A 57,671-nucleotide genomic window follows, 5' to 3' on the forward strand; every position below is an offset into this window, starting at 1 on the left:
GCCGTTGGCGTTCAAGGTGACCGCCTTGATCCAGCGACTGGTGAACTCCCCGAGGAAGACCTTCCCGTTGTACGAGGCCGGGAACTTCACGTCGGAGGCCAGCGCCGGGTTGAAGTTGTAGACCGGACCGCCCATGGGCCCGCCCCCACCCAACTCGGGCCGCCAGGGCCCCTGCCCGCCGTAGGGCAGCCAGGCCGCCTGCGACGGCGGCAGCGTGGTGATGCCGGTGTTGTTCCGGGAGTTGTTCGTCGGCCCACCGGCACAGTTGTACGGGCCGGACGACGGCCCGCTGGGGAACGTGAACTCCTGGTAGGGGGTGTTGTAGTTGGAGCAGTACGGCCAGCCGTAGAAGCCCGGCTGGGTGATCCGCTCGAACGAGACGGTGCCCGCCGGCCCGCGCTGCGGGTCGGCAGAGCCGGCGTCGGGGCCGTAGTCACCGAGGTAGACGACCCCGGTCGCCTTGTCCACGCTCATCCGGAACGGGTTGCGGAAACCCATGGCGTACACCTCGGGCCTGGTGTTCGCCGTGCCCGGGGCGAACATGTTGCCGGCCGGGATGGTGTAGCCGCCCGTCGCACCCGGCTTGATCCGCAGCACCTTGCCGCGCAGGTCGTTGCTGTTGGCCGAGGTGCGCTGCGCGTCGTAGGCGGGGTTGCGGTCGACCCGCTCGTCGAGCGGCGCGGAACCGGCCGAATCGAACGGGTTGGTGTCGTCACCGGTGGACAGGTACAGGTTGCCGGCGGCGTCGAAGTCGATGTCACCGCCGACGTGGCAGCACAGCCCACGGCTGGTCGGCACGTCGAGGATCGTCACCAGCGAGGCCGGGTCGATCGTGTTGTCGTCCCGCACGGTGAACCGGGCCAGCTTGTTGGAGCCGTTGAACGGAGCGAACTGCGCCGCCGTGCCGGTGGACGGAGCGTCGCCGCCCGGCGTGCTGAGCGGCGGCGCGTAGAAGACGTACACCCAGCGGTTGCTGGCGAAGTTCGGGTCGGCCTTGATGCTCTGCAGACCCTCCTCGTCGTGGCTGTAGACCGGCAGCGTCAGGGCGACTTTGGTGTTGCCGTTGACGTCGGTGTACCGGACGACGCCGTTCCGCGAGGTGTGCAGCACACCCCGGTTGGGCAGCACGGTGAGGCCCATCGGCTCACCGGTCTCGGCCACGCCCTTGGCCAGGTTCACCTGGTTGAACGTGCCGACGGGGGCCTGCACCGAGCAGTTGCCGACGTTCTGCGCGGCGTACCTGATGCCGCCGAGCAGGTGGGTGCGGAAGTTGGCCTCGGTGTAGCTCTCCTGGGTATGGCCGAGGCCGGTGTACCAGGAGCGGCCGCCGTCGTAGGGCCGGCACCACGAGATCGGGTGGTCGCCGTTCATGGTGCCGCCGGTGTACGTGGCCTCGTTGAGATTCGCGAGGACGTGCACCTGCGAGCGGGGGTTGGTGCGGTAGTTGTACAACTCGTCGGTGCGGTTCCAGTTCACCGGGATGCCCGCGTTCGAAGGGTGGGCGGTGTCCTCGATGCGGACGGTGGCCGGCTGGATCGCGGGGTGGCTGGAGAAGTAGGCGCCGACGAGGTTGCCGTACCAGGGCCAGTCGTATTCGGTGTCGGAGGCGGCATGCACGCCGACATAGCCGCCGCCGGCGCGGATGTAGCGCTCGAACGCGGCCTGCTGGGTCGGGTTGAGCACGTCGGCGGTCGTGGACAGCCAGATGACCGCTCTGAACCTGGCCAGGTTCGTGTCGGTGAACTGGGCGGCGTCCTCGGTCGCCTCGACCGTGAAGTTGCCCTGCGTGCCCAGTTGCTGGATCGCAGCGATCCCTGCGGGGATCGCGTCATGCCGGAACCCCGCGGTCTTGCTGAAGACCAGCACCGAGAAGTCGGCTGCGAATGCCGGGGCGACGTTGACGCCCATCCCGGCCAGCACAAGAGCGACGATTAGCAGCATTCTGCGAATCATGATCGGTTGGTTACCTCTCGTGAGGAAGTAGCCGAAACGTGCGCCGATCACGTCTCGAACGTGGCCGCGGTGGGCGGCCCCGTGGGTAGGTCCCGGGACGCGCACAGCGGTGTCGCGTCTGTCCCGGCGGTGAGGGGTCGTCGGCACCTCGCTCCTCGGTGGAGGTCGCGCGGCGCCGTGATGGGGATGGGGGTGGGGGTGGGGTCGGGTGGACGTGAGCGGCTGTTGACGGTGGCTGGTCAGGGGCGCCACGCCGCCATCTTCTTTGACCTCTGCTCTCGGGAGAGCGCTCTCTCATGGAGGTTTGGAAAAGTTAACAGATTCATCATCGTCGAACAATAGTTCCATCGACCGCCGTGAAATCCGACTGCGGAAGTCCGCCCCGGTCGGCGAGCGCGCGGCGGTGATCGACGGGACGCTCCGAAGGCCGCCCTGGGTACACGACCCCGCAGTGTGGACCGGCGGATGGGCGGACCACCGGACGGTCGGCCACCAGCCTGCTCCCAATCTAAGCCGCGCATACGGCAAAGCCCGTTACCGATGATTCCGGCAACGGGCTTCTGACCTGCAAAAACTGAGAGTGGGCGATGCTGGTATCGAACCAGCGACCTCTTCGGTGTGAACGAAGCGCTCTCCCACTGAGCTAATCGCCCTCAGCGGCACTGACTCTACCCGATCGTGGAACCGGACCGGAAATCCGGGGTCAGTGCGTCGCGAGGTAGTGCATGGCCTCGGCCACCACGTCGATGCCGAGGCTGAACTTGAGGGACAGCCAGACCACGGTGCCCACGAACACGAGGCCGACGGAGCCGAGCACGATTCGCACTGCGAGCGACTGTCGAGTCACCCACTGTGTCCATCCGTGGACATGTCGGCGGGTGAAGCCGAGCAACCGGCGCGCCCAGTGGTATTCGACGGCCCAGATGCCCAGCCCGGCGATCACCAGCAGCCAGCCCGGACCGGGCAGCGGAATGAGAGCGATGCCGATGGTCACCACGAGCGCCCCGGCGATCGCGATGAAGATCTTGAGTGCGATCCGGCCGGTGGGGTTGGCCCGGATGAGATCGAGGGTCACCGAGATCCGCTCCCGCCAGCGGGGGCGACGCGGCGGGTCCTGCACGGCGGTGCTGCCACCGCCGCGACCGGAACCGCCGAGCGGTCGGTCCGCGTTCGTGCCGCCTGTGGAACCGACGGTCGACCGGTCCGCGCGTCGGCCGGTCCGACGATCGGCATCGGACGCCGGCCGATCGGCCCGTTCGGGCTGCTCCAACGGCACTGCGTACCCCCGCTTTTCGGCTGCTCGGACCACGACGTTCGGCGGGCCGGGCGCCGCCGACGGATCCATTGAGGATCTCTTCGTCACCATTTCACCCCCCAGTGTCGCGCGGGCCCGTCACTGCAACGGCCGACTGGACGTTACCGGAGTAAGTCGACGACTGAACCACCCGATGCCGGGCGGGATCACGCACTGGGCAGAACCGGAAATCCTACATGAATTCTCACATTCACGCGGCCTTTCCGTCCCCCTTCCCACCACTGGGTGAAGTCAGCGTATGGCGGAGCGTAGCCAGGAGTAGCACCTGAGTATGGGAAAAGCGGGACACGCGCGTTCCGCAGCGGTGCCGGGGGGAGAACGTCCATGAGTGTCATCCGACCGACGACCGTAGAGGTCGAGACGTCGCTAAGGCTCGTCGCACCTGACGCCACCGCCTTGCCGGTGCGTGCCAGTCTGCGTTACGACCCTGCTGACCCGTATGCGGTCCATGTCCTGTTCCATGCCGAATCTGCCGGCGGCGAGGCGGTGAGCTGGTCCTTCGCTCGCGAACTGCTGGTCACCGGCCTGGACGAGCCAGCGGGCATCGGGGATGTGCGGGTCTGGCCCTGGGCCACACCGCGCGGCGACTTCGTCGCGCTGGCCCTCTCGTCACCGGACGGCAACGCCCTCTTCGAGGTGCCGCGCAGCGTCCTGGTGCGTTTCCTTCGACGGACGTACGTCGTCGTCCCGCGCGGCCGGGAGGCCGAGCACCTGGACGTCGACACGGCGGTGAACCGGCTGCTCGCCGGTCGCTGAGCACCGCCCGAACGGGCAACACCGGCCACACCGGGGCCGCGCGGATCTGCCGAGTCCGCGCGGCCCCGGCACAACTTCAGGAGTACGCGGGCAGCCCGACCCGGGTCAGCCGGTGCTCAGCCGTGGGTGGTGATGCCGCCGTCGACGGGAATGACCGCCCCGGTGAGGTACGCGCCGGCGCGGGACGACAGGTAGATGGCGGTGCCGGCCATGTCCTCGGGGCGGCCGATGCGGCCCAGCGGCACCTGCTGCTCGATGGCGGCCCGGCTCGCCGGGTCGTCCAGTGCGAACGCCATCATCTTGCTCTCGAACGGGCCGGGTGCGATCGCGTTGACGGTGATCTGCTCGTTGGCCAGTTGGTGGGCCAGGCTGCGGGTGAGCATGTGCACGGCAGCCTTGGTGGCCGAGTACGCGTACACCTCCATCATCGGCACCCGGATGCCGTCGATCGACCCGATGTTGATCACGCGGGCCGGGTCGTCGGCGCTGGCGGCGGCGCGGAGCGCCGGCAGCAGCGCGGTGGTGAGCCGGAAGACGGCCTTGACGTTGACGGCCCAGAGCTTGTCGAACGCGGCCTCCGGGTAGCCCTCCAACGGCGCGCCCCAGGTGGCGCCGGCGTTGTTGACCAGCACGTCGAGGCTACCGACCCGCTCGCGCACGGCGGCGGCCAGCGCCTCGGCGCCACTGTCGTGACCCAGGTCGGCGGGGATGGCCTCACAGCGACCCTCGGCGGAGAGTTCCTTGGCGACCGCCTCGCAGACGTCCGCCTTGCGCGACGAGATGATCACGTGCGCTCCGGCCCGGACGAAGCCCTGGGCGATCATCAGGCCGATCCCCCGGGAGCCACCGGTGACCAGGACCGTCTTGCCTTCGACCGAGAACAGCTGCGTCATGCCCATCCCATCGCGAGTCGGCGGGGCCGCCGACCGGGCAGGCGGCCGGCGGTGCGCCGGGCGGACCGCGGACCGGACGGCGCTACCGCCGGGTAACGTAGCCCGGCCACCAGGATCGCGACAAGCCCGCACCGACGCGCTGATTTCGCTGCTCGCGTCGATCGGGATGCGATGACCTGCGCTTCGGGCTACCGTCGCAGGCGATGGTCTCCACCGGTCCCTCCCCCGCGCCACCGATCGGAACGGCGTCACCCGTCCCCGACGAGATAGCCACGTTCGCGCTGGCCGACCTCTCCCCCGACCCGCGCTGGCGTCGGCCCGTGATCGTCGAGCGGGAGCTGCTGATCCTCACCACGCGTGGGCACGGCGACGCGGAACTCGACTTCCACCCGCTGCCCTGTCGGCCCGGCACGCTGCTGCGGGTTCGCGCCGGCCAGGTGCTGCGCTGCGCCGGTCCGCAGTTCGACGCCACCGTGGTTGCCTGGGCCCCGGAGGCGCTGCGCGGCTTCGACCTCGACCTGGACGCGCCGGTGACCTGGCGGCAGTTGGCCGGCGAGGACGAGGACGCGGTGATCAGCGAGGTGAGCCAACTGGTGGTGGACTGCCAGCGGCACCCCGACACCGTGGCCGCCCGTGCGCTGCTGCGCCACCAACTGGCGGTGCTGCTGCTGCGGCTGGCCCTGGGCAACGCCGAGCGGTCGATCACCCGGCCCGAGGACGAGACGTTCCACCGGTTCTGCCGGGAAGTGGAACACGGCTACGCGCACACCCGGCGGGTGGAGGACTACGCCGCCGAGCTCCGCTGCTCGGTGCGGACCCTGACCCGGGCCTGCCTCGCCGTCACCGGTCGCAGCGCCAAGCAGGTCATCGACGAGCGGGTCGCGTTGCAGGCCGGCCGACTGCTCGCCGCGACCGATCAGCCGATCGCCCAGATCGGCCGGAACCTCGGCTTCTCCGAGCCCACGAACTTCGGCCGCTTCTTCACCCGGGAGGTCGGGGTCAGCCCCGGAGCGTTCCGGGCCGCACGGGACCAACCGGCCGCCCGGGTGATCCGGCCCCGGCCGCCGGCCGAGCCGACGGGCGCCAACGGCGGCAGGTTCCGTGCCGCCGGATCGACCAACGGGTCTCACACCACGCGACCCGGGTCGCCCACCGCGCCGGCGGGCGGCACCGGGCGGGCATGATGACAGGGTGCAGATCTCCGCGCGCGGCGACTACGCGGTACGGGCAGCGCTGAGCCTCGCCACCGCCTACCCTTCGCTGCTGTCCACCCAGGCCATCGCCGCCGAGCAGGACATGCCCCGCAAGTTCCTGGAGGCGGTCCTGGCGGATCTGCGCCGGGCGGGCATCGTGCGCGCCCAGCGCGGCGCCGAGGGCGGGTACACGCTGGCCCGACCCCCGCGCGAGGTGACCGTGGGCGCGGTGCTGCGGGCCGTCGAGGGCCCGCTCGCCGGCGTACGCGGGCTGCGCCCCGAGGAGACCCGGTACGAGGGCTCGGCGGAGAACCTGCCCGGCCTGTGGGTGGCGGTCCGCGCCGCCGTGCGGCGGGTCGTGGACGAGGTGAGCCTCGCCGAGATCGTCAGCGGTCGGTTGCCCGCCCACGTCCGCAAACTCACCGCGTTGCCCGACGCGTGGGAGCCCCGCTGACCCGGCTGCGGGTCACAACGTCCGCACCACCTCCCAGGTGCTGAGCCGGGGCAGCCGCTCCCGCCCGGGATCCAGGTCCTGGGCGGCCCGGTCCACCGCGAGCAGGTCCGGCGTGGTCGGTGCGCTCACGCCGCCACCGGCGGGACCGCGGTGGTGTAGCCCCCGCGGTGATGCACCAGAGGCGCGCCGTCAACGCCGTCACCGAGCGCGAGCGGTTCGGCGAGCACCAGCGTGTGGTCGCCGGCCGGCACCCGGTGCACCACCCGGCAGAGCAGCCGGCCGAGCACTCCGGTCAGCAACGGCACCCCGAACGGTCCGGGAGTCCAGTCCGGGTACGCGGCGAACCGGTCGATGCCGCTCGTCGCGAAGACCGATGCGGCCTCCTGCTGCCCCGCGGCCAGCAGGTGCACCGCGACGTGCTCCGCGCGGGACAGCACCGGCCAGCTCGACGACGCCACCCCGAGGCAGAACGAGACGAGCGGAGGGTCCAGCGACACCGACGTGAACGAGGTGGCGGTGAAGCCCGCCCGGATCGGTGCGCCGATCCCACCGAGGCAGGCGGGGTCGGTGGCGGGGGCGGCGGCGGTGACCACGGTGACGCTGGTGGCCTGCCGGCGCAGCAGAGCACGGAACAGGTCCCGGTCCACCGGCCGCAGCTCGGTGGCCTCCGGCGTAGGACGCTCCACGGTGGTCATGCCGACACCAGGGCCGACGCGGCGTAGAGCGCGCTCGCGTGCCGGACCAGGTCGACGTGCACACGAGCGGTGAGGAGAAGCTCATCGCGCTGCGACATGCCCTCATGTTGCCGGGCGCGGGATCGGGCGGTCAACGCTCTTCCAGAAGATGAGACTTTCGCCGCCGCCGATGTTACGGAGTGCCCTCAACAGCGTTTACCGTGCCGCAACACCTATCTGTTGAGTAGAGATTTAGGTGCGCCGTGGGTCACCGTCCAGGACGGACAGCGAGAGGGTTTCAAAAGTTGTCGGTTCGGGCATGTTCGATCTCGACACGGCAGGGAACGGTGACGAGGGGAGACCTCCGATGGGCCTCATGTTTCGCAAGCGCAAGAAGTACGGTCCGATCATCCTGAACTTCACCGAGAACGGCTTCTCCTCGTGGAGCATCAAGATCGGTCGCTGGTCCTGGAACTCCAAGGCTCGGGCGCACCGCGTCGACCTGCCGGGTCCGCTGTCCTGGAAGCAGGACAAGTCCCGGTCGTAATCATCCCGGGAGTCGAGCGGGGTGCCGGTGATTCACCGGCACCCCGCTCGGCGTCTGTGGGGGTGCGGGACGCTCAGCGCGCCAGCGTGATGATCTCGTCGCCGGCCAGCCGGCCGGCCTCGCGGTCCCGCCGCACCTCACCCGCGTCGAGCAGGTCGGTGAGCGCCCGGTTGGCGTCGGCGGCACGGTAGACGGTCGCGGTGAGGGTGTGCCGGCGCAGGTCGGTGACCGGCCTCGGCCCGCCCTCGCGCAGCTCGGCCAGCAGCTCGCGGATCAGTGGTTCGAGCTCGGGCTCGCCGGCCACGTCGACAGTCGCGCCCATCGGGTCGGCCGGGTCGCGGTAGCGCACGTCGAGATCCGCGCCGATCGCCCAGAGCGCGTCGCGGACCGCCTCCAGGCTCCGGTCGGAGCGGCTGCCGAACGCGATCACGCCGGCAGCCTCGCCGTCCGGCAGCACCGGTGCCACCTCGGCGACCAGGGGGAAGCCGGCGGAGACGAGCGCGCCACGGGCACTGTCGCCGGTGTGCAGCAGCAGCTCTCCGGTGCGACCGTTGGTCGCGGCGGTGAGCAGTTTCGGCGTCACCGCGCCGGGCAGGTCCACGAAGGAGAAGAGGGGTGCGCCTGCGGCCCCGGCGGCCTTCACCGCGACCGGGAGCCGGTAGGGGTCACCGGGCAGCAGGTGCACGGTGACCTCGGCGGGCAGCTCTGCCTCGATCGGGCCGAGTCGGGCCGGCAGGTCGGCGGCGCTGTCGGTCAGCACCAGCACCGTCACCTGCCGGCCGCGCACCTGGTCGCCGTGCGCGGCGACCAGCCGCAGCACGGCCTCCGCGTTGCCCGCGGTCGTGCCCGCGAGCGCGATGGTGGCCCGCCGGGAGCGGTGCAGGGCCGCGGGCAGCCAGGTCGTCAACTGGCGGACCAGCAGCTCGCGGAGGAAATCAGTGGTCCGGTCGGTCGGCATCGGTCCGTTCTACCGTACGACCGATCAGGCCGGGACGGAGATCCCCACTCCACCCCTGGTCTGACCGCCGTAGCGCTGCCGCTCGGCGTCCAGGTCGAGCCGACCGATCTGCTTGCGGGCCGCCAGCGCGCTGTCGTCGAGCAGGTCGGCGGGGATCAGCCAGACGATCTCGAACTCCAGACCGTCCGGGTCCCTGCCGTAGAGGCTCTTGGTCGTGCCGTGGTCGGAGGTGCCGACCAGCGCGCCGGCGGCGGTGAGCCGCTCGGCCGTGGCGGCCAGCTCGTCGAGGGTGTCCACCTCCCAGGCGAGGTGGTAGAGGCCGACGGTGGCCCGGCCGGCGGTCGACCGCCCGGCGGTGGCGCCGATCTCGAACAGGCCGAGGTCGTGGTCGTTGGTGGAGTCGGGGGCCTGGAGGAAGGTGGCGCCCCGGAAGCCGTCCGGAGTCATCGCCACCGGGCGGAAGCCCAGCACGTCGCTGTAGAACGCGACGCTGCGGGCGAGGTCACTGACGTAGAGGACCGCGTGGTTGAGCCGGTGGATACCCATGACCCGAGCCTAGCGCGGTTTTGTTGAGCGTTCAACTACATGGGATATGATGGCGGTCATGACCCGCTGGCTGGACTCCGACGAGCAACGCACCTGGCGCGCGTACCTCACCGCTTCCCGGGTGCTGATGGACACGCTCGACCGCGAGCTGCAACGCGACGCCGGTATGCCGCACGCGTACTACGAGATCCTGGTCCAACTCTCCGAGGCCCCCGGCCGCCAACTGCGGATGAGCGAGCTGGCCCAGGCCGCCGGCTCGTCGCGCAGCCGGCTCTCGCACGCCGTGGCCCGCCTGGAGGCCGCCGGCTGGGTGCGCCGCGAGGAATGCCCCACCGACCGGCGAGGGCAGATCGCGCTGCTCACCGACGAGGGTTTCGCCACCCTCGCGGCCGCCGCGCCCGGCCACGTCGAGGGGGTACGCCGACACCTGTTCGACGCGTTGAGCCCCGCCCAGGTCGACCAGCTGCGCCGGATCAGCGAGACGTTGGCCGAGCACCTGACCGGATCCTGACCAATCGACACCGGCGCGGGTCTTGTACTTACCGTCGTCGGATGAGCACGATGGGGCGTGTCTTCCGGCTTCGGCGAACTGACTGATCAGGCGCACCACCTCGTGTCGGCCGGTGATCTGGCCGGCGCGCAGCAGTTGCTCTCCGACGCGCTCACCGACGCCGACCCCCGCCCGGCCAACGCCACCGGGGAGCTGGCCGAGGCGGCCAGCCTCCAGGCGCGGGTCCTGGTCGCCCTCGGTGAGCCGCACTCGGCCCGGGGGTGGGCCGCCTTCGCGTACGCGGCCACCACCCGGCTGCACGGCCGCTCCGACCCGCGCACGGTGGCCGCCGCGGCGACCCTGGCCGCGGTGCTGCACCGCGTCGGCAGCCATTCGAGGGCTGCCCGGCTCTACCAGGAAGTCATCATCGAGCTGACCGCACAGGACGGTCCGGAGTCACTGCGGGTGCTCGCGGCGCACGCCGACCTGGCCACCGTCGAGTACGCCCGCGGCCAGTGCACGGTGGCCCGGGACCGGCTCCAGGACGCCTGGGAGCTGCACCGCGAGGTGTATGGCGACGGGCACCCCAGCGGCATCAAGATGCTGGCGCGGCTCGGGGCGATGCAGCGTGACTGCGGGCAGTTCGCCGAGGCACACGACAACCTGGCGCTGGCCCGCGAGCTGTGCCGGCAGCACCTGCCCGCCGACGACCCGCTGGCGGCACAGGTGGCGACCCTGGCCCGGGCGGCGGCCAACCCCGACCACGCCTGCGCCGACGACCCGCCCACCGCCCGGGACACCCCGGTGGTGCCGGCCGCCCGCGTCCCTCCGCACCGCGAAGGCTCGGCCGCCTCCGACTACCACCCGCCCGCGCCTCCCTCACACCACACCGGGGCGGCGGCGGGCGGCGGGTCCGTTCCGAACCCCCGGGTGCCAGCCGACGAACCGGTCGGGTCGACGGGCACCCGGTGGCCACCCGAGCCGGCGAGCGAGCCCTCGTCGTACACCACCGACACCCCGGTGCCGCCGTCCGTGGTCGGGCTGGCCGGCGGCACTGAGGAGCAGTCCGGGGTGTACCGGCTGCGCCGGCCCGACGCTCACACGCCGCGTGAACCGTATGCGCCACTCGAGCCGTACCGGCCGTCCCGGCTGCTGCCGGTGCCCGTGCACCGGGCACCGTCGGCGCAGCGCAACCGACTGGTGCCGGTGCTGGTGGCCGGCGTCGTCGTGGTCCTGCTCGGCGCCGCCGCCGTGATCGCCGGGGTGGCCCGGGTCGACAGCGACGACGAGCCAACCCCGCCGCCGGGCAGCGGCTCCCCCAGCGCCACCTCACCGGCCGGCACCGCGCCCACCCCCGCCGGCACCCCGCCCGCGTCGGCTGGCGACGCGGCGCCGCTCGGCAGTCCACCCAGCGCGGTGACGCTGCGCGACACCCGGGACAGCATCGCGCTGAACTGGGCCTACCCGGCCGGCAGCGAGGGCCCGGTGGTCATCGCGGGCGGCCGCACCGGCCAGGACCGCAACGTCTTCGCGACCCTGCCCGCCGGCACCACCAGCTATGTCATCTACGCGCTCAACCGCACCAACGACTACTGCTTCACGGTCGCCGTGGTCTGGTCCACCGACACCGTTGCCAGCTCCGAGCAGGTCTGCACCCGCCGCCGCTGACCCGTCAGGCACGCCCCGCCAGCCCGCCGCCCGGCCAGCCAGGCCCCGCCAGCCAGGCCCCGCCAGCCACGCCCCGCCGGCCACAACCCGCCGGCCGCACCCCGCCGACCTCACTCAGCGTGGCTTGCCGTTGACGAGCCCGCTGTGACGTTGCGTTACCTCCGAGTGCACCCAGCCACCCGTCCCACCCAGGCTTTGCTTTGCATACCTCGATGCACCACCGCAGACGAACAGCTAAGACGTCGCGGCAGCCGCTTCGGCAGGCATCGACGATGTCTCACGCTACGTAGCTGTCGCGCCCGTGGGTGCAGAGCAAAGGGGCATCGGGGGGTGGTTGGGCGGGCACGTCGTCGTCACGGACCGTCAATCTGTGGCCCACGGCCGTCCTCGCCCGGAAACGCCGGCAGCAGCAGGCACGCCCGGAGCCCGCGCTGGTCCGGCGCGTCGGTCAGGCTGATGCTGCCGCCCGCGCGTCGCACCAACTCCCGGACGATGGCCAACCCCAGGCCGGCGCCCCCGTCGTCGCGGGCCCGCCCGTCATCCAGCCGGGTGAACCGATCAAAGACCCGCTCCCGGTCCGCGACCGGGATCCCCGGGCCGTCATCGGTCACCGTCACCAGGTGGTACGCCCCGGAGCCAGGCCCCTCCGTCGAAGCCGCCTCGGCGGCGGCGAGCACCACACTGCCGTACGCGTGCCGGACCGCGTTGTCGACCAGGTTGGCCAGCACGCGACGCAGCTCGTCGGCGTTGCCGGTGGTCCAGAGCGGGGCCGGCGGCGGCGTCACGCGCACCGGCGGCGACGGGTAGCGGGCGGCGACCTCGGCCAGCAGCGCGCCCACCTCCACCGGGCCCACCCCCCGGGTCGGTGGCGCTTCGTCCAGGCGGGCCAGCAGCAGGAGATCGTCGACCAGCCGGCTCAGCCGCTCGGTGTCGGCCAGCAGGTTGGTGGTGACCGCCGGCCAGTCCGTCCGGTCGGCGAGACGCTGGGCCACCTCCAACTCGGTCCGGATGTTGGTCAACGGGCTGCGCAGCTCGTGTGCGGCGTCGGAGACGAACGCCCGCTGGCGGGCCCGGGCGGATTCCAGCCGGTCCAGCATGCCGTTGAGGGTGAGCGCCAACCGGTGGATCTCGTCGGCCGACGCGGGCACCGGCAACCGGCCGGCGCCGGCCCGCCCGGTGATTTCCTCGGCGCCTCGGCGGAGCGCCTCAACCGGGCGCAGGGTCGCGCCCACCACCCGCCACGCCACGGCGGCCAGCACGGCCACCAGCAGCGGAAACGCCACCAGCAGGATGGTCCGGACGACGTGCGCGCTGTGCCGCACGTCGGCCATCGAGCGGGCGACCAGCACGGTGAGCGGGTCGGCCGCGGTGCCGGCGGGCACGGTCACCACCCGGACCGGGCCGGCGAGCCCGACCCGCTCGGCCGGCACCTCCAGGCGCTGGCGGCGGTCGCGGTCCAGCCGTTCCGGGCGGACCATCGGCACCAGCCGGTCGGCGTCGATCGAGGCGGCCCTGATCCGACCCTGCGCGTCGACGACCTGGACGCGCACCTGGCCACCGGCCACCGGCAGCGGGTCGGGCAGCGCGTCCTCGGCGGCGAGCAGGGCCACCGCGTCGGCGGTCCGGAACGCCTCGGTGTCCACCGTCCGCTGGAGCACGAAGCCGAGCGCGCCGAGCAGCACCACCCCGCCCAGGGCGAGCCCGATGGTGAGGCCGAAAACTCCCAGCGCCATGAGCCGCCCCCGCAGCCCCAGCACCGGCATCCAGCCGACCCACGCCCGGCGGGCACCCACCGGGCCGTCGGTGATCACGTCGCCAGCCGGTAGCCGGCACCCCGGACGGTCTCCAGCCGGTCGCGGCCGAGCTTGCGGCGCAGGTAACCGACATACACCTCGACGGCGTTCGGGGCGGTCTCCACGCTCGCGTCCCAGACGTGGTCCAGCAGCTCGGTCTTGGAGACGACCTGGCCGGGCCGGCGCATCAGGTAGTCCAGCAGCGCGAACTCCCGCGCCGTCAGGGTCACCTCGTCGTCGGCTCGGGTCACCCGCCGGCGGGCCGGGTCCAGTCGCAGGTCACCGACCGCCAGCACCGTCGGGCGTTCCGGCGCGCCCCGGCGCAGCAGCGCCCGCAACCGGGCCAGCAGCACGACGTACGAGAAGGGTTTGGTCAGGTAGTCGTCGGCGCCGCAGTCGAGGCCGTCGGCCTGGTCGTACTCACCGTCCTTGGCGGAGAGCATCAGCACCGGCAACCAGTGCTGCTCCGCCCGCAGCCGCCGCACCAGCTCGTAGCCGGAGAGGCCGGGCAGCATCACGTCGAGGATCATCGCGTCGTAGCCGCCGTGCCGGGCCGCGTCCAGGCCGGCCGGGCCGGTCCCCGCCACATCCACCGCGAAACCCTCCGCCTGGAGGCCGCGTTGCAGGGCAGCCGCCAACCGGGCCTCGTCCTCCACCACCAGCAAGCGCACGGTTCAAGGGTGCCACCCGGGTCAATCGTGGCGGTCCGGCGTCCTCAGCACGCTCACAGGGCACAAGGAGGAGGATGTGTGGAGGAGGTGTCACCATGTCCGTTCTGAGAAGCCGTCCCGTCCTTCGTTGGCTGGTCCCGGCCACGGCAGCCGTCGCCGTCATCGGCGGGGGCGCGGCGATCGGCACGTTCGCCGCCGAGGCCGAGCCGAGCCTGCCACCACGCACCGCGGCCCAGCTTCTGGTCGATCTGCAGACCTCCCGGCTGGAAGGGCTGTCCGGGACCGTGGTGCAACGCGCCGACCTCGGCCTGCCACCGCTCGTCGGGCTGGTCTCCGGCAACGAGCTGACCACCCTGCTGACCGGCACGCACACCCTGCGGGTCTGGTATTCCGGCCCGGATCAGCAGCGGGTCGCGCTGCTGGACACCCTGGGCGAGCAGGACGTGATCCGCAACGGCCGCGACGTCTGGACCTGGCAGAGTCGCAGCAACACCGCCAGGCACCTCACGCTGGGCGACGACGCCGGGGCCGGAAAGCCGGTCCCCGAGTCGATGCCGACCATGCCGGCCACCCCGCAGCAGGCCGCCGACCTGGCGTTGGGCGCGATCGACCCGAGCACCGAGGTCAGTGTCGGCCGCTCGGCCACGGTCGCGGGCCAGGACGCGTACGAGTTGGTGCTCCAGCCGCGCGACAAGGACTCACTCGTGCACCAGCTGCGGATCGCCATCGACGCCAAGCAGCACGTGCCGCTGCGCTTCGAGGTGCTCGCGAAGGGCAGCGACCGGCCGGCGTTCGAGGTGGCCTTCACCCAGGTCGACTACCGTCGCCCGGACGCCGACCAGTTCACCTTCAACCCGCCGCCCGGTGTGACGGTCACCGAGGAGAAGGCGCAGCGGCCGGCCGCCAGGCCGGGCGCCGCCAAGCCGGGCCAGCCGGGCCACGTCGCACCGGCGGGTGACCCGCAGGTACGCGCGGTGGGCTCCGGCTGGACGACCGTGCTCATCGGGCGCCTCGACGGGGTCGACGCCGGCCCGAAGACCCCCGCGAAGCCGGCCGCGCCACCGGCCGGCTCGCCGGACGTGGACATGTCGAAGCTGCTCGGCGGGCTGCCGACGGTCAGCGGTGACTGGGGCAGCGGTCGGCTCTTCAGCAGCAAGCTGTTCAGCGTGCTGCTCACCGATGACGGCCGGGTGCTCGCCGGCGCCGTCACTCCGGAACGGCTCTACCAGGCCGCGCGCGGCTGACCCACACGGTGTTCGCGCCGGGTCGACCTGACGGTCGGCCCGGCGCTTCCGTGAAACCGCCCGGTCAGGGGGCGGCGGTCACGCCGAGGGCGGTGAGGTACGCGTCGGCGAGGACCGCGTGGCCGGGCAGGTAGGGATGGACGCGGTCGTCGGCCCAGCGCGTCGTCGGGCTGACGGCCAGCACCCGGTCGAACGCCGCCTGATTGGCCACGTGCACCGCGTCGAACTCGGTGGCCAGCCCAGCCACGACCGCCGCGTACCGGTCGGTGTCGGCGCGTTGCGGGACGCTCCGGTCCGCCTCGATCAGGAACGGGTCACCGAGGATCAGCCGGCAGCCCGTGGCGGCAACCGCCCGCCGGAGCAAGTCGCGCAGCGTGCGCTCGTACTCCTCGATGCCGACGGCCTCCTGCGGCCGGTCGCCGTAGTGCCGCCAGATGTCGTTGATGCCGATCAGCACCGAAAGCCAGTCGGGCCGCTCGGCGACGGCGTCCGTGTCCCAGCGCGCGGCCAGGTCCCGCACGGTGTCGCCGCTCACACCGCGGTTGACCCACGACAGGTCCAGCTCGGGGTGCCGTGCGTCGACCAGGGCGCGCACGAGGCTCACATATCCGCTGCCGTAGGGCGCGGCGACGTCGCGGCGACCACAATCGGTGATGCTGTCGCCGATGAAGACCACCCGTTGCCCGGTCCGCAGGATCATCCGCCGCCACCTCGCGATCACCGGCGCGCCGGCCCGCCCGGCTTGGTGAGGGCCGACTCAACGCGCTATCTTCAACAGTTCGAGGGCACAAAAAAGAACGGCTAAAAGCCGTTCCTGCAAAGGATTCTAATCTTTAGGGAGACGGCTTGTCAAGGCACTCCGGCGGTTCCGGCGAATTGCCGCTCGACGACGAGATCGGTCGCGAGCAGGAGTACGTCTCGATGCTCTACGACCGGCTGGACGGGCTGCGTGAGCAGGCCGCACACCGGCTCACCTCCGAGCTGCGCAACACCGGCGGCACCCTCCAGGACCGTTCGCAGCGGGACAGCTCGGTAGCGATGTACGCCGATCAGGTCGAACAGTTCTCCGCCGTGGAGAACGGGCTCTGCTTTGGCCGACTCGACGGCGACGACGACTCCCGCCACTACATCGGCAGGATCGGCATCTTCGACACCAGCGGTGACTACGACCCGCTGCTGATGGACTGGCGGGCCCCCGCCGCCCGCCCGTTCTACCTCGCCACCGCCGCCAACCCACAGGGCGTACGCCGACGCCGGCACCTGCGTACCCGGCAGCGCAAGGTCACCGGGCTCAACGACGAGGTGCTCGACATCGACACCGCCTCCCCCGGCGGCCACGAGGAGCTGACCGGCGAGGCGTCCCTGCTCGCCGCGCTCAACGCGGGCCGGACCGGCCGGATGCGCGACATCGTCGAGACCATCCAGGCCGAACAGGACCAGATCATCCGCGCGGAACTGCCGGGCGTCATGGTGGTCCAGGGCGGCCCGGGCACCGGCAAGACCGCCGTCGCGCTGCACCGGGCGGCGTACCTGCTCTACACCCACCGCCGTGAGCTCTCCAGCCGGGGCGTGCTGCTGGTCGGCCCGAACGCGACCTTCCTGCGCTACATCTCCCAGGTGCTGCCGACGCTGGCCGAGACCGGCGTGCTGCTGCGTACCCAGGCTGATCTCTTCCCCGGGGTGAGTGCCCAACGCACCGAACCGGCCGAGGCCGCGGCGCTCAAGGGCCGGGCGGTGCTGGCCGAGGTCCTCGCGCTGGCCGTACGGGACCGGCAGTGGGTGCCGGACGAGCCGCTGGAGATCGAGGTGGAGCGGGAGACACTGACCCTCGACCCGCAGGTCGTGCGGGCCGCCCGGGACCGGGTGCGCCGCGTCGACCGGCCGCACAACCTGTCCCGCGCGCTGTTCGACGTGGAGATCGTGCACGCGCTCGCCGACCAGGTGGCCGAACGGATCGGTGCCGACCCACTGGGCGGGGACAACCTGCTCGACGAGGCGGACCGGGCCGAGATCCGCCGCGAGCTGCGTGAGGAGACGGGAATCCAGGCCGCCCTGGACCGGCTGTGGCCCGTGCTCACCCCACAGCGACTGCTGGCCGACCTGTACGCCGACCCGGACCGGATCGCCGCCGCCGCGCCGATGCTGACCGAGGACGAGCGGGCGCTGCTGCGGCGGGAGCCGGGTGGTTGGACGCCGGCCGACGTGCCGCTGCTCGACGAGGCCGCCGAGCTGCTCGGCGAGGACGAGCGGGCCGCCGCGGCCCGCCGGGACCGCATCCGGATGATGGAACGGGAGTACGCCGAGGGCGTGCTCGAAATCGCCCGGGGTTCCCGCTCGATCGACGTCGAGGACGAGGCCGAGGGTGGTGAGATCCTCGGCGTGACCGACCTGATCGACGCGGACCGGCTGCTGGAGCGGCAGGAGGAGGCCGACCGCCTCACCACCGCGCAGCGGGCCGCCGCCGACCGCACCTGGGCGTTCGGCCACGTCATCGTGGACGAGGCGCAGGAGTTGTCGCCGATGGCGTGGCGGCTGCTGATGCGCCGCTGCCCGAGCCGGTCGATGACGATCGTCGGGGACGTCGCACAGACCGGCGCGCTCAGCGGCACGCCCTCCTGGGCGGACGCCCTCGCCCCGTACGTCGCCCAGCGGTGGCGGCTGACCGAGCTGACGGTCAGCTACCGCACCCCTGCCGAGATCATGGCGGTCGCCGCCGACGTACTGGCGGAGATCGACCCGGCGCTGCGTCCCCCGCGCTCGGTGCGGGAGAGCGGCGTACCCCCGTGGGACCGGGTGGTGCCCGGCGAGCGGTTGGCGGCGGAGCTGGTCGCCGAGGCCGCCCGCGAGGCGGCCCGGTTGACCGAGGGTCGGCTCGGCGTGCTGGTGCCGGCCGGCCGGGTGGGCGAGTTGGGAGCGGCCGTGACCGCTGCCCTGCCGGAGGCCGCCCTGGGCGAGCATCCGGAGCTGGAGAGCCGGGTCGTGGTGCTGACCGTCGCGCAGGCCAAGGGGTTGGAGTTCGACTCGGTGCTGGTCGTCGACCCGGACCGGATGGTGGCCGAGTCGCCGCGTGGGCGCAGCGACCTGTACGTCGCGCTCACCCGCGCCACCCAACGCCTGGGCATCCTGCGCCCCGCGAGCTGATCCCCCGCGCCCCTCTCCCTACCGACCCCTGAATCGATCATGAGGTTGGCGTGGGCTGTCATCTCCGACAGCCACGCCAACCTCATGATCAGGCAGGAGAGCCCCGGTGTCAGTCGCCGGCGCGATCCTGGTTGGACTTGGCCGGTCCGGTAGCCGACGTGGACTGGTCGCTGGTGCCACCGCCCATCGGGGTGCTCAGACCGCCGGTCGTCGCATCGCCGGTCGTCGTCGGCGCGACCTTGCCCGGGTGTCGCTCCGGCTGCCGGGCCACCCGGCGAACACTCGCCGGGCCGGCGGTGCCACCGGTGGTGGTCACCGCGCCCTGCCCACCGACGGGGCCCCCGTCGCGCAGCACCTGCGGATCGATCCGTTCGTGCGCCGGGTCGAGCGGGTCGTCGCGCTGGATCTGGCTCAGCACGTCGGTGCGGGGCACCGTCACCTCTTCGACGGCTCCCTTGCCGTACACGCCCCCGGCGATCCGATCCTCGGCCTGGCGGGCGGCGTCCTGCCGCATGTCGTCCTCACGCACGATTCATCACCTCGCAGAAGCTGTGGAACCAACTGGGTGCCCGGCCACCGGCCGACCAAACCCGGCGTGACCGGGAGGTCGTCCACGGCGGTTCACCGGCACGCCGCCCGCTGGCCGCCTGCCCGCAGTCCGAGATGTCCATGCTGTCCGGCGACCGGTGGGAGATGCCCGCCGGCAGAGGGGATGACAGCGTGCGCACAGTACGCCGTACCGCCGTCGCGGCCCTGGTGGCCGCGACGGTGACGACCGGGTTCGCGGTGCCCGCCCAGGCGAAACCGCGACCGGACCGGACATTCGACGTGCAGGCCCACCGGGGCGGCCTCGGACTGCGGGTGGAGAACACCCTCGCCTCCTTCGGCAACGCCCTCCAGCTCGGGGTGACCACCCTCGAACTGGACGTGCAGATCACCGAGGACGGTCAGGCCGTCGTCACCCACGACCGGAAGATCTCTGGTGCCAAGTGCGTCGACACCGCCCCGGTGATGCCCGGCGACCCGGAGTTCCCGTACGTCGGGAAGTACGTCAACACGCTCACCGTGGCCCAGGTGCGCTCGCTCGACTGTGGCGCGAAGACCCTGCCGGACAAGCCCGGCCAGCTCGCCGTCCCGGGTGCCCGGATGCCGTTGCTGCGTGAGGTCTTCGCGCTGGTCAACCGCTACCGGGCGAAGGACGTGAAGCTCAACGTCGAGACCAAGGTCGAGGCCGGCGCGCCGACCGAGACCGCGCCCCGCGACCAGTTCGTCCGGGTCACCGCTGCCGAGATCCGCGCCGCCGGGCTGCTCAAGCAGGTCACCATCCAGAGCTTCGACTGGGGCGCGCTGATGCGCATGCGCCAGGTCGAACCGAAGCTGCCGCTGGTTGCCCTGACCAACTACGACTTCCTCCAGACCGGGCAGCCGGGCGCCTCGCCGTGGCTGGGCGGGCTGGACATCGACGACTTCGGCGGAGACCCGATCAAGGCGATCCGCAGCTTCGGCGCCAGCGCCTTCTCACCGGTGCACGGCTTCCCGCAGAACGGCACTGTCACCGACCCCGGCTACAAGCCGTACGTCACGAAGGAGATGGTCGCCCAGGCGCACCACTACGGGATCAAGGTGATCCCGTGGACCGTCGACGACGTGCCGACCATGGCCAAGCTGATCGACGACGGCGTGGACGGGATGATCACCGACTACCCGGACCGGTTGCGCGGCCTGCTGGCGCAGCGCGGCTACCGGCTGCCGAAGGCGTACACGGCGCCGTTCGACATCCAGGCGCACCGCGGCGGTCGGGCCACCCGGCCGGAGAACACCCTGCCGGCCTTCTCGAACGCGTTGTCCAACCGGGCCATCTCCACGCTGGAGCTGGACACCGGCGTGACCGCCGACGGCAAGCTCGTGGTGCTGCACGACCGCACCGTCAACGGGTCGCACTGCGTCGACACCGCCCCGGTGCGCCGTGGTGACCCCTCGTTCCCGTACGTGGGCAAGCCGGTGCACGAACTGACCCTGGCGCAGCTCAAGACCGTCGACTGCGGCACGAGGACACTGCCCGAACTGCCCGCGCAGGTGCCCGCGCCGGGTGCCCGGATCCCGACCCTGGACGAGGTCTTCGCCCTGGTGAAGGCAAGTGGTCGCACCGACATCGGGATGAACATCGAGACGAAGATCAGCCCGGTGGTGAACGACACCGAGCCGTACCGCAGCTTCACCCGCAAGCTGGTCGACGCCATCCAGCGCGCCGGCTTCACCAACCGGGCCACCATCCAGTCGTTCGACTGGCGCACCATCACGTACGCCCGGCAGCTCGACCGCCGGATCGGCACCGTCGCGCTGGTCTGGCAGTACGGCCCGGCCGAGTGCGCGACCCTCGCCGACGAGTGTTCGTTGCAGGCGGTGTACGGAAACCGCTCGGTGAAGAGCCCGTGGACCGGTGGACTGGACTGGTGGAAGTACCAGGACCTGGGCAAGCTGACCCGCGCCGCCGGTGCGGGCACGGTCTCGGCCAACTGGCAGGTGCACGACGCGAAGCAGGGCACTGTCGCCTCGGCGGACTGGTACCTGCGGGAGAACCCGGCGTACTTCCACGGACCGGACGTCCGGACCCTTCAGACGCGGGACAACCTGAAGGTGATCCCGTACACCGTTGATGACGCCACGGTCATGCAGCGGGTGATCGACCTCGGCGTCGACGGCATCATCACCGACGACCCGGACCTGTTGGTGAGCGTCGCGATCCGCAACGGCCTGCGCTGACACGCTGTCCCACCTGATCGCCGGCCGGATTTTCCGGCCGGCGATCGGTGTTACCTGCTCCCGGCCCTCGGGTAGTCGGGGGGCGTCCCCGCCGTGAAGCGAAACCGTGCCGTGGCCGAAACGCGGTAGCGGGGCGAGGGAATGCAGGTAGGACTCATCGCATCCTGAGGAGGACCAGATGAGCACGCAGGCTGCTTCCACCCGGCCGATGAACCGGCCGACGAACGACCCGCAGAATCCCGCCTCGATGCGGGACATGCCCACCCAGCAGATGCCGGCCATGCGCGACGGACGTCGCAACGACATGCAGGCACCCGGTACGGAGACCAAGCAGGCGTTCAAGACCACCGAGTTCTGGATCTACCTGATCGCGGTGGCCGCCGTACTGGGCGCGTCGCAGGTCGTCGGAAAGAACTCCGCGGGGGTCGACATCTTCCGGGCCGACAATGCCTGGTTCCTGATCACCCTGCTGACGCTCGGCTACCTCGGTAGCCGCGGCCTCTCCAAGGCCGGCAGCAACTGGCGCAGCAGCGAGGAGCGCAAGGCCCGCCACTGAGCGGGTAGCACGAGCAACAGTCCGCCTGTGAGCGGGTAGCACGAGCACGGCGCACGATGGCCTCCGGGAGTACCTCCCGGAGGCCATCGTCGTGTGTGTGTGTGTGGGACGACTACTCGTCGCCGCCGAAGTCGCCGCCGAAGTCACCCTCGAACGCGTCCTCGATCATCTCGCCGGCGACCATGCCGCCGGCGACGCCGAGCGCCGCGCCGGCCACCATGCCGCCCATTCCGTGCCCCCGACTGTGACCGTGGCTCGGGCCGTACTGGGAGCGGAGGCTGCCGTAACGGGACGTGGTCTCCCGCAGCCAACCGTCGACGACCTGTGCCCAGTCGACCCGGTCGGCGTCGGTGTGCGACACCTGGAAGCGACCGAAGGCGTCGTGCCCGGCGCTCAGGAACCCGCCGCGCTTGTCGCACTCCAGGATGACCTCCACCCCGCGCTGACTGGTCACGAAGGTCAGCTCGACCTCCTTGATCGTGCTCGCGTACTGCGGGGAGGCGAAGAACTCGATCTCCTGGTAGAACGGCAGGGTCTGCTGCACACCACGGATGTGGCCCCGCTCCAGGTCGGCGTGCTTGAACCGGAAGCCGAGCCGCTGGAACGCGTCCAGGATCCGCTCGTGCACCGGCAACGGGTGCACGGCCACCTGGTCCAGGTCGCTCTTGTCGACCGCGCGGGCGATCGCCAGCTCGGTGCGCAGGCCCATCGTCATCCCGTGCAGGCGCTGGCCGTACACGTCGGTGATCGGGGTCTCCCACGGCACCGGCAGTTGGAACGGGATGGAGAGCTGCTGCTTCGGGGCGAGCGTGAGCGCTCCGCTGACCGCCATCCGGTGGAACTCCATCGTGCCCGCGTACTCGGTGTCGTGTCCTTCGACCTCGACCCGGGTGACCAGCCCGATGACCACCTGCTCGATGGCTGCCTCGGCGTCGCCACCGACGAGGTTGACCTGCCCGTCGAGGGTCAGGCCGGGGCGGGTGTTGGGGTTGGTCAGCACGGTGTCCACACTGGGGCCGCCGACACCGAACGCGCTCAACATCTTCTTGAAGACCATCGAAACTCCTGTGCGACGCCGACCGCTCCGGGCTGGAGTCGGACGTTGACTCGAACGGCACCCTATCCAGCACCCCTGTGAGGTGGCTGTGAAGCGCGTGGCCCCGGGTCGGTCAGCGCTACAGAATCTCGAGCACCAGCTCGGCCGCGCGAGCCGGGTCGTACCCGACCCTGTCCAGCAACGCGTCGACAAAGCAGCGGCCGGAGCTGTCGGGATCGTCGCCGATGTCGAGGAACAGGCCCAGGTCGCACCGCTCGCCGAGGATGACGACCGGCAGATCGGGGCGGAGCCGGTACAGCGTGGTGATGACCTGCCAGGCCGCCTCGTCGCGCTCGGCTCGGCGCACCGGGTCGCACTCTCGCAGGGCCTCGGCGACACCGTCGGCGGTGGGGTCGAACCCGTCCAGCAGCGGCAGCAGCGACGGGTCCGCCAGGTAGGCGGCGGCTTTGAAGGTGTGCGTGTGGACCTCGTCCCGCGCGAGTAGTTCGCGTACCAGGGGAAGTGCCCGCGCGTCCCGTCGCCGCGCCAGCCCCCGGGCGCCCTCCTCCCGTACCCCCGGCTCGACGTCGCGGGTGCGGTCCCACAGCGCCCGCCGGACGTCATCGCCGTCGGGGGTGGCCGACCATCCGAGGCCGAAGGTGGCCCACTCGCGCACGTCGGGGTCCGAGTCGGTGCACAGGCCGATCAGCACTGCCACTGCGTCCTCGGGCGGATGGTCGTCGAGCAGCACCATCGGCAGCGCGACCGCGACCTGGAACCGCACGTCGATGTCCGGGCTGCCCGCGAGGGTGAGCAGGACCGGGAGGACGGCAGGGTCGCAGGTGGCGGCCCCGGCGCGCGCGATCGAGCGCTGCACCGCCGGATCCGACTCGTGCGCGGCGAGGGCGACCAGGGCTGTCGCCACCTCCCCGCGGACGTCGTCCTCACCCACCTCACTCACCACGCCGAGCAGGTCGCAGGCGACCGCCCGGACCACGGCGTCCGGGTCGGTGAGCTGCCCGAGCGCCATTCGCACGGCCACCCGCCCCGCACCGGCGGCCGGACGCAACAGGGCCCACCGATCCTCGGTGTCGTCCTCGGCGAGACGGGATCGCTCCACCGCCTGGTCGAACAACTCCGCCACCGTATGCGACTCCACGGCCGAGATGCTGCCACGCAGCCTGTTGACGACCTAGTCGGGCTCCACGATCACCAGCTCGCCGACCTGTTCGCCGATCGCGGTACGCGCCTCCGCCGGCAGCCCTCGATCGGTGATCAGCACGTCGGCGGCCTCCAGCGGCGCGATGGTGGCGATGCCGATGATCTCCCACTTGGTGTGGTCGGCGAGCACCACGAGCCGGCGCGCCGCCCCGATCAGGCACCGGTTGACCCCGGCCTCCAACAGGTTCGGTGTGGTGAGCCCGGTGCGTGGGCTCAGGCCGTGCACACCGAGGAAGAGCAGGTCGACGTTGAGCGCGCTGATCGCCGCCTCGGCCACCGGGCCGGTCAACGCGTCCGACGGGGTACGGATGCCACCGGTCAACACGACCGTCTGGTCGGCGCGCGGGTTCTGGTAGAGCGCGTCGGCCACCGGGATGGAGTTGGTCACGACGGTCAGGCCGCGTACGTCGGAGAGCAGCGTGGCCAGCGCGGCGGTGGTGGTGCCGGCGGAGAGCGCGATGGCCATGCCCGGCTCCACCATCCGCGCCGCGCGCTCGGCGATGGCCCGCTTCTCCGCCTGCTGGCGGATCGACTTCGCCGCGAAACCGGGCTCCTCGGCCGAACCCGGCCCGGCGAGCGTCGCGCCGCCGTGCACCTTGTCCACCAGGCCGCGCTCGGCCAGCACCTCCAGGTCGCGCCGGATCGTCATGTCGGAGACACCGAACCGACTGACCAGGTGGCTGACCCGCACGCCGCCGCGTTGGCGGATCAGATCGAGGATGGCGGTCTGCCGCTGCTGGGCGAGCATCTGGGGAACCTCCTTCGTGCGGTGGCTGTCGCCGGGTCAGGCCGGGTCGTCGGCCCGATCCTCCCGGATCACCGCCACCTCACCGGCCGGCAGGGTCAGCTCACCGGCGCAGTGCGCCCCGGTCAGCAACTCAGTGCCGTGCACCGGGAGCCGTACCTCCTCCTCGGTGTGGTTGATGACGAACAGCCAGCTCCGGTCGCCGTCGCGTCTACGGACCACCTCCACACCGGATGGTGCCGGCCCGGCCGGGCGCACGCCGGCCTCGTCGACGAGTCGGGCCACCAACCGGTCGGTGGCCGGCTCGTCCAGCCGGGTGCCGACATACCAGGCGGCGCCGTCGCCGACCAGGTGACGGGTCAGCGCCGGCACACCCGGCAAGGGCCCATCGGTGTACGACGCCAGCACCTCGGCGCCCTCGGGGTGCAGCCACTCGGTCCACACGTCGGCGGTGCTCCCGTCGTCGAGTCGGACCTGCTCGCCCTCCCGCAGCGGGAAGAACTCCTCGGTGCGTACGCCGAGCAGCTCACGGAACGCTCCCGGGTAACCGCCCAGCCGGATGTGGTCGTTCGCGTCCACGATGCCGCTGAAGTAGGTGACGGCCGCGGTGCCGCCGCCCTCGACGTAGCGGTGCAGCGCCTCGACGTCGGCGTCGCGCACCAGGTAGAGCGTCGGGGCGAGCACCAGTCGGTAGCCGCTGAGATCCGCCGACGGGTGGACGACGTCGGCGGTCACGCCGGCCCGCCACAGCGCCCCGTAGAGGGCGTTGAGCCGGTCGGCGTAGGTGACGTCGACGCTGGGGTGTGAATCCAACTCGACCCCCCACCACGCCTCCCAGTCGAACAGGATCGCGACCTCGGCGTCCACCCGGCTGCCGCGTACCTCCGCGAGGGCCTTGAGGTCCGCGCCGAGCTGACACACCTCGCGGAACACCTTGGTGTCCGGCCCGGCGTGTGGCACCAGCGCGGAGTGGAACTTCTCGGCGCCGGCCCGGGAGGCGCGCCACTGGAAGAACAGCACCCCGTCCGCGCCGCGGGCGACGTGCGCCAGGCTGTTGCGGCGTAGCTGCCCGGGCAGCTTGGCCACGTTGCGCGGCTGCCAGTTGACCGCGCTGGTGGAGTGCTCCATGAGCAGCCACGGGTCACCACCGGCGACGCCCCGGGTGTGGTCGGCGGCGAGCGCCAGCCCGAGGTGCCCCCGCGGGTCGGCGGCGTTGAGGTAGTGGTCGTTGGACACGAGGTCCACGTCGTCGGCCCAGGACTGGTAGTCCATGTGCTTGACGCCCATGCCGATCATGAAGTTCGTGGTGACCGGCTGCTGGACCAGTGTCCGCAGCACCTCCCGCTCGGCGCGCAGTTGGGCGCGCAGCTCGTCGGAGGAGAAGCGCAGGAAGTCGAGCTGCTGCGTGGGGTTGGCGAAAGCCGTCACCGTACGCGGCGGGTTGATCTCGGCCCAGTCGCCGTAGCGCTGGCTCCAGAACGCGGTGCCCCAGGCGTCGTTGAGCCGGTCCAGGTCGCCGTAGCGCTCCCGCAGCCAGCCGCGGAACGCCTCGGCGCTGACGTCGCAGTAGCAGTGCGCGTTGTGGCAGCCCAACTCGTTGGAGATGTGCCACATCACCACGGCCGGATGCTCGGCGTACCGGCCGGCGACCGCTCGCACCAACTCCAGCGACCGCTCCCGGAACACCGGCGAGCTGGGGCAGTACGCCTGGCGTCCGCCCGGCCAGAGGATCGCGCCGTCGGCGCGGCGGGGCAACGTCTCCGGGTGCGCGCGGGCCAGCCACGGCGGTGGGCTGGCGGTGGCGGTGGCCAGGTCGACCTGGATACCGCCGTCGTGCAGCAGATCCAGCACCCGGTCCAACCATCCAAACTCGAACCGGCCCGGTGTGGGCTCCAGCAGAGCCCAGGAGAAGATGCCGACCGAGACCAGGTTGACCCCGGCCCGGCGCATCAACTCGACGTCCTCGGACCAGGTCTCCTGGGGCCACTGCTCGGGGTTGTAGTCGCCGCCGAAGTAGATGCCGTCACCCTGCCATCGCCGCATGAGAGCTGAGGGTGCACCGGGCCGGGCGCGGAAGTCAACAGGTTCCAACATGGATTTGTTTTCCAACGTTTACCTCGTAACGGCCGTATCACAACTGGGTTACCGGGGGCGGAACGCCCTCTTGACAGCGCCCATCGGAGGGGTACTTTGAGCCCCCAATGGCCGTTCGTGTTCGTCAATGTGGGTTCTCGGTGAATCCCGATCCCTGACGACGACGGTCGCTCTGCCATCACCACCCTGATGACCCTTGGGCGTAGCACCTCTTCACCAGCAGGAGGCACAGATGTCCCGTCCCCAATCCCAAGCCGAGTACCTGGCTCGGCTCGTACCACCCTCGGTCGCCGGCCTCAACCGCCGCTCACTGCTGGCCGGCGCTGCCGGCACCGGCGCGCTGCTCGGCACCGGCCTGCTCGCCGGCTGCGGCGGCGACTCCGGTTCCGGATCGGACTCGAAGGACGTGTCCGTCGGCTCCAACCAGTCCGACCCGAAGCCCAAGGACGTCACCGCCAAGGTCATGGACGGGTTCAAGACCGCGTCCGGAATCACGCCGGCGATCAACACGGTCGACCACAACACGTACCAGGAGAACATCAACAACTACCTGCAGGGCAAGCCGGACGACGTCTACATGTGGTTCGCCGGCTACCGGATGCGCTTCTTCGCCGCCAAGGGCCTGGCCAGCGACATCAGCGACGTGTGGGGCAAGCTCTCCGGCTTCTCCGACGCCTTCAAGAAGGCCTCCACCGGGGACGACGACAAGCAGTACTTCGTACCCTCGTCCTACTACCCCTGGGCGATGTTCTACCGAAAGTCGGTGTGGCAGCAGTACGGCTACCAGGTGCCCACGACCCTGGACCAGCTCACCGCACTCAGCGCGCAGATGAAGAGGGACGGCCTCACCCCGATCGCGTTCGCCGACAAGGACGGCTGGCCGGCGATGGGCACCTTCGACATCCTCAACCTGCGGATCAACGGGTACCAGTTCCACATCGACCTGATGGCCGGCAAGGAGGCCTGGACCTCCGACAAGGTCAGGAAGGTCTTCGACACCTGGGCCGGACTACTGCCCCTGCACCAGCCGGACAGCCTCGGCCGCACCTGGCAGGAGGCGGCGCAGTCGCTGCAACAGAAGAAGAGCGGCATGTACCTGCTCGGCCTCTTCGTCGGCCAGCAGTTCAGCAACGAGGAGCAGAGCGACCTCGACTTCTTCACCTTCCCGGAGATCGACCCGGCGATCGGCGCCAAGGCGCTGGACGCGCCGATCGACGGCTACATGATGGCCCGCAAGCCCAAGAACGAGGCCAACGCCCGGAAACTGCTGGAGTACGTGGGCGGCAAGGACGCCGCGAACATCACGGTGAAGAACGACCCGGCCACCCTCGTGGCCAACAGCAGCGCCGACGTCAGCGGCTACACCGCGTTGCAGAAGAAGGCCGCCGAGCTGGTCGGCTCGGCCACCGAGATCGCCCAGTTCCTCGACCGCGACACCCGGCCGGACTTCGCCTCGACCGTGATCATCCCGGCGATCCAGCAGTTCATCAAGAACCCCAAGGACATCAGCGGGCTCACCTCGTCCATCGAGAGCCAGAAAAAGTCGATCTTCACTGACTGACGGCGGAAAGGGGAGGACATCGTGTCCGACCTGCCCCTGATCCAAGCGGATCGCGCCGTGCCGCCGCCGGCCGCGACCACCTCCACGGGTGGTCGTCGCCGGCGGCTACGGCTCCTGTCCCGCACCGACCGCGTGGTCATCACGCTGATGGTGCTCGTCCCGCTGCTGCTCGTCACCGGGTTCGTCTGGTTGCCGGCGGCGGCCACCGTGCTGCTCTCCGGCACCAACTGGGACGGCATCGGCCCCCTCAACGAGATCGAGTTCGTCGGCGGACGCAACTACACCGACGTGGTGACCAACTACCCGCCGTTCGTGCCGGCGGTCCAGCACAACCTGCTGTGGCTGGCGGTCCTGTTCGTCGTCGCCACCCCGTTCGGCATGTTCCTGGCCGTCCTGCTCGACAAGGAGCTACGGGGCAGCCGCTTCTACCAGACCGCGCTCTACCTGCCGGTGGTGCTCTCGCTGGCACTCATCGGCTTCGTGTGGCAGCTGCTCTACTCCCGCGACCAGGGCCTGATCAACGCGGTGTTCGGCAGCAACGTCGACTGGTACGGCGACTCCAGCGTCAACATCTGGGCGGTCATGGTCGCCTCCGGCTGGCGGCACGTCGGCTACATCATGCTGCTCTACCTGGCCGGGCTGAAGGGCGTCGACCCGTCGTTGCGGGAGGCCGCGGCGGTCGACGGCGCCTCGGAGAGCCGCACCTTCTTCCAGGTCGTCTTCCCGGTGCTGCGGCCGATCAACATCATCGTGCTGGTGGTGACGGTGATCGAGTCGCTGCGCGCGTTCGACCTGGTCTGGGTGGTCAACAAGGGGCGCAACGGGTTGGAGCTGATCTCCGCGCTGGTCACTCAGAACGTGGTGGGTGAGGCGAGCCGGATCGGGTTCGGCTCGGCGCTGGCGACGATCATGCTGATCGTCTCGCTGGTCTTCATCACCATCTACCTGGCGACCGTGATGAGGGAGAACCGGGAATGAGCACCGCGACCGTCACCCGGCGTACCGAGGGTGAGCCCGAGGCGTCGCCCCGCCGCCGCAGGCTGACCCCGCTGCGGCTGTTGCTGCACGGCTTCCTCATCACCGTCGCGCTGGTCTGGCTCTTCCCGATCGCCTGGGCGGTGCTGACCTCGCTGCGCTCGTACGACTACACCGCCGCCAACGGCTACGTCTCGTTCGGCGGCTGGACCTTCGACAACTACGTCACCGCCTGGCAGACGGCAGAGTTCGGCCAGCACTTCCTCAACTCGGTGTACATCACCGTGCCGGCCGTGCTGTTGACCCTCTTCCTCGCCTCCTGCGTGGCGTTCGTGATCGCCCGGTTCAGTTGGAAGCTCAACATCGTGCTGCTCGGGGTGTTCACCGCGGCCAACCTGCTGCCCCAGCAGGCGCTGCTCATCCCGCTGTTCCGGGTGTTCACCCAGGTGCCCCTGCCGGAGTTCATGAGCGACTCGGAGTTGCTCTACGACAGCTACTGGGGCCTGATCCTGATCAACGTGGCCTTCCAGTGTGGATTCTGTGTCTTCGTGCTCAGCAACTACATGAAGGCGCTGCCGCGCGACCTGTACGAGGCGGCGATGGTCGACGGGGCGAGCATCTGGCGGCAGTACTGGCAGGTCACCATGCCGCTGTGCCGGCCGGCCCTGGCCGCGCTGGCGACCCTGGAGGTGACCTGGATCTACAACGAGTTCTTCTGGGCCACCGTCCTGATGCGCACCGGGGACAAGTTCCCGGTCACCAGCTCGCTGAACAACCTGCGCGGTGAGTTCTTCACCGACAACAACCTGGTCTCGGCGGGCAGCGTGCTCGTCGCGATCCCCACCCTGGTGATCTTCTTTATGCTCCAGCGGCACTTCGTTCGGGGCCTGACCTTGGGAGCCTCGAAGGGATGACGATCCTGCACCTGCGCCGCGCGCGGACCAGCCTGGTGCTCGACGCGCGCGGCCCGGGGCTGCCCCGGGTCGTGCACTGGGGCGGCGACGTCGGCGACCTCGACGACGACGGCCTGCGCCAGCTCATCGAGGCGACCGTGCCGCCGGTGGTGCCGAGCAGCTTCGACGAGCCACCCGTGCTGTCGCTGCTGCCGGAGGCGAGCGCGGGATGGAGCGGCCGCCCGGGGCTGGCCGGGCACCGCGACGGACGCGACTGGTCCACCTCCTTCCGCCTCGACGGGGTGGACGTGAACGACAACGGGCCCGGCGCGGCGCTGTTGACCGTGCGGGCGTCGGACCCGGCCGCCGGGCTGACCCTGACCAGCGAGATCATGCTCGACCCGCACGGCCTGCTGACCGTGCGGCACCGGCTGCGCAACGACGGCGACACGGCGTACGAGCTGCGGGAGCTGACCCCGGTGCTGCCGGTGCCGGCGGTCGCCACCGAGCTGCTCGACCTGACCGGCCGGTGGTGCCGGGAACGGGCCCCGCAGCGGCACCGGTGGCAGCAGGGCGCCTGGGTCCGTGAGGGCCGGCACGGCCGCACCGGGCACGACGCCACACTGCTGCTGGTGGCGGGCACCGCCGGGTTCGGTTTCGGCCACGGCGAGGTGTGGGCGGTGCACACCGCGTGGAGCGGCGACCACGTCACCTTCGCCGAGCGCCGGCCCACCGGCGAGTCGACCCTCGGTGGCGGCGAGCTGCTGGCCCCCGGGGAGATCCGGCTCGGCCCCGGCGAGTCGTACGAGACCCCCCTGCTCTACGCGGTCTGGTCCGACACCGGGCTGGACGGGCTCAGCGACGTGCTGCACACGCACCTGCGGGCCCGGCCCGGGCACCCACGCTCCCCCCGCCCGGTGACCCTCAACGTCTGGGAGGCCGTCTACTTCGATCACGACCTGGACCGGCTGCGGGCCCTGGCCGACCGGGCCGCGCAGATCGGCGTGGAGCGGTTCGTGCTCGACGACGGTTGGTTCCGCGGTCGGCGCGACGACACCGCGGGGCTCGGCGACTGGTACGTCGACGAGGGCGTCTGGCCCGACGGTCTGCAACCGCTCATCGACCACGTGACCGGCCAGGGCCTGGAGTTCGGCCTCTGGGTGGAGCCGGAGATGGTCAACCCCGACTCCGACCTGTTCCGCGCGCACCCCGACTGGCTCCTGGCCGTACCGGGGCGGCTGCCACCGGCCTGGCGCAACCAGCAGGTGCTCGACCTGGGCCGCCCGGAGGCGTACGACCACGTGCGGGACCGGCTCGACGCGCTGCTCACCGAACACCCCGGCATCAGCTATCTCAAGTGGGACCAGAACCGGGACCTCACCGAGGCCGGACACCACGGCCGCCCGGGGGTGCACGGGCAGACCCTGGCGGTCTACCGCCTCCTCGACGAGCTGCGCGGTCGCCACCCGGGTGTGGAGATCGAAAGCTGCTCGTCCGGCGGGGCCCGGGTGGACCTGGCCATCCTGGCCCGCACCGACCGGGTCTGGGCCAGCGACTGCAACGACGCCCTGGAACGGCTCAGCATCCAGCGCTGGACCGGGCTGCTGCTGCCGCCTGAGCTGATCGGCACGCACATCGGGCCGGACCGCTCGCACACCACGAACCGCGTCCACGACCTCGGATTCCGGGCGGCCACCGCGCTCTTCGGCCACCACGGCATCGAGTGGGACATCGCCTCGATCAGCGCCGCCGAGCAGAGCGAGCTGGCCGCCTGGGTGGCACTGCACAAGCGGCTGCGACCGCTGCTGCACGCCGGCCGGGTGGTCCGGGTCGACCACCCCGACCCGGCCGTCTGGGCGCACGGCGTCATCGACCACGACAGCACCCGAGCGGTGTACGCGGTGGCGCGGCTGGCCACCTCCGCGACGCCGTTCCCCGGCGCCGTCCGGCTGCCCGGCCTGGATGCGAACCGCCGTTACCGGGTGCGACCGGCACCCGACGTGCCGGCACCGGCGACCATCGAGCGGTCCGCACCCGGCAGGCTGGCGGGGGGCGTCGTCCTGAGCGGGGCGGCACTGGCCCGGATGGGCATCCAACTGCCCGCGCTGCACCCGGAACAGAGCCTGGTGCTGGAGGTCGACGCCGTCGGCTGACGAGAAGGAGCAGAAAGCGTCCTGGCAGCGGTGCGGTCTGCCCGTCGGCGTTAGCCTGACCACCGACGACGTCGGCCGAGCGGTCAGAACTGGGGACGCATGGCGTACGTACTGCTGGGGGTTGCCATCCTCGCCGAGGTGCTGGCAACCAGCCTGCTCAAGAGCACCGCCGGGTTCAGCCGGCTCTGGCCGACGGTGGGCTGCCTGACCGGTTACGTGCTGGCGTTCCTGCTGCTGGCCCAGGCCGTCAAGGAGATCCCGGTCGGCGTCGCGTACGCGCTCTGGTCGGGCCTGGGCACCGCGGCCATCGTGGCGATCGGGGCGGTGTTCCTGGACGAGCCGGTCGGAATCGCCAAAGTCGCCGGCATCGCGTTGATCATCGCCGGGGTGGTCATCGTGAACCTGACCGGGGAACACTGACACACGGATCCCCCGCCTCCCAGGAGGAAGCGGGGGACCGTGGGTCACGCAGAAGCGATCACTCGCCGTCGAACCTCATGTTGACCCACCAACCGAACGTACGCGGCCGGTTGACCCACGTACCGAACGGCGTGGTGAAGCCGCCGCTCGTGGTCGAGGTGAAGGTGTTCATGCTGAGGCCGTCGTCGGCGTACCGGTAGAGGACAGCCAGATCGTCGCGCTTGTCGCCGTTGTAGTCGCCGCTGGCCAACTTCATGCTGGCGAAGTGGCCGAATTCGGCCGACGCCCAGGACTGGACGGGCGCGTTGAAGGTGCCGTCCGCCTTGGCCGTGAAGGTGTGCAGGCTGGTGCTGTTGGACGCGACGTACTTGAGGACCGCCACGTCTCCGCGACCGTCGCCGTTGAAGTCGCCGCTCCTGAGCTTCATGTTGGCGAGCGCAGCGAACGGCTTGTCCTTGGGAGTGGTCCAGGAGTTGTACGGGGTGCCGAACTTGCCGTCGGCCTGACCCGGCCAGGTGATCAGAGCCATCGATCCGTCGGCGTACGCGTAGAAGAGCGAGGCGTCGGCCCGGCCGTCCCCGTTGACGTCACCGGCGAAGACGGCGGTGCTGTGCCAGTTGCCGAAGGTGGTCGCCTCCCACACCGTGCTCGGGGCGCCGAGCCCGCCGTCCGGGCGGGCGATCCAGTTGATCCAGGCTTCCTTGCCGTTGCCGAGCTCATACCCGTAGAACGCGGTCAGGTCGGCCCGGCCATCACCGTTGATGTCCCCGGAGGCCATCTTCATGCTGCCGATGTGACCCCAGCTGGCCCCGGCCGTCCAGGATCGCAGGGGCGCGCCGTACTTGCCGTCCGGACCGGTGATGAACGTGTCGATGGCGAAGCTGCCGTCGGCGGCGGTCGACAACGCCACGACGTCCTTGATGCCATCGCCGTCGAAGTCGTCGTTGAACACCTTGACCCGGTCGCGGTTGTACCTCGTCTCGGTGCTCTTCCACGAACCGATCGGGTCGCCGAAACCACCCGTCGAGGTCGCCGGGAAGGTGGTCGGGGAGGCCTGCCCCGGGTCGTACGTGTAGAGGAAGTTGAGGTCCTCGTAGGCGTCGGTCGCCACACCCTGCGGCATGGTCGCGGCGAACCACGGCCCGAGGTCGTCGACCCGGGTGTCCACCGCGTCGCGGCGGGTCTCCGTCTCGGCGAAGCACCCACCCTGCCACGAGCTGTAGTGCACGCCGACGAGCTGCGGCTTGCCGCTCACCACGCGGACGGTGGGGCCACCCAGGTCGCCGCGGCAGATACCGGTCTGACCACTACCCAGGATGTCGAGGGTGGACGCCCCGACGGTCTGGACACCGAACGAGCCACTGTGCAACTGGTCGGGAACCCAGGCGCTGGCGGTACGACCGAAACCGGCACCGGTGAGCTGCTCGCCGACCGTCGGTGCGGCCCCCAGCGCCACCGGGGTCACGTCGACCCGGCGGGCCAGCCGCACGAGAACCAGGTCACGACTGGTGTGCGGCACGATCCGGAAGGCCGGAACGACCGTACCCGTCGACGCGGTGAGGTTGGGGCGCCCGACGGTGACGGTCGTCGGCTTGGTCGGCTTGCCCGCGACGACGGCCTGACCGTCGAAGCTGAAGCAGCTCTTGGCGGTGAGCACCCACCAGGGGTCGACCAGCGATCCGCTGCACGAACGCTCCAGCGACCCGACGTCGACCTTGGCGACGAAGCCGAACGACCCGTCGGTGACGGCCGTCCCTCCGGTCACGGCCTGAGCCGATGAGGCCTGAAGAAGCCCCGCAACCAGGGTTGCCGCGAGCACGCCTGCCTGGGCTGCTCGCCGTCGATAAGACGATGACACTAATGATCCTTTCTGGATCAGAAGGCAGGGACGCTGCGCGGCGCGGACCGGTGCCAGTGACGACATGCGTCGGAGCGCGGCGAGGACACGCCGTGCCGCGCTCATCTGGCCGGCTCCTGAGAGCGGCGCGCTGGCATCGGGCGTGGTGAAGCGAGTCGTGCCCACCGATCGTGGGCACGACTGTGCACAGTCGTACATGAAGGACCCCCGTGGCCCCTGCGGGCTGAGCGGTTACCGGAAAGCAACCGCAGGCTCACCTTAGGGATCAATCACTCAACCCACTGTCCCCGATGAATGTGGAGAATCCCACAACGGAACATCTTGCGAACCCCATCCATGATGGGCTATGCGTACACCGACTTCGGCAGGCAGGGTGGCCGGGCCCGCGCGGGGCCCGGCCACCGATGCTGGTGCCTGGTCAGCTGGTCGTGCAGGTCACCTCCGGTCGGGCGTTGCTGCCGGTCCAGCCACCGATGAAGCCGAAGGTGGTGCTGGCACCGGCGGCCAGCCGGCCGTTGTAGTCCACGTTTCGGGCGGTCACCGTGGCGCCGCTGCTGGTCAGCGTCGCGTTCCAGGTCTGGCTGACGCTCTGCCCGTTGGCGAACGTCCACCGGGTGGTCCAGCCCGTGACCGGGGTGGCGCCGGCGGTCACCCGCACCTCACCCTGGAAGCCGCCCTGCCACTGGCCGGTCACCGTGTAGGTCGCCGTGCAACCACCGGCGGGCGGAGGCGTGGTGGGTGGCGGGGTGGTGGGCGGAGGCGTCGTGGGCGGCGGGGTGGTCGGCGGCGGAGTGCCGCCGAAGACGCTCGCCTCCCGGGCGGTCTGCCGGATGCCGTTGGCCCCGTCGAAGAGGCGCTGACCCCAGGTGCTCAGGTTCGCCGGGTTGAACGAGGTGGCCAGGTCGAGATACTCCACCCCACCGCCGTTGCCACTCCACGACCAACCCAGCCAGCCGATACCGTTCGCCTGGCTGTAGGCGAGGATGGTGTCCTCGTCCGGGTCGCCGTCGGAGTGGTTGAACCCGAACTCACCGACCACGATGGGCAGCCCCGCCGAGCGGAAACGGCCCAGGTAGTCGCTGATCTCCGCGGCGGTGTCGAACACCCCGTACATGTGGACGGAGAAGACGGTGTTGCGGGCCGGGTCCGCCGCGAAGACCGACGCGGCGTTGTCCCGCATGGTGAACGACCAGTCCTGTCCCCAGTTCGGCGCGTCCACCATGATGGTGTGGGTCAGCCCGCCGGCCCGCAGGCGCTTGATCGCGTCGGCGTTGTCGGTGGCCCAGGAGCCGTAGTTCTGGTTGCCGTACGGCTCGTTGCCGATGTTGACGATGACGTATCTTTCCTGGCCGGCGAGCACGTCGGCGAGACCGAGCCAGTAGTCGACCGCGCGGGCCAGGGTGATCGCGCCGCTCTGCTCGCCGTACCCGGTCGTGTCGTGCACCTCCAGCACGCAGATCAGCCGGTTGGCCTTGCAGAGGGAGATGACGTTCGCGACGTCGGCGTTGGTGTTGCGGGTCCACCGGTCACCGCTGGAGAGCACCACCCGCACGGTGTTCGCGCCGAGCGCCTTGACGTCGGCGAACGAGCTGGTCTGCTGCGGGTACCAGGTGTGGGCGTGGTTGACGCCTCGCATGACGAATTCGGTGCCGTTGGCGTCGTACAACCTGCCGTTCGCGACGGAGAAACCAGCCGCGGCGTGCGCCGGCTGGCCGAACGCCAGCACGGCGACGAGCAACGCGAGCAGGGCCGCCGCGACGGCGGAGAGTCGAGTCTTCATGGCCTTCCTCAGGGAGGACCCCCGATGCCCGACAGGGGTGGGACGTGACAGGGGAAGGCGGCTGCAGCCCGGCAGCCGCGCCCGGCTCCCGGCGCGCACGCATCAGCGTAGGACGATGGCTTGACCATCGCAACCGGTTCAGTTGACAGGTCCGAGACCCGGACAGCCGCAACGGCCCACGCGAGCGCGGGCCGTCGCGGGGCGATCATCCCCACCACAGGATGTGCGCCACAGCCGGCTCTTAACCGGTTAAGAGCGACGGTAGGCAGGAGACCCCGATCCGTCAAGCAGCACCGGGCGCGAACCGGACGGGAGGGTTGACCGCTGCCGACCTGGGTATCCGGGGAACGATCCGTCGGTGAGAGGGGATAAAGGATGGTCAGCGTCGGCTACACCCTGATGGGCGAGCAGGCCGGTCCCAGGCAACTGGTGGACCACGCCGTACGGGCCGAGGCCGCCGGCTTCGACCAGCTCGTGATGTCCGACCACTACTACCCGTGGCTGGACTCGCAGGGCCACTCCCCGTACGCCTGGTCGGTGCTCGGCGCGGTCGCCCACGCCACCACCCGCGCGCAGTTGATGTCCTTCGTCACCTGCCCGATCCGCCGCTACCACCCGGCCGTCGTCGCACAGAAGGCCAGCACGATCGGGGCGCTCTCCGACGGCCGGTTCACCCTCGGCCTCGGTGCCGGCGAGAACCTCAACGAACACGTGGTCGGCGGGTGGCCGCACGTGCAGCAACGGCACGAGATGTTCGAGGAGGCGTTGCAGATCATCCGGCCGTTGCTCAACGGCGAGACGCTGACCTTCTCCGGCAACCACTTCGACGTGCCCGACGCCTACATCTGGGACCGGCCGGAGCAGCCGGTGCCGATGGCCGTCGCCGCGTCCGGTCGACAGTCCGCGACGCTGGCCGCCGAGTACGCCAACGGCATCATCTCCACCGAACCCGACCGGCACATCATCGAGATGTACGACGACGCCGGGGGCGCCGGCCAGCCCCGCTACGGGCAGGTGGCCATCTGCTACGGCCCCGACGAGGCGGAGTGTCGCAAGATCGTGCACGACCAGTTCCGCTGGTTCGGGATGGGTTGGAAGGTCAACGCCGACCTGCCCGGGCCGGAGTCCTTCGCCGCCGCCACCCAGTTCGTGCGGGAGGAGGACGTCGCCGAGGGCGTCCCCTGCGGCCCGGACGTGGACGCGCACGTGGAGGCGTTCCGCAAGTTCGTCGACGCGGGCTTCACCCACGTGGCGATCATCCAGGTCGGTGGGGAGACCCAACCGATGTTCCTGGACTGGGCGCAGGAGCAACTGCTGCCCCGGTTGCGCGAGCTGTGAAACCTGACGCGACCCGACGGTCGGCGGGGTGGACCCTCCACACGCCCGCCGGCCGATTCGGGCCGGCCGAGCTGCGGCTCGCCCTGGCGGCGCCCCGGTCGGCCGCTGGGCTGACCAGCGAGTGGCGGCTCGTCGACGGGCTGCGCACCCACACCAGGCGCGGCGCCGACCCGGGCACCGGGGCGCCGCCCGTGGTGCTGGTGCACGGCCTGGCGGTCTCGCACCGGTACCTCACCGCGCTGGCCGTCGCGCTCGCCCCCACCCACCCGGTGTACGTGCCGGACCTGCCCGGCTTCGGGCTGAGCGAGCACCCCCGGGGCGCGTACGACGTGTCCGCGCACGCCGAGCACCTGGCCGCCTGGCTGGCCGCGTACCGGTTGCCGCCGGTCTGCCTGCTCGGTCACTCGTTCGGCGCGGAGGTGGCCGCCGCGCTCGCCGCGAACCACCCGGACGCGGTACGCGCTCTGGTGTTGGCCGGGCCCACCAGTGACCCGTCCGCCCGGTCCCGTACGGCCCAGGTCGGCCGGTGGCTGGTCGACTGCCTGCGCGAAGCGCCGTTGCAGGCGCCGATCCTGGCCCGCGACGTCTGGAACGCCCGACCCTGGCGGGTCTACGCGACGCTGACGCACTCGGTGCACAACGCGATCGAGACAGACCTCGTCCGCGTCACCGCGCCGACCCTCGTCGTGGCCGGTGAGCGTGACCCGGTGGTGCCGGCGCCGTGGCGGGACGAGGCGGCCCGCCTGGTGCCGGACGCCGACCTTGTGGTCGTCCCCGGCGCCGCGCACAACGTGGTCACGACCGCTCCGACGCAGGTGGCGGACGCGTGCCGCCGCCTGCTCGCCCCTCATCCCGCACTCCTGGACAGGTGACCCTCATGCGCTTCGGCAACACGGAGATCCGCCCGCTCGGCGGTGGCGTCGGCTGCCTCCTGATGATTCTCTTCTCGATCCTCGCCTCGGTGGTGCTCACCGTCCTGCTCAACCTGGTGCTCTGAGGCGTCCACGCCCCGGCCCCACGCCCGGTCGCCCGTGCCTCGACGCCTCGGCGGTCAGCGGCGTAGGCCCAGGGCGCTGAGCACCTCCCGGGAGGCCAACCGGGCCGGGTCTAGCACCGCACGGCGGGTCCACCGGGCCATCGGCACGACGGTGGCACGCCAGGCCACCTGGAGTCCGTGCGCCACCGGGACGACCGTCACCGACCAGACCCACCGGATGCCCCGCAGCAGCGGGAGCACGGTGTGCCGCCACACCCAACGCAGCCCGTGCCCGAGCGGGCGCAGCAGCAGGCGGTACAACTGCCGCAGCACCCATCCGGCCGCCCACCACGCGCCCACAACCGCGGCGACGACCAGCCGGCCGAACCCCGCGACGACCCACCAGATCCCCCGGGCCACGCCGACGAGCGCGGCGCGCGCCGCCCCGACGAGCACGCCGACGCCACGTCGCAGCAGCCGACCGGCGGGGGTGAGCGCCGCGCCGAGCCAGCGCAGCGGCCGCAGGACGAGGCGTTCGGCGAGCCAGACCAGCGGCGGCCAGACCAGCGTGCGGACAACCCGGGCGACGCCGTACGCCAGCCACACCAGCGGTCGCCAGATCAGGGTGCGGGCCACCCAAGCGACACCCCGCCCCAGCCACACCAGCGGGAGCCAGACGAGATTCTGGGCTGCCCAGCGCAACGGGAGCCAGACGAGGTTTCGTGCCGCCCAGCGCAACGGGAGCCAGACGAGGTTGCGGGCGCACCAGACGAGCGGGAGCCAGAGGAGTCGGTGCAGCGCCCAGGCCAACGGGGACAGCAGCCACCGGTGCAGGAACCGGCCGGCGGGGCTGAGCAGGCTTCGGTACACGAGCCCGCCGGCAGCCGCGATCAGCTCCCACAGCAGGCGTACCGGCAGCACCACGACCAACGCCACACCCCGCGCGACGGCCGCGACGAGCGGGAACGCGACGGCGGCCTGCTCTGCCGTGTCCGCGCTCGACGGACGCGCCGCCGTCGGTGCGCCACGGTGTCCGCTCGGGGGCCCGGGCAACGGCGGGCGGGTGGGCAGACGATCGGTCACGGTGGGCACGGTAACCGGCCCGCGCCATGGTTCAGGTGTCGGTTGCGGCCGGGCCGAGGTCGAGCGTGGTCAGCAGCGGATAGTGGTCCGAGGCGGTGTCCGCCGTCCCGCCCCGGATCACCCGGCACTCCCCCACCCGCTGCGCCACCGCCCGGGTGCCGAGCAGGTAGTCCAGCCGCATCCCGGCGAACTCGGCCCCGCCGAAGCGGGTCGGAACGGTGTGGCCGTCGGCCTCCGGTGCTCCGACGTTGCACGACGGCCACAGGTCGACCAGGTCGGCGGCGAGTAGCCGGGCGATCGCCCGGGTGTCCACGGCGCCGCCGCCCCGGCGCAGGTGCCGTCGCCGGTAGAGGCTCGGCATGCCGGCCAGCCGAGCGGTGTGGTCGACCGTCGGGTCGAGCGAGTTGAGGTCACCGGCGACCAGCGCCAGCGGCCCCGGGGTACGCCGCAGCGCGGCGACCAGCCAGTCGACCTCCATCCGCCGTCGTCCCCCCGAGTACGGGTAGAGGTGGGTGCCGAACACGGTGAACGGGCCGGCAGAGGTGCCCACCACGACGCGGGCCGCGCCGTGGTGGAACGGCCGGCGCAGCGTCCCCGCGTCGACGACCCGGTACGGCGGCCGGACCAGCACCGCCACCGGCTGCCCGAGGCAGGACCGGGCCAGGTGGGGTGTCATGCCCACCCGGCCCGCCACAGTGCTCATCAGCCCGTCCCGGTCGAACCCGCGCAGCTCCTGGAGGGCCAGCACGTCCGGTGCCTGCTCGTTGACGACCTGGACCACCTGATCCAGCCGGCCGGGGCCGCCACGATCTCGACCGCCGGTGCGGATGTTCCAGGTCATCACCCGCAGCACGGCGGGCGCTCAGTCGGCTCGGCCGGCGCGGGCCAGCTCGTCGTCGAGGGTGTCCACCTGCTCCGACTCGATGGCCGGCTGGTTGCCTTCCTTCAGGTCGGCGTTGGGGCGGATCACGAGGTAGAGCAGCCCGATCCAGAGCGCGGAGAGCAGGATCGCGCCCATGAAGTCGGTGGGGTGGTGCATCCCCCGGTACATCCGGGAGGTGGCCACGCCGACCGGCATGATCACGGCCAGCGCCACGAAGACCCAACGCCACCAGCGGTCGGTACGCGGGAACACGATGACGGTGATCGCCAGCCAGACGCAGATCGTCGCCGCGATGTGCCCGGACGGGAACGACGAGGTGGGCATCTGCCCGTCGAGGTTCTCCACCGCCGGCCGGGGCCGGTCCACGGCCCGCGCCGACGCGAGGAACAGGGTCAGCTCACCCACCATCGCCAGCGCCACGAACAGCACCGGCCGCCAGCGCCGCCACACCGCCAGCACCAGCGGGCAGAACACCAGCGAGATCAGCAGGATCGCGTGGGTGTCACCGAACTTGCTCCACCACCAGCTCACCTCGGTCAGCACGTCGGTGTGCCGCTCGGCGAACCAGCGCGGCACGTCGGTGTCGAGGGTGTCGAAGAAGGTGCCCTTGGCGTGGTAGCTGACGTACGTGCCGAAGCCGTACAACGCGCCGAACACGAGCACCCAGCCGACCAGCAGCTCGGCCACCGCCGAGCGGGGGTGGGCCAGCACGTGCTCCTCGGCCGGGGCGGGGGCGATGTCGTGCCCCGCCTCCGGCTCCAGGCCCTCGCTCAGCGGCGGCACCGGTCGCCCGCGCTCGCGCCGCCACAGCTGGAAGGCGTACGCGGTGACGCCCAGCCAGGCGGCACCGAGCAGCCAGCCGGCCAGCACGTCGGAGATGAAGTGCACGCCCAGCGCGATCCGGGTCAGGCCGATCAGCGCCACCAGCACGCCGACCCCGACGATCACCGGCTTGCGCCAGCGCGGCGCCATCGCCGGCAGGAACACCAGCAGCAGAGCCCCGTACGCGACGAACGAGCCGAGCGCGTGCCCGCTGGGGAAGCTGTTGCCCGGGGCGCTGGCGATCGGCACGTCCACGACCGGGCGGAGCCGGCCGACCAACGTCTTCAGCGACGGGTCGAGGATCAGGCCACCGACCCCGGTGATGATCAGGTAGACGGCGAGGCGGGGCTGACGCCGGATCAGCAGCCCGACGACGGCGATGGTGACCAACCAGATGAGGATCGGTCGGCCGCCCAGGTCGGTCACCGCCTGGAGGACGGTGACGAGCGCGTGGTGCGGGGCGACGAGCCCGTTGAACCATTCGGCGACAGCGTGGTCGGCGTCCTGTAGGGGACTCCACCGCACCCGGACCAGCATCAACAGCAGCCCGAAGGCCACCCCGGCGCCGGTGACGGCCGCCAGGCCGGCGATGCTCCGTTCGGCGAAATGACCGATCGGACGCCGAGCCACCTCTTTGAGCGCGGTCACCCCGCACCTCCCTTGTTGTCTGGCGAGGCGCTTTACCCGATCCGCGTCGCGCGTACACGCCGGGCCGCTAGAGGGCGGTCATGTCCCCGGTGTCGAGCAGCTCGGCCCGGTCGCTGTCGGGCTCCCACAGGTCCGGTTGGGCGGGCTCCCGGGCACCGATGCGCAGCGCCTCCAGTTGGGCGGCGAAGGACAGCCCGCCGAAGAGCGCCATCCCGGTCAGGTTGGCCCAGAGCAACAGCGCCATCATGCCGGTCAACGCGCCGTAGGTCTGCCCGAAACCGTCACTGAACCGCACGTACGCGGCCAGCAGGAGACTGGCCAGCCACCACAGGGCGGTGGCGATGCCGGCGCCGAAGAACAGCCAGGACAGGCCGGGCTGGTTGCGACGCGGGGCGTGCCGGAACAGCACGGCGACGGCGAGGACGGTCAGCCCGAGGCTGAGCGGGAAGCGGACCACGTCCCAGATGCCGTGGGCGAGTTCGCCCCACTCGTAGTGTTCGCGGACGGAGTCGCCGATCGCGCCGCCGCCGACCAGGATCAGGAAGCCGGCGAGCGCGGGCAGGCCCGCGGTGACGGCCAGCACGGCGGCGCGCAGGTATTTCCGCAGCGCCGGGCGGTCCCGTTCGACACCGTAGATGCGGTTGGCGCCCCGCTCGATCTGGGCCATCGTGGTGGTCAGCGCGAACAGGCCGGTGAGCAGACCGAGGGTGAGTGCCAGCTCCCCGGCGTCCTCGACGCGTTCGCCCTCGCCGAGCAGCTCGGCGACCATCTGCGAGCTCTGCCCCGGGGTGAGCGCCAGGACGGTGTCGGCGACCACCTGGCCGCCCTCCTCGACCCCCAGCTCGCTGATCAGCCCGGTGAGGGCGATGAGGAACGGCACCACGGCGAGGCAGAGTTGCAGCGCGAAGGCGCGGGAGTGACTGAACCCGTCGCCGTAACGGAACCGGATGAAGGCGTCGCGCAGCAGGTGCCAGCCGCCCTGCCGGCGCAGCGTGTGCCAGGCGTCGTCGGCGGACAGCTCCTCGTCGGCCATCAGCCGGGTCTCCGGCACGATCCGGGTGCTACTCACGGCGCGCTTCCTCGATCAGCTGCTCGCCCCGCTCCCCGGCGCCCTGCGCGTCGACGGCCAGGTCGGGGGCGTCCTCGGGCTGCGGGACGCAGAGCCAGAGCGCCTCGGGCCGGACCTCCGCCCGGAGCTGCCGCCCCGGGGAGATGAGGTCGCCGTCCAGCTCGCGAGGTTGGGCCCGGTTGCTGGTGACCACCACGGTCCGACCGCGGAACACCTCCATCCGGGGCACCTGGCCGCTGCGGCGGACGACCGCCCAGCCGAGCGCGAGCCAGTGCCGCAGGCTGCGCGGGGTGAGCACCGCGACGTCGAGCCAGCCGTCGTCCGGCTCGGCCTCGGTCAGCAGCGTGACCCCACCCTGGAGCCGGCCCACGTTGGCGATCAGGACCGAGCGTGCGCGGCGGCGCACCGGCGGGCGGTCGTCGATGCGGATCTGCACCCGCATCGGCCGGTCCCGCAGGTGGCGCGCGGCGCCCACCACGTACGCGGGCCAGCCGATGCGGGCCTTGGTGGTCTCGTTGGTGGCTTCGAGCATCTGGGCGTCGAAGCCCATGCCGGCCATGACGGTGAAGTATTTGTCCTCGACCGCGCCGACGTCGAGCAGTCGTCGGCCCCGCTCGACGGCGACCTGCAACCCGGCGGCCAGGTCGGTGGAGAGGCCGAGGTTGGCGGCCAGCAGGTTGCCGGTGCCCTGCGGCAGCACCGCGAGGGCCACGTCGGTGCCGACCAGCGCACTGACGCACGACATCACGGTGCCGTCGCCGCCGCAGGCGAAGACCAGGTCGACGCCGGCCTTGACGGCCTGCTCGGTCTGCCCCCGGCCGGGGTCGTCGACGGTCGTCTCGTACCACTGCGGCGCCGGCCAACCAGCCGCGCTCAGGGCGTCGTCGACGGTGCGGCGCAGCTCGTCGAGATCGTCGACCTTCACCGGGTTGACCACCACGGCGGAGCGCAGCCCACCGTCGCCGCCTGAGGGCCGCCTGTCGTCTCCAGCATTCACCGCGCCAGTGTGCAGCACCGGGGCGGCTTCAGCGACCCGGTGACCGGGCGCCGTCGGAAGTGCCACAGACAGGTTTCAACCCGACCGCGACCGTCAGGCCGCCGCCCGGAGCGCGACCTCCACCCGGCGGCGAAGATCATCGAGGTCGATGCCGGATTCGGTGAGCACCAGAGCGCCCAGCCCGTTGCCCTCCCGGAGCATCCCGAGCAGGATGTGCTCGGTGCCGATATGGCGGTGGCGCAGGCGCAGGGCTTCCCGCAGCGACAGCTCCAGCGCCTTCTTCGAGCGGGGCGAGAACGGGCCCCCGAGGTAGCGCTTGCGCCCCCAGCGGCGGCGCGGTGCCGGCACGGCCTCGCGCAGCGCGTCCGGGCCGAAGGACTGCTCGATGCGGGCCACGATCGCCGCCAGGTCGATGCCGATCTCCCGCAGGGCCGCTGCGTCCGCGTCGCCGAGACCCGCGCCACCGGTGGCGGTGTGCCGGCGGACGCGCTCGCGCAGGTCGTCGGCGCGCACACCGGCGTCGGCGAGCACCCGGCTGGCCAGGCTCGCGTCGTCGGCGAGCAGGGCGAGCAGCAGGTGCTCGGTGCCGACCGGCCGTTGGCCCTCGACCCGTGCCTCCTCCAGCGCCCGTCGCACCACGTCGCGCGCCCGGTCGGTGAACCGTTCGAACATCACGCCTCCCAGGATGAGTTGACCGCCGGTCGCCCGGCGTGCTTCTTGTGCACGGCCTGCCGGCTGACCTCGAGCGCGTCGGCGATCTCCTGCCAGGACCAGCCCTGTCGACGGGCGTTGTCCACCTGGACCACCTCGAGCCGCTCGAGCAGCCGGCGCAGCGCGCGGACGGCGCGCAGCCCGACCCGGGGGTCGGTGCTGCCGGCTGCCGCCGCGAGTTCTGTCGCCTGACTCATGCCGTCAACATACGTTGACAGCGCCATGAATGTCAACCCCGGTTGACGACGCCGAAGGGACAGCGGCCAGCCGATCCGGCCCGCCGTCGTGCTCACCCGACTACCCTCGGTCAGGGACAGCGTGGTCGTGCCGGGCGCGACGCCCGGGAGGTGATATCGGATGGCCGTACCCGCCGACGCGGCGGTGCTGGTCGGCCTCGGGTCGACTCTCGACCTCCCGGTCGTCGCACAAGCCGCGCAGGAGGCCGCCGGGCACGGCCGGCCGCTGAACCTGCTGCACATCTTCGACTGGCAGGCGGCCTTCGCCGCGGACACCGTCGCCGCACCCCGCGACCAGGCCGAAGATCTGATCACCCGGGCCGCCCACCTCGCCCACCAGGCCGAGCCCGGGCTGACCGTGGGCAGCGAGATCGTCGAGAGCGCCCTGCTGCCCACCCTCATCCGCCGGTCGGAGACAGCCTTCCTGCTGGCCGTCGGCGACAGTGGGATGGCCGGCAGCGGCCAGTGCATCCCGGCCGAAACCCCTGCCGTGCAGTTGGCCGCCCGGGCCGGCTGCCCCCTGCTGGTGGTACGCCGTGAGCCGCCGCCGCAGGGCCCGGTGCTGGTCGGCGTGGACGGCTCACCCAGCTCGCACCTCGCCCTCCAGTGGGCCGTGGAGTGCGCGGCCCGCAGAGACGCCCGACTGCTGGCGCTGCGGGTGGTGGAGTACGACGAGGACACCGACGCGGTCGCCGAGCAGCTCAGCGAGGCGATGGCCCGGCACACCGGCCGCCACAGCTCGGTGCCCACCGAGTGTCGCGTCGTCCGGGGCGACCCCGCCGAGGTGCTGATCGACATGTCCCGCTCGGCACAGGTGGCGCTCGTCGCCGCCCGTGGCGACGAGCCGGCCCGGGCCATGCTGGGGGCGGTCGCCCAGTCCCTGCTCTACCACTCCCCCGCCCCGGTGGTCGTCGTCCGTGGCCTGGCCGAGATGCCGCTCACCGAGCGTGTTGCCCGCCCGGCCCGGGAGAAACGGCCCTGACCACCGGCGACGCCCATCCGACCCGCGAGAGGCAGCATGATGGACACCCGTCTCGACGTGCACCGCGCCCTCACCGACGACGAGTTGCGCCGGCTGGACGCCTACTGGCGCGCCGCGAACTACCTCACCGTCGGGCAGATCTACCTGCTGGACAACCCGCTGCTGCGGGCGCCGCTGACCCCCGACGACATCAAGCCCCGGCTGCTCGGGCACTGGGGCACCAGCCCCGGGCTCAATCTGATCTACGCCCACCTCAACCGCGTGATCGTGGCGCGAGACCTCAACGCGATGCTGGTCACCGGCCCCGGGCACGGCGGCCCGGCCATCGTGGCCAACACCTGGCTGGAGGGCACCTGGTCGGAGCGCTACCACGACGTGGCGCGCGACGAGGCCGGGATGTCCCGGCTCTTCCGCCAGTTCTCCTTTCCGGGCGGCATCCCCAGCCACGTCGCGGCGGACGTGCCGGGCTCGATCCACGAGGGCGGCGAGCTGGGGTACGCGTTGAGCCACGCCTACGGCGCGGCGTTCGACAACCCGGACCTGGTGGTGGCCTGCGTGATCGGCGACGGTGAGGCGGAGACCGGGCCACTGGCCGGCAGTTGGCTCTCCGACGTGTTCCTCAACCCGGCGCGCGACGGTGCCGTGCTGCCCATCCTGCACCTCAACGGCTACAAGATCGCCAACCCGACCGTGCTGTCCCGGATCCCCGAGGCCGACCTGCTCGACCTGATGCGCGGGTCGGGCTACCAGCCGTACGTGGTGGCCGGCGACGACCCCGCCCAGGTGCACCGCACCCTCGCCGCGACGATGGACCGCGCGCTCGACGAGATCGCCGGGATCCAGCAGCGGGCCCGCTCCGGGGGCGTGGTCGAACGACCCCGCTGGCCGATGATCATTCTGCGGACGCCCAAGGGCTGGACCGGCCCCCGCGAGGTCGACGGCACCCAGGTCGAGGGCACCTACCGCGCCCACCAGGTGCCGCTGTCCGGCGTACGCGACAACCCCGCGCACCTGGCCGAGCTGGAGCGGTGGCTGCGCAGCTACCGGCCGGAGGAGCTGTTCGACGCGACCGGCGCGCCGGTCGACGAGCTGCGGGCGTTGCCGCCGGACGGTGACCGGCGGATGAGCGCCAACCCGGTCACCAACGGCGGCCTGGTGCTGCGCGACCTGGCCCTGCCCGACTTCCGCGACTACGCCGTGGAGGTCCCCGAACCGGGCCAGCCGATGGCCGGAGCGACCGGGGTGCTCGGTCCGTGGATCCGCGACGTCATCAGCGCCAACCCGCAGACGTTCCGGCTGTTCGGCCCGGACGAGGTCGCCTCAAACCGGTTGGGCGCCGCGTTCGAGGTGACCGGCCGGGTGTGGGTGGCCGCCACCGTCCCCGGCGACGACCACCTCTCGCCCGACGGCCGGGTCATGGAGGTGCTCTCCGAGCACCTGTGCCAGGGCTGGCTGGAGGGTTATCTCCTGACCGGCCGGCACGGCGTGTTCACCAGCTACGAGGCGTTCATCCACATCGTCGACTCGATGCTCAACCAGCACGCCAAGTGGCTGAAGGTGACCCGGGCCATCCCCTGGCGGCAGCCGATCGCCTCGCTGAACTACCTGCTGTCCAGCCACGTCTGGCGTCAGGACCACAACGGCTTCTCACACCAGGACCCGGGCTTCATCGACCACGTGGTCAACAAGAAGGCCGAGGTCGTACGGGTCTACCTGCCGCCGGACGCCAACACCCTGCTGGCCACGATGGACCACTGCCTGCGCAGCCGGCACTACATCAACGTGGTGGTGGCCGGTAAGCAGGCCGCCCCGAACTGGCTGACGATGACCGAGGCGATCCAGCACACCCGCCGCGGCCTGGGAATCTGGGACTGGGCCAGCAACGACGAGGGCAGCGAGCCGGACGTGGTGCTCGCCTGCTGCGGGGACGTGCCCACCCTGGAGACGTTGGCCGCCACCGGGTTGCTGCGCCAGCACCTCCCGGAGCTGAAGGTGCGACTGGTCAACGTCGTCGACCTGATGCGACTCCAGCCGGACACCGAGCACCCGCACGGCCTGACGGACAACGAGTTCGACACCATCTTCACCAAGGACCGACCGATCATCTTCGCGTACCACGGCTACCCGTGGCTGATCCACCGACTCACCTACCGCCGGACGAACCACGAGAACCTGCACGTACGCGGTTACAAGGAGGAGGGCACCACCACCACCCCGTTCGACATGGTGATGCTCAACGACCTGGACCGCTTCCACCTGGTGATCGACGTCATCGACCGGGTGCCCGGGCTGGCCGCCCGGGCCGCGCACCTGCGCCAACGGATGGTCGACGCCCGGCAGGCGGCCCGCGACTACACCCGCCAGTACGGCGAGGACGACCCGCAGGTCGCCGAGTGGCGCTGGGTCCGCGAAACCGACCCGACCAACCCCTGAAGGAGAACGACGTGCGCGACGCGGAGATCCTGGTCGGCTACGACGGCTCCACCGACGCCTCGGTGGCCCTCGACTGGGCGCTGGAGGAGGCGCGGCACAGCGGCCAACCGGTGCGCCTGGCGTACGTCTTCGAGTGGCTGACCGTGGCCAGCTGGGTCGGCCCGGGTGTGGCGCCCGGGGTCTGGCCGGACGACGCCGCCCGCCGGCAGGTCGAGGAGCTGGTGCGCAAGGCTGCGGCCGACGCCGCCACCGCGAACCCCAGCCTGCGGGTCACCGGCGAGGTGTACGACGGGCCGCCCGCCCTGGTGTTGCAGGAACGCTCAGCCGAGGCGGGCATGCTGGTGCTCGGCAGCCGAGGTCACGGTGGCTTCGGTGGTCTGCTGGCCGGGTCGACGGCGATATCGGTCGCCGCGCACGCGCACTGCCCGGTCGTGGTGGTCCGGGACGGGGCCGGCAGCGCTCCGACCGACGCGTCGACCGGCCGGGTGGCCGTCGGGGTGGACGGCTCGGGGCCGTCGCTGGTGGCACTCGGCTTCGCGGCCGAACGGGCGGCGCAGCGCCACATGCCGCTGCGCGTGCTGCACGCCTGGACACCGGGCCCCGGCGCCGCGGCCGGCGCTCCGGACGAGCGCGCCGCGGTGGAGCAGGCACTGGAGCCGTGGCGGCGGACGTACCCGGACCTGGCCGTGGCGGTCGACCTGGTTCCGACCAGCCCGGCGGCGATGCTGATCGAGGCCAGCCGCGACGCGCGGCTGGTGGTGGTCGGCAGCCGGGGCCGCGGCGGGCTGGCCGGGATGCTGCTCGGCTCGGTCAGCCAGCAGCTCATCCAGCACGCCAACTGCCCGGTCGCCGTGGTCCGGGAACGCTGACCGGGCGAGCCAGTGCCGCCAGACCGCCCGGCGCGGTGCGGTCACCCCGCAACCGGTGTACGCCCGGGGGCACCGAGCCGTGCAGGCACCGGTTGAACACCGTCACCGACCAGCCGCGCCGCCTCGGTGACCGTCGCCCCGCCCACGAAACCCGTTCCACCCAGCACCAGCAGTCTCATGCTCTCCACCCTGCCGGCGCGGATCGGCGGGCGGCACCCCGTTTCACCGGTAGCGGATCTGCCCGTCGCAGAACCCGCAGGCGCACCAGCCGCCACGCGCCGCCCGTCCCGGCCAGCGCGTTCCTGCGGCGCAACAACGCCGCCCCGGGCCTAGCCCGGTTGGGGTCGCGGCGGTAGACCCTCGCCCAGAATGCACAAAAGCCGCTCAGGGGCATGGTCAACGGGGCCGCCGATTGCGAAACTGCTTCAGTCTTGCGTCAGCACAACCCGGACGGAGCAGGGAATGCCCAGCACACCGCTGTCCCTGCCGCAGCCATCCGCGCGGTCACCCGAGTTCGGCCGGGACGCGCTCATCGTCTGCGAGAACCTGGTGCGGATCTACCAGACCGGTTCGATCGAGGTACAGGCACTGCAAGGGCTGGACTTGGCCGTGGAGAGCGGTGAACTGGTCGCCGTGGTCGGCGCCTCCGGGTCGGGCAAGTCGACGCTGCTCTCCATCCTGGCCGGCATCGACGCCCCCACCGCCGGGCGGGTCCGGGTCGACAGGTGGAACCTGCTGGCGATGTCCCGCGCCGACCGGGTGGACTACCGGCGGCACACCGTCGGGTTCGTACGGCAGCAGACGGCCAGCAACCTGATCCCCTACCTGACCGCACGGGAGATGGTGGACCTGCCGATGACAGCGGCCCGTACGGCGAAGAAGGAACGCCGGGAGCGCACGGCCGACCTGCTGGACAGCCTCGGTGTCGCCGACTGCGCCGACCGGCGCCCCGGGCAACTCTCCGGAGGGCAGCAGATGCGGGTCGCGATCGCGGTGGCGCTGGCCAACCAGCCGCGGGTCCTGCTCGCCGACGAGCCGACCGGCGAGCTGGACGCCGCCACGTCCGCGGAGGTCTTCGGCGTGCTGCGGGACGTCAACCGGCGCTACGGCGTCACCGTTGTCGTGGTGACCCACGATCCGGAGGTCAGCGGCCAGGTCGAACGGACCGTCGCGATCCGGGACGGGCGCACCAGCAGCGAGGTGCTGCGCCGCGCCACCACCGACGCGGAGGGCGACACGCACATGATCGCCGAGGAGTACGCCGTGATGGACCGGGCCGGGCGGGTCCAGGTGCCCCGCGAGTTCCGCCAGGCGCTGGCGCTGACCCGACGGGTCCGGCTGGCCCTGGAAGCCGACCACATCACGATCCGCCCCGACTCGGGAGTCGGCGAATGAGCGGCGAGCCACTGCTTCGCGTGCGCGGCGTACACCGGCGCTTCCGCACCGGGCCGACCGTCGTACACGCCCTGCGCGGCGTGTCGTTCGACGTGGCCGCCGGTTCGATGGTGGCGCTCGTCGGCCGGTCCGGCTCGGGCAAGACCACCCTGCTCAACGTCATCGGCGGCCTGGACCGCCCGGACGCCGGCACCGTGCACGTCGACGGCACCGACGTCACCACGCTCGACGAGGACGGCCTGTCCCGGCTGCGGCGCGAGAAGGTGTCCTACGTCTTCCAGAGCTTCGGGTTGATCCCGGTGCTGTCTGCCGCGGAGAACGTCGCGGCCCCGCTGCGGATGGCCCGCGTCGCCCCGACCGAGCGCGAGCGGCGGGTCGCGTTGCTGCTGGAGCTGATCGGCCTGGCCGACCACGCTCAACAGCGGCCGGCCGAGCTGTCCGGCGGCCAGCAGCAGCGGGTGGCGATCGCCCGCGCGCTGGCCGCCTCGCCCCAGCTTCTGCTCGCCGACGAGCCCACCGGGCAACTGGACGCCGAGACAGGCCTGTCGGTGATGGCACTGCTGCGCGGGATAGTGGAATCCGAAGGGGTCACCGTCGTGGTGTCGACGCACGACGCGGTGATGATGGCCCTGGCCGACCGGGTCATCCGCATCCACGACGGGCACCTCGACGAACAGGCCGCCGGGCAGCCGGACACGCCCACGCCGGACGCCGGGTGACGCGACGATGAGGTTGGTCAGCCGGCGCGCCCGCGCGCAGTGGCCGTTGCTGGCAGCCCTCCTCGGGGTCGTCACGATCGGCGCCACCCTGCTGGGCACCTGCACCCTGCTGGTCACCCGCAGCGGCGAGCGGGCGCTGGAGGTCGCCATGGCCCGCGCCGCCCCCGCCGCCGTCGACGTGACCGTCTACACCGGCAGCGTCGAGGGCCGGGACACGCAGTCCGTCGCCGCCGACACCCGCACCGTGGTGGCGTCCACGCTGGCACCGTTCCCGGTGACGACAACCGCGCGGGCGTCCACAGTGTTGCGGGCGCTGCCGCCCACGCTCGCCACGGGCACCACCGTCGGCGCCCAGGCGTACCTGTCGGGGCTGGACGACCTGCCCTCCCGAGGCGAGCTGGTCACCGGGCGCTGGCCGCAGCACCCGGGCGACGCGGTGCTGCTGGAGTCCACCGCACGACTGCTCGGCCTCACCCCCGGTCACCGGGTGCGCCTCGGCGCCGAGCTGGCCCACGCACCCGTCCCGGCCATCGACGTGATCGTCGTCGGTGTGGTGCGCCCGCTGCCGGGGCGCGGCTGGGACCGCGACCCGCTGGCCGCGGCCGGCTCCGCCACCGGCTACCGGGACGGCCGTTTCCAGCAGCCGGTCAACGCCTACGGCCCGTTCCTCGTCGACCTCGCCGACCTGGTCACCACCGGCGCCACCGTCGACCGGCTGGAGGTCACCGCCCATCCGGACCTGTCCCACCCCGACCGCCACGATCTGGAGACCGTGGCCGGGGCCGTCCGCAGTGCCGACCGCCAGCTGGCAGCCACCCTCGGCGACCGTGTCCGGCTCGCACGTGTCTCCTCCGAACTGCCGCTGACCCTGCGGGCCGCCGACGACCAACAGCACGTCACCGCCGCCGTCGTGCTCGCCCTTGCCGTCCTCGGCGGCGTCCTGGCCGCGACGGCACTCGTCCTGGCCGGCCGGCTGACCACGGGCATACGCGCCGACGAGACCGCCCTGCGGTCCGCCCTGGGCACCAGCCGTCGCCAACTCGCCGGCACCGCGACGCTCGAGGCCGGGCTCGTCGCCGCCGTCGCCGCCGCGCTCGCGATACCGGCCTCGTCGGCCCTGCATGCCGGCTTGACCCACCTGCCGTCGATGGCCGGCGCCGGCCTGACCGTCTCGCCGACCATCGCCGGTGCCCAGGTCCTCGCGGTCGCCAGCGGCGCGCTGGTGCTCGCCGCCGTCCTCACCGTCCTGGCGATCCGGCCCGTCCCGGCAGCCGGCGACCAGCGCACCCGCCGCGAACTGCTGGCCCGATCCGGCGCCGACCTGATGCTCGCGGTGTTCGCCGCCGCCGGCTGGTGGCAGCTGTACGCGCAGCCCACCGACGCCAGCCCACGCGCCGACGCGGTCCGGGTGCTCGCACCGGCGCTGCTACTCACCGCGGGCGCGGCCCTGGCCCTCCGGGTGGTGCTACCCGCCCTCCGCGGCGCCGACCGGCTGGCGTCCCGCACCCGTGGGCTGGCGCTTCCGCTGGCGGTCTCCGAGACCGCGCGCCGGCCACAAGCGGTCGCCGCCGGGCTGCTCGTCGGACTGGCGTGCGCGGCCGGAACCTTCGGCCTCGCCTTCGACGACACGTGGCATCAGTCGCAGCGCGACCAGGCCGCGCTCGCCGTCGGCACCGACCTGGCACTCACCCTCAGCACGGCGCCGGTGGCCGGAGACGGCGCGGTCGTCAGCGCGGCCACCGCGGGGGCGGTGAGTCCGGCCCTCGACCGTGGTACGGCCGTCGGTCAGTGGCTCGGCAGCGCCGGCGACGCGCCGCGCCTGGTCGCCGTCGACACCACCCGCGCCGACGCGCTGCTGCGCGGGCGGCTGGACAGCGACCGTGGATGGGCGGACGTGGGCGCCGCTCTGGCACCACGCACCCGGGTCACCGGCCTCGCCGTTCCGGCTGGCGCCCCGCTCGTCCTGACCGGGACCGCCGCCGGCGACAGCCCGCTGGTCGTGACGCCCCGGCTGCTGCTTCAGGACGCCACCGGCCTCCGCACGTCCTGCACCGGCCCTTCCGTACCGCTCGACGGCCGGGAGTTCCGGCTGCCCGACTGCGCGACGGCTGACGGGCTGCGCCTCGTCGCGGTCGCCCTGCCGGTCACCGCCGACGCGGTCGGCGGACCCGTCGCCGTAGCCGTCACACTCACCGTGCCGCCCGCCGGGTCGGCGCAGAGGCCCGCTGACGGATCGGACTGGACCGCCACGTCCGCGCCGCCGGTCCCGAACAGTTTGCGCGACCCGACCGTCGTCGTGTCCACCACGCCGACGGGAACGACGCTGCGGATGGCCGCGACCGTCGACCTCGGCGGCGCCGAGGACGCCGCCCGGACCCTCGTCGCCAGCGCCTTCCCGGACCCCGGCCCGGTGCCCGTCGCCGTCTCCGCCCGCTTCGCCAGCGAGGTCGGTGTCGAGAGCGGCAGCCGGCTCAGCGTCACGGTCGGCATCACGCCCGTCCCGGTCGTCGTCACCGAGGTCGTGCCGACCGTACCGTCCGCCCCCGGCGCCGTCGCCGTCCTGGCCGACCTGGACACGCTGTCCCGCGCACGCGCCCTCACCGGCGACCTGACGTTCCCGATCGACGCCTGGTGGGTCGGCCACCCCACCGGCCCCGATGCCGCCGAGCGGGCCTCCGCCCTGCACCTGGGCACCGTCGCGAGCCGCGAGGCGGAGACCGCCCGCCTCACCGGCGGCCCACTGCGCGCCGCGCTGCCGGCCGCGCTCCGGCTCATCGTCCCGGCCGCGGCCCTGCTCCTGCTCGCCGGCGTCGTCCTGCACGTCACCGGCGATCTCCGGGTCCGCGCCGTGGAGGTGACGCGGCTGCGTGGCCTGGGGATGTCCCGGCGCGTCATCCGGGCCGTGCTGCTCGGCCAGCACGCCGGTGTTCTGCTGCCCCTGCTCGCCGCGGGCACGGCCGTCGGCGCGCTCGCCACCCACGTCGTCGCTCCCCTGCTCGTACGCTCCGACACCGGCGCCGCGCCCGTCCCGGCCGTCCAGCCACACTGGCCGTGGCCGGCCGAGGCCGCACTGCTCGCCGCACTGCTGGCCGGATGCATGGTGGCGGTCGCCGTCGTGGTCACCGTCCAGGTCCGCCGGGCCGACGCCGCGCACCTGCGGGTGGCGCCGTGAACAAACGGCTGACCCTCCGGTGGCCGGCGCCGCACTGGCCCAGCATCCGTGGCCGTGGCCGTACCGACGCCGGACCGCTGCTGCTCACCGCTGCTGTCATCGCGGCCGTCGCGCTGCTCGCCGGGGCCGCGCCCGCGCTGCTCCGCGCCGCCGCCGACACCGCCGTGCAGGACACGGTCCGTCGCGCCGGCAACGACTCGAACGTCCTCGTACACGCCAACTTCGAACGCGACGACGGGCCGACCGGCGGGCGGGTACGGATGCCCAGCCTCGCCGAGGCTGTCGACAACTTCCGCGCCCGGGCCACGGACGCGCTCGGCCCCGACCTGGACGCCGCGCTGCTCCCGCCCGTCGCCGCTGTCAACGGCCCGATCCTCGGCATCACCGACGGCAGCGAGCCGCGTACCTTCCAGTTCACCTACCTGGCCGGTGACCTCGGCGGCCCGGACGTGACCTGGATCGCCGGCAGCGCTCCCGGCCCCGCCGTCTCCGACGAGTACGTCGAGATGCCCTACGACGGACCGCCCTGGCCCGTGCAGGTCGGCCTCTCCGAGGCGGACGCCGCCGCACTCGATCTCGGCCCCGGCGATCGAATCCCGGTCAGGGACGGCCAGGGTCGCGACAAGGACGTCCGGATCAGCGGGATCTACCGACCCGCGGACAGCGCCGACCCCGCCTGGCGACTCGCCCCGGCGCTGCTGCGCCCCGTGCCCGGCGCCGACGGCGTGGGGACCACCCGGTTCGCCGGCCTGCTGTCGCGCGAGTCGTTACCGGACGCCCGGCTCGCCATCGACGAGGACCAACTGCGACGCACCGTCCACTTCGCCCCCGCACCCGACGCGCTCACCTGGGACGCCACCGCGGCGCTCGCCCGCCAGGTGGTGAAGCTCAAGGCCACCTCCGGCTCGTCAAGCGACCGCGACCGGTCCCTGAAGTGGCAATCGCAGCTCGACACCGCCCTGCGCGACGCCCGGGTACGGAACAGCGCCGCTTCCGCACAGGCCGCCGTCCTGCTGGCCGGGGTGCTGACCGCCACCGTGCTGGTCCTGCTGCTCGCCGCCGACCTGCTGGTCCGCCGCCGTACCCCGGTGCTGAGCGCCGCCCGGCAGCGTGGGGCGGCGCTACCCGACCTCGGCGCGGAACTGGTCGTCGAGTCCACAGTGGTGGCCCTGTCGGCCGCCGCCGTCGGGCTCGCGCTCGCCCGCGCGGCCGCTCCGGGCGTCTCCTGGACCTGGGCCGTTCCCGTGGTGCTGGCCGGTGCCGTCGCCGGGCCGGTGTTCGGCACCCTCGCCGCCGCCCGCGCCAGCCGCGACCGACGCCAACCCGCCAACCCGGCCGCTCGGCGCTGGATCCGGGCCACCGGCCAGTTGCGCCGCGCCGCCGTGGAGGCCGCCGTCCTGATCGCCGCGGTCGCCGCCTTCGTCACACTGCACCAGCGCGGGCTCCTGCCCGTCGCCCCCGACGGCGACACCGGTGAACTGAACGGCGACCTGATCCTGCCGGTCAGCGCCCTCGCTCTGGGTGCGCTCGTCGGCGCGCTCGTCGTGCTCCGGCTACTGCCCCTCGGGGCGCGGTTCGCGCTCCGACAGGCTCTGCGCTCGCGCCGCCCACTGGCCGTGTTCGGTGCCGCCCAGGCGGCCACGACGGCCGGGCGCGCGCTGCCGCTGCTGGTTCTAATCAGCACCACGGCGCTCGCGTCGTTCGCGCTCATCCTCGGCACCACCGTCACCCGGGGTCTGACCGACGGCGCGTGGAGCACCGTCGGCGCCGACGCCCGCCTCGACGTCGGCGCCGACGCCGAGGCCGCCACGCCCGCACTCGCCGAACGCATCGCCGGCGCACCCGGGGTGGGGCAGGTCGTCGTCGCGCAGGTGACCGACTCGGCCCGCGTCTTCACCGAATCGACACTGCTCACCCCACGCCTGGTCGTCGTGGACACCGCCGCGTTCCAGCGACTGCTGGCCACCACTCCGCTGCCCGACGCGCCGGCGCTGGCCCGGCTCACGGCACCTGGTCCCGGCCGCGGGGACGTCCCGGCGCTGGTCCGGTCGAGCGACGGCTCTCTGCGGACCGGAACGCGGCTGCAGCTGCCCCGGGAGGGCGCCCCGGCGATCCGTCTCACCGCGGTCGGTGCCGCTCCCTCCGTCGGCGGCGCCGACGACGTCGTCATCGTGGACGCCACGGCGCTCGCCGACGCCGGGCTGCCCGCCGTTCCGAACACCGTCTGGGTGACCGGCCCCGGCGCGGCGCGGGCCGTGTCGAACACCGGCGTCGCCGCCGACGTCGTGCTGCGCGCGGACGTGCTGCGGGAGCAGCGGGCGGCTCCGCTGACCGCAGGGCTGGTGCGGCTGGCGTGGACGGCCGCCGCCGTGCTGCTGGCGCTGGGGTTGCTCGGCCTCATGCTCGCCGCCGCCGCCAGCGCGTCGCAGCGGTGGCAGACCCTCACCCGGCTGCGGACCCTCGGCCTGCGGCCACGCGACGCCCGCTGGGTCGCCGCCGGAGAGCTGCTGCCGCCGGTCGTGGTCACCGCGGTGTGCGGCCCGCTACTCGGGGCCCTGCTCGCACGCCTGACGCTCGGCCCGCTCGACCTGCTGCTGCTCACCGGCCAGGCCGACGACCCGGCGGCGGTCCTGCCGTGGTGGCTGCTGGGCCTGGTGAGCCTGGCGCTGCTGGCGGCGGCCGCCACGGTCGTACCGGTCGAGTCGGCGCTGCGGCGACGCGACCGGCTGAGCGAGGTGCTTCGCGCCGGCGGCTAGTGACGGGGCCGAGCGGTGCCGGGCGGAAGGTCCACGGAGGAGAACGCCGAGACCCGTTACCGGATATCCCGGTAACGGGTCTTCTGATCTGCTTGCAGAGATGGTGGGCGATACTGGGTTTGAACCAGTGACCTCTTCCGTGTCAGGGAAGCGCGCTCCCACTGCGCCAATCGCCCGTGGTGACCACCCGAACCGGCAGCCAGGCCCGTCGGGGCAGATCGCGAGCGGACG

Annotated in this window: 47 protein-coding genes, 3 tRNA genes and 1 pseudogene (2 of these 51 running past the window's edge); 24 read left to right on the forward strand and 27 right to left on the reverse strand. The window is 72.0% G+C overall.

Features of this window, described 5'->3' with window-relative positions:
* The 3 genes from LADH09A_RS04605 to LADH09A_RS04615 form a co-directional block, all read right to left on the reverse strand.
* Positions 1-1,941 carry the 5' portion of a ThuA domain-containing protein gene (locus tag LADH09A_RS04605; protein ID WP_238643473.1) on the reverse strand. 1,920 nt of this gene lie to the left of the window's left edge, so the window shows 1,941 of its 3,861 coding nt (coding positions 1-1,941); it begins with the start codon at positions 1,939-1,941; its stop codon lies off the left edge, out of view.
* 593 nt (positions 1,942-2,534) lie between these two features.
* Positions 2,535-2,606, reverse strand: a tRNA-Val gene (locus LADH09A_RS04610).
* Between the two features lie 50 nt (positions 2,607-2,656).
* Entirely contained in the window at positions 2,657-3,298 is a 642-nt protein-coding gene (locus tag LADH09A_RS04615; protein WP_238643474.1) for a TIGR02611 family protein, read from the reverse strand.
* 294 nt (positions 3,299-3,592) lie between these two features.
* Here LADH09A_RS04615 and LADH09A_RS04620 point away from each other — a divergent pair, with 294 nt between their 5' ends.
* On the forward strand, positions 3,593-4,024 hold the full coding sequence (locus LADH09A_RS04620; RefSeq protein ID WP_007457244.1) for an SsgA family sporulation/cell division regulator: 432 nt from the start codon (positions 3,593-3,595) through the stop codon (positions 4,022-4,024).
* A 116-nt stretch (positions 4,025-4,140) separates the two neighbouring features.
* Here LADH09A_RS04620 and LADH09A_RS04625 read toward each other — a convergent pair whose 3' ends face one another.
* A complete protein-coding gene (locus tag LADH09A_RS04625) occupies positions 4,141-4,917 on the reverse strand; it encodes a glucose 1-dehydrogenase (protein ID WP_238643475.1) in 777 nt (258 codons plus the stop codon).
* Positions 4,918-5,120: 203 nt separating this feature from the next.
* Between LADH09A_RS04625 and LADH09A_RS04630 the strand changes: the two genes are divergently transcribed.
* Complete coding sequence (locus LADH09A_RS04630) at positions 5,121-6,101, forward strand: helix-turn-helix transcriptional regulator (RefSeq protein ID WP_238643476.1); 981 nt, start codon at positions 5,121-5,123, stop codon at positions 6,099-6,101.
* Between the two features lie 7 nt (positions 6,102-6,108).
* Entirely contained in the window at positions 6,109-6,564 is a 456-nt protein-coding gene (locus tag LADH09A_RS04635) for an RrF2 family transcriptional regulator (protein WP_030333674.1), read from the forward strand.
* 125 nt (positions 6,565-6,689) lie between these two features.
* Here LADH09A_RS04635 and LADH09A_RS04640 read toward each other — a convergent pair whose 3' ends face one another.
* Positions 6,690-7,259 carry a flavin reductase family protein gene (locus tag LADH09A_RS04640; protein ID WP_238643477.1) on the reverse strand — a complete coding sequence of 190 codons (570 nt, stop codon included), beginning with the start codon at positions 7,257-7,259 and terminating at the stop codon, positions 6,690-6,692.
* A 346-nt stretch (positions 7,260-7,605) separates the two neighbouring features.
* Between LADH09A_RS04640 and LADH09A_RS04645 the strand changes: the two genes are divergently transcribed.
* Complete coding sequence (locus LADH09A_RS04645) at positions 7,606-7,785, forward strand: DUF4236 domain-containing protein (RefSeq protein WP_030333600.1); 180 nt, start codon at positions 7,606-7,608, stop codon at positions 7,783-7,785.
* A gap of 73 nt (positions 7,786-7,858) precedes the next feature.
* On the opposite strand, the gene LADH09A_RS04650 is transcribed toward LADH09A_RS04645, so the two are convergent.
* Both LADH09A_RS04650 and LADH09A_RS04655 read right to left on the reverse strand, forming a co-directional pair.
* Positions 7,859-8,743: a hypothetical protein gene (locus LADH09A_RS04650; RefSeq protein ID WP_238643478.1), complete on the reverse strand. Its 885-nt coding sequence runs from the start codon at positions 8,741-8,743 to the stop codon at positions 7,859-7,861.
* A 24-nt stretch (positions 8,744-8,767) separates the two neighbouring features.
* Positions 8,768-9,289: a VOC family protein gene (locus LADH09A_RS04655; protein WP_238643479.1), complete on the reverse strand. Its 522-nt coding sequence runs from the start codon at positions 9,287-9,289 to the stop codon at positions 8,768-8,770.
* A gap of 49 nt (positions 9,290-9,338) precedes the next feature.
* Between LADH09A_RS04655 and LADH09A_RS04660 the strand changes: the two genes are divergently transcribed.
* Positions 9,339-9,800: a MarR family winged helix-turn-helix transcriptional regulator gene (locus LADH09A_RS04660; RefSeq protein WP_238643480.1), complete on the forward strand. Its 462-nt coding sequence runs from the start codon at positions 9,339-9,341 to the stop codon at positions 9,798-9,800.
* Positions 9,801-9,857: 57 nt separating this feature from the next.
* Positions 9,858-11,447 (forward strand): tetratricopeptide repeat protein, encoded by a 1,590-nt coding sequence (locus LADH09A_RS04665; protein WP_238643481.1) that lies wholly within the window; start codon positions 9,858-9,860, stop codon positions 11,445-11,447.
* Positions 11,448-11,800: 353 nt separating this feature from the next.
* On the opposite strand, the gene LADH09A_RS04670 is transcribed toward LADH09A_RS04665, so the two are convergent.
* Positions 11,801-13,180 carry a HAMP domain-containing sensor histidine kinase gene (locus LADH09A_RS04670; RefSeq protein WP_372492223.1) on the reverse strand — a complete coding sequence of 460 codons (1,380 nt, stop codon included), beginning with the start codon at positions 13,178-13,180 and terminating at the stop codon, positions 11,801-11,803.
* A gap of 74 nt (positions 13,181-13,254) precedes the next feature.
* Positions 13,255-13,911: a response regulator transcription factor gene (locus tag LADH09A_RS04675; RefSeq protein ID WP_238643482.1), complete on the reverse strand. Its 657-nt coding sequence runs from the start codon at positions 13,909-13,911 to the stop codon at positions 13,255-13,257.
* 95 nt (positions 13,912-14,006) lie between these two features.
* Between LADH09A_RS04675 and LADH09A_RS04680 the strand changes: the two genes are divergently transcribed.
* Positions 14,007-15,155 (forward strand): LolA family protein, encoded by a 1,149-nt coding sequence (locus LADH09A_RS04680; RefSeq protein WP_238643483.1) that lies wholly within the window; start codon positions 14,007-14,009, stop codon positions 15,153-15,155.
* Between the two features lie 64 nt (positions 15,156-15,219).
* On the opposite strand, the gene LADH09A_RS04685 is transcribed toward LADH09A_RS04680, so the two are convergent.
* Positions 15,220-15,855, reverse strand: a complete 636-nt coding sequence (locus LADH09A_RS04685; protein WP_238643484.1) for an SGNH/GDSL hydrolase family protein — start codon at positions 15,853-15,855, stop codon at positions 15,220-15,222.
* A gap of 146 nt (positions 15,856-16,001) precedes the next feature.
* Here LADH09A_RS04685 and LADH09A_RS04690 point away from each other — a divergent pair, with 146 nt between their 5' ends.
* A complete protein-coding gene (locus tag LADH09A_RS04690; protein WP_238643485.1) occupies positions 16,002-18,296 on the forward strand; it encodes a HelD family protein in 2,295 nt (764 codons plus the stop codon).
* Between the two features lie 109 nt (positions 18,297-18,405).
* On the opposite strand, the gene LADH09A_RS04695 is transcribed toward LADH09A_RS04690, so the two are convergent.
* Positions 18,406-18,825, reverse strand: coding sequence for a hypothetical protein (locus LADH09A_RS04695; RefSeq protein WP_238643486.1), 420 nt, complete (start codon positions 18,823-18,825; stop codon positions 18,406-18,408).
* 191 nt (positions 18,826-19,016) lie between these two features.
* On the opposite strand from LADH09A_RS04695, the gene LADH09A_RS04700 reads away from it, so the two are divergent.
* A complete protein-coding gene (locus LADH09A_RS04700) occupies positions 19,017-21,059 on the forward strand; it encodes a glycerophosphodiester phosphodiesterase family protein (protein WP_238643487.1) in 2,043 nt (680 codons plus the stop codon).
* Positions 21,060-21,237: 178 nt separating this feature from the next.
* The gene (locus LADH09A_RS04705) at positions 21,238-21,615 is read left to right on the forward strand and encodes a hypothetical protein (RefSeq protein ID WP_238643488.1); all 378 of its coding nucleotides are present in this window, start codon (positions 21,238-21,240) and stop codon (positions 21,613-21,615) included.
* A 112-nt stretch (positions 21,616-21,727) separates the two neighbouring features.
* Here the strand turns inward: LADH09A_RS04705 and LADH09A_RS04710 are convergent, their stop codons facing one another.
* The 4 genes from LADH09A_RS04710 to LADH09A_RS04725 all read right to left on the reverse strand — a co-directional run bounded on the left by LADH09A_RS04710 (position 21,728) and on the right by LADH09A_RS04725 (position 26,660).
* A complete protein-coding gene (locus LADH09A_RS04710; RefSeq protein WP_238643489.1) occupies positions 21,728-22,672 on the reverse strand; it encodes a sporulation protein in 945 nt (314 codons plus the stop codon).
* 118 nt (positions 22,673-22,790) lie between these two features.
* Positions 22,791-23,810: a HEAT repeat domain-containing protein gene (locus tag LADH09A_RS04715; protein WP_238643490.1), complete on the reverse strand. Its 1,020-nt coding sequence runs from the start codon at positions 23,808-23,810 to the stop codon at positions 22,791-22,793.
* 33 nt (positions 23,811-23,843) lie between these two features.
* On the reverse strand, positions 23,844-24,620 hold the full coding sequence (locus LADH09A_RS04720; protein ID WP_238643491.1) for a DeoR/GlpR family DNA-binding transcription regulator: 777 nt from the start codon (positions 24,618-24,620) through the stop codon (positions 23,844-23,846).
* Positions 24,621-24,656: 36 nt separating this feature from the next.
* A complete protein-coding gene (locus tag LADH09A_RS04725) occupies positions 24,657-26,660 on the reverse strand; it encodes a beta-galactosidase (RefSeq protein WP_238643492.1) in 2,004 nt (667 codons plus the stop codon).
* Between the two features lie 283 nt (positions 26,661-26,943).
* Here LADH09A_RS04725 and LADH09A_RS04730 point away from each other — a divergent pair, with 283 nt between their 5' ends.
* The 5 genes from LADH09A_RS04730 (at position 26,944) to LADH09A_RS04750 (ending at position 32,713) form a co-directional block, all read left to right on the forward strand.
* On the forward strand, positions 26,944-28,272 hold the full coding sequence (locus LADH09A_RS04730) for an ABC transporter substrate-binding protein (protein ID WP_238643493.1): 1,329 nt from the start codon (positions 26,944-26,946) through the stop codon (positions 28,270-28,272).
* Positions 28,273-28,293: 21 nt separating this feature from the next.
* Positions 28,294-29,250 carry a carbohydrate ABC transporter permease gene (locus LADH09A_RS04735; protein WP_238643494.1) on the forward strand — a complete coding sequence of 319 codons (957 nt, stop codon included), beginning with the start codon at positions 28,294-28,296 and terminating at the stop codon, positions 29,248-29,250.
* Complete coding sequence (locus LADH09A_RS04740) at positions 29,247-30,161, forward strand: carbohydrate ABC transporter permease (protein WP_238643495.1); 915 nt, start codon at positions 29,247-29,249, stop codon at positions 30,159-30,161. Before LADH09A_RS04735 ends, LADH09A_RS04740 begins: the two co-directional genes overlap by 4 nt.
* Complete coding sequence (locus tag LADH09A_RS04745; RefSeq protein WP_238643496.1) at positions 30,158-32,293, forward strand: alpha-galactosidase; 2,136 nt, start codon at positions 30,158-30,160, stop codon at positions 32,291-32,293. Before LADH09A_RS04740 ends, LADH09A_RS04745 begins: the two co-directional genes overlap by 4 nt.
* A 99-nt stretch (positions 32,294-32,392) precedes the next feature.
* Positions 32,393-32,713 carry a DMT family transporter gene (locus LADH09A_RS04750; protein ID WP_238643497.1) on the forward strand — a complete coding sequence of 107 codons (321 nt, stop codon included), beginning with the start codon at positions 32,393-32,395 and terminating at the stop codon, positions 32,711-32,713.
* A gap of 58 nt (positions 32,714-32,771) precedes the next feature.
* Here the strand turns inward: LADH09A_RS04750 and LADH09A_RS04755 are convergent, their stop codons facing one another.
* Together LADH09A_RS04755 and LADH09A_RS04760 are read right to left on the reverse strand one after the other, a co-directional pair.
* Positions 32,772-34,478 carry a trypsin-like serine protease gene (locus LADH09A_RS04755; protein WP_238643498.1) on the reverse strand — a complete coding sequence of 569 codons (1,707 nt, stop codon included), beginning with the start codon at positions 34,476-34,478 and terminating at the stop codon, positions 32,772-32,774.
* Between the two features lie 511 nt (positions 34,479-34,989).
* The gene (locus tag LADH09A_RS04760; RefSeq protein WP_238643499.1) at positions 34,990-36,351 is read right to left on the reverse strand and encodes a cellulase family glycosylhydrolase; all 1,362 of its coding nucleotides are present in this window, start codon (positions 36,349-36,351) and stop codon (positions 34,990-34,992) included.
* A gap of 375 nt (positions 36,352-36,726) precedes the next feature.
* On the opposite strand from LADH09A_RS04760, the gene LADH09A_RS04765 reads away from it, so the two are divergent.
* Both LADH09A_RS04765 and LADH09A_RS04770 read left to right on the forward strand, forming a co-directional pair.
* Complete coding sequence (locus LADH09A_RS04765) at positions 36,727-37,689, forward strand: TIGR03557 family F420-dependent LLM class oxidoreductase (RefSeq protein WP_238643500.1); 963 nt, start codon at positions 36,727-36,729, stop codon at positions 37,687-37,689.
* A complete protein-coding gene (locus LADH09A_RS04770) occupies positions 37,686-38,561 on the forward strand; it encodes an alpha/beta fold hydrolase (protein WP_238643501.1) in 876 nt (291 codons plus the stop codon). The genes LADH09A_RS04765 and LADH09A_RS04770 overlap by 4 nt, the downstream gene beginning before the upstream one ends.
* 179 nt (positions 38,562-38,740) lie before the next feature.
* Here LADH09A_RS04770 and LADH09A_RS04775 read toward each other — a convergent pair whose 3' ends face one another.
* The 7 genes from LADH09A_RS04775 to LADH09A_RS04805 form a co-directional block, all read right to left on the reverse strand.
* Positions 38,741-39,748, reverse strand: a complete 1,008-nt coding sequence (locus LADH09A_RS04775; RefSeq protein ID WP_238643502.1) for a hypothetical protein — start codon at positions 39,746-39,748, stop codon at positions 38,741-38,743.
* A gap of 31 nt (positions 39,749-39,779) precedes the next feature.
* Positions 39,780-40,601 carry an endonuclease/exonuclease/phosphatase family protein gene (locus LADH09A_RS04780; RefSeq protein WP_238643503.1) on the reverse strand — a complete coding sequence of 274 codons (822 nt, stop codon included), beginning with the start codon at positions 40,599-40,601 and terminating at the stop codon, positions 39,780-39,782.
* Positions 40,602-40,610: 9 nt separating this feature from the next.
* Positions 40,611-42,101 (reverse strand): phosphatase PAP2 family protein, encoded by a 1,491-nt coding sequence (locus LADH09A_RS04785; protein WP_238643504.1) that lies wholly within the window; start codon positions 42,099-42,101, stop codon positions 40,611-40,613.
* A gap of 67 nt (positions 42,102-42,168) precedes the next feature.
* Positions 42,169-43,170 (reverse strand): YihY/virulence factor BrkB family protein, encoded by a 1,002-nt coding sequence (locus LADH09A_RS04790; RefSeq protein WP_238643505.1) that lies wholly within the window; start codon positions 43,168-43,170, stop codon positions 42,169-42,171.
* Positions 43,163-44,167, reverse strand: a complete 1,005-nt coding sequence (locus LADH09A_RS04795; RefSeq protein ID WP_238643506.1) for a diacylglycerol/lipid kinase family protein — start codon at positions 44,165-44,167, stop codon at positions 43,163-43,165. The genes LADH09A_RS04790 and LADH09A_RS04795 overlap by 8 nt, the downstream gene beginning before the upstream one ends.
* A 93-nt stretch (positions 44,168-44,260) precedes the next feature.
* Complete coding sequence (locus tag LADH09A_RS04800) at positions 44,261-44,839, reverse strand: Clp protease N-terminal domain-containing protein (RefSeq protein ID WP_238643523.1); 579 nt, start codon at positions 44,837-44,839, stop codon at positions 44,261-44,263.
* Entirely contained in the window at positions 44,839-45,075 is a 237-nt protein-coding gene (locus LADH09A_RS04805) for an HTH domain-containing protein (RefSeq protein ID WP_007457155.1), read from the reverse strand. Before LADH09A_RS04805 ends, LADH09A_RS04800 begins: the two co-directional genes overlap by 1 nt.
* Before the next feature lie 160 nt (positions 45,076-45,235).
* Here LADH09A_RS04805 and LADH09A_RS04810 point away from each other — a divergent pair, with 160 nt between their 5' ends.
* Genes LADH09A_RS04810 through LADH09A_RS04820 form a run of 3 tightly spaced genes read left to right on the forward strand, consistent with a single transcriptional unit; the run spans position 45,236 to position 49,398 of the window.
* Entirely contained in the window at positions 45,236-46,096 is an 861-nt protein-coding gene (locus tag LADH09A_RS04810) for a universal stress protein (protein ID WP_238643507.1), read from the forward strand.
* 39 nt (positions 46,097-46,135) lie between these two features.
* Positions 46,136-48,529 carry a phosphoketolase family protein gene (locus LADH09A_RS04815; protein WP_238643524.1) on the forward strand — a complete coding sequence of 798 codons (2,394 nt, stop codon included), beginning with the start codon at positions 46,136-46,138 and terminating at the stop codon, positions 48,527-48,529.
* An 11-nt stretch (positions 48,530-48,540) separates the two neighbouring features.
* Positions 48,541-49,398, forward strand: a complete 858-nt coding sequence (locus LADH09A_RS04820; RefSeq protein ID WP_238643508.1) for a universal stress protein — start codon at positions 48,541-48,543, stop codon at positions 49,396-49,398.
* 10 nt (positions 49,399-49,408) lie between these two features.
* On the opposite strand, the pseudogene LADH09A_RS04825 reads toward LADH09A_RS04820, so the two are convergent.
* Positions 49,409-49,577: pseudogene (locus LADH09A_RS04825) on the reverse strand (reductase); the annotation flags it as partial.
* A 283-nt stretch (positions 49,578-49,860) separates the two neighbouring features.
* Here LADH09A_RS04825 and LADH09A_RS04830 point away from each other — a divergent pair.
* The 4 genes from LADH09A_RS04830 to LADH09A_RS04845 are packed head-to-tail and all read left to right on the forward strand — an operon-like array spanning position 49,861 to position 57,440.
* Positions 49,861-50,793: an ABC transporter ATP-binding protein gene (locus LADH09A_RS04830; RefSeq protein WP_238643509.1), complete on the forward strand. Its 933-nt coding sequence runs from the start codon at positions 49,861-49,863 to the stop codon at positions 50,791-50,793.
* Positions 50,790-51,512, forward strand: a complete 723-nt coding sequence (locus tag LADH09A_RS04835; protein ID WP_238643510.1) for an ABC transporter ATP-binding protein — start codon at positions 50,790-50,792, stop codon at positions 51,510-51,512. The genes LADH09A_RS04830 and LADH09A_RS04835 overlap by 4 nt, the downstream gene beginning before the upstream one ends.
* Before the next feature lie 7 nt (positions 51,513-51,519).
* A complete protein-coding gene (locus tag LADH09A_RS04840; RefSeq protein ID WP_238643511.1) occupies positions 51,520-54,684 on the forward strand; it encodes a permease in 3,165 nt (1,054 codons plus the stop codon).
* The gene (locus LADH09A_RS04845; RefSeq protein WP_238643512.1) at positions 54,681-57,440 is read left to right on the forward strand and encodes an FtsX-like permease family protein; all 2,760 of its coding nucleotides are present in this window, start codon (positions 54,681-54,683) and stop codon (positions 57,438-57,440) included. Before LADH09A_RS04840 ends, LADH09A_RS04845 begins: the two co-directional genes overlap by 4 nt.
* A 101-nt stretch (positions 57,441-57,541) precedes the next feature.
* On the opposite strand, the gene LADH09A_RS04850 is transcribed toward LADH09A_RS04845, so the two are convergent.
* Both LADH09A_RS04850 and LADH09A_RS04855 read right to left on the reverse strand, forming a co-directional pair.
* A tRNA-Val gene (locus LADH09A_RS04850) sits at positions 57,542-57,616 on the reverse strand.
* Positions 57,617-57,663: 47 nt separating this feature from the next.
* Positions 57,664-57,671, reverse strand: a tRNA-Gly gene (locus LADH09A_RS04855) (it continues 65 nt past the right edge of the window).

The sequence above is a fragment of the Micromonospora cabrerizensis genome (genome assembly GCF_022230955.1).
Lineage (GTDB): Bacteria > Actinomycetota > Actinomycetes > Mycobacteriales > Micromonosporaceae > Micromonospora > Micromonospora cabrerizensis.

Excerpts from the sequence above, each read along its gene's own strand:
- LADH09A_RS04745 (WP_238643496.1), top strand. The coding sequence starts at position 30,158 with ATGACGATCCTGCACCTGCGCCGCGCGCGGACCAGCCTGGTGCTCGAC.
- LADH09A_RS04720 (WP_238643491.1), bottom strand. The coding sequence starts at position 24,620 with ATGCTCGCCCAGCAGCGGCAGACCGCCATCCTCGATCTGATCCGCCAA.
- LADH09A_RS04750 (WP_238643497.1), top strand. The coding sequence starts at position 32,393 with ATGGCGTACGTACTGCTGGGGGTTGCCATCCTCGCCGAGGTGCTGGCA.
- LADH09A_RS04615 (WP_238643474.1), bottom strand. The coding sequence starts at position 3,298 with ATGGATCCGTCGGCGGCGCCCGGCCCGCCGAACGTCGTGGTCCGAGCA.
- LADH09A_RS04725 (WP_238643492.1), bottom strand. The coding sequence starts at position 26,660 with ATGCGGCGATGGCAGGGTGACGGCATCTACTTCGGCGGCGACTACAAC.
- LADH09A_RS04630 (WP_238643476.1), top strand. The coding sequence starts at position 5,121 with ATGGTCTCCACCGGTCCCTCCCCCGCGCCACCGATCGGAACGGCGTCA.
- LADH09A_RS04710 (WP_238643489.1), bottom strand. The coding sequence starts at position 22,672 with ATGGTCTTCAAGAAGATGTTGAGCGCGTTCGGTGTCGGCGGCCCCAGT.
- LADH09A_RS04800 (WP_238643523.1), bottom strand. The coding sequence starts at position 44,839 with ATGTTCGAACGGTTCACCGACCGGGCGCGCGACGTGGTGCGACGGGCG.
- LADH09A_RS04645 (WP_030333600.1), top strand. The coding sequence starts at position 7,606 with ATGGGCCTCATGTTTCGCAAGCGCAAGAAGTACGGTCCGATCATCCTG.
- LADH09A_RS04680 (WP_238643483.1), top strand. The coding sequence starts at position 14,007 with ATGTCCGTTCTGAGAAGCCGTCCCGTCCTTCGTTGGCTGGTCCCGGCC.
- LADH09A_RS04650 (WP_238643478.1), bottom strand. The coding sequence starts at position 8,743 with ATGCCGACCGACCGGACCACTGATTTCCTCCGCGAGCTGCTGGTCCGC.
- LADH09A_RS04670 (WP_372492223.1), bottom strand. The coding sequence starts at position 13,180 with ATGGCGCTGGGAGTTTTCGGCCTCACCATCGGGCTCGCCCTGGGCGGG.
- LADH09A_RS04640 (WP_238643477.1), bottom strand. The coding sequence starts at position 7,259 with ATGACCACCGTGGAGCGTCCTACGCCGGAGGCCACCGAGCTGCGGCCG.
- LADH09A_RS04760 (WP_238643499.1), bottom strand. The coding sequence starts at position 36,351 with ATGAAGACTCGACTCTCCGCCGTCGCGGCGGCCCTGCTCGCGTTGCTC.
- LADH09A_RS04815 (WP_238643524.1), top strand. The coding sequence starts at position 46,136 with ATGGACACCCGTCTCGACGTGCACCGCGCCCTCACCGACGACGAGTTG.
- LADH09A_RS04805 (WP_007457155.1), bottom strand. The coding sequence starts at position 45,075 with ATGAGTCAGGCGACAGAACTCGCGGCGGCAGCCGGCAGCACCGACCCC.
- LADH09A_RS04625 (WP_238643475.1), bottom strand. The coding sequence starts at position 4,917 with ATGACGCAGCTGTTCTCGGTCGAAGGCAAGACGGTCCTGGTCACCGGT.
- LADH09A_RS04660 (WP_238643480.1), top strand. The coding sequence starts at position 9,339 with ATGGCGGTCATGACCCGCTGGCTGGACTCCGACGAGCAACGCACCTGG.
- LADH09A_RS04765 (WP_238643500.1), top strand. The coding sequence starts at position 36,727 with ATGGTCAGCGTCGGCTACACCCTGATGGGCGAGCAGGCCGGTCCCAGG.
- LADH09A_RS04740 (WP_238643495.1), top strand. The coding sequence starts at position 29,247 with ATGAGCACCGCGACCGTCACCCGGCGTACCGAGGGTGAGCCCGAGGCG.
- LADH09A_RS04655 (WP_238643479.1), bottom strand. The coding sequence starts at position 9,289 with ATGGGTATCCACCGGCTCAACCACGCGGTCCTCTACGTCAGTGACCTC.
- LADH09A_RS04705 (WP_238643488.1), top strand. The coding sequence starts at position 21,238 with ATGAGCACGCAGGCTGCTTCCACCCGGCCGATGAACCGGCCGACGAAC.
- LADH09A_RS04840 (WP_238643511.1), top strand. The coding sequence starts at position 51,520 with ATGAGGTTGGTCAGCCGGCGCGCCCGCGCGCAGTGGCCGTTGCTGGCA.
- LADH09A_RS04730 (WP_238643493.1), top strand. The coding sequence starts at position 26,944 with ATGTCCCGTCCCCAATCCCAAGCCGAGTACCTGGCTCGGCTCGTACCA.
- LADH09A_RS04620 (WP_007457244.1), top strand. The coding sequence starts at position 3,593 with ATGAGTGTCATCCGACCGACGACCGTAGAGGTCGAGACGTCGCTAAGG.
- LADH09A_RS04810 (WP_238643507.1), top strand. The coding sequence starts at position 45,236 with ATGGCCGTACCCGCCGACGCGGCGGTGCTGGTCGGCCTCGGGTCGACT.
- LADH09A_RS04685 (WP_238643484.1), bottom strand. The coding sequence starts at position 15,855 with ATGATCCTGCGGACCGGGCAACGGGTGGTCTTCATCGGCGACAGCATC.
- LADH09A_RS04835 (WP_238643510.1), top strand. The coding sequence starts at position 50,790 with ATGAGCGGCGAGCCACTGCTTCGCGTGCGCGGCGTACACCGGCGCTTC.
- LADH09A_RS04830 (WP_238643509.1), top strand. The coding sequence starts at position 49,861 with ATGCCCAGCACACCGCTGTCCCTGCCGCAGCCATCCGCGCGGTCACCC.